This window comes from Pseudomonas fluvialis (assembly GCF_014207935.1).
In the GTDB taxonomy this organism is placed as follows: domain Bacteria; phylum Pseudomonadota; class Gammaproteobacteria; order Pseudomonadales; family Pseudomonadaceae; genus Aquipseudomonas; species Aquipseudomonas fluvialis_A.
On sequence record NZ_JACHLL010000005.1, the window covers coordinates 1 to 57671 of the forward strand.

At 61.8% G+C, this 57671-nt stretch carries 52 protein-coding genes and 1 tRNA gene (1 of these 53 running past the window's edge); 33 read left to right on the forward strand and 20 right to left on the reverse strand.

Translation table 11 applies throughout. The annotated features are described in order from the left end of the window. Positions 1-402: 402 nt before the first annotated feature. Entirely contained in the window at positions 403-1599 is a 1197-nt protein-coding gene (tyrS, locus tag HNP49_RS13620) for a tyrosine--tRNA ligase (protein WP_184684630.1), read from the reverse strand. Positions 1600-1782: 183 nt separating this feature from the next. Here tyrS and HNP49_RS13625 point away from each other — a divergent pair, with 183 nt between their 5' ends. Together HNP49_RS13625 and HNP49_RS13630 are read left to right on the forward strand one after the other, a co-directional pair. Further along, positions 1783-3207, forward strand: a complete 1425-nt coding sequence (locus HNP49_RS13625) for a peptidoglycan DD-metalloendopeptidase family protein (RefSeq protein ID WP_184684139.1) — start codon at positions 1783-1785, stop codon at positions 3205-3207. A 4-nt stretch (positions 3208-3211) separates the two neighbouring features. Continuing rightward, the gene (locus HNP49_RS13630; protein ID WP_184684141.1) at positions 3212-4306 is read left to right on the forward strand and encodes an anhydro-N-acetylmuramic acid kinase; all 1095 of its coding nucleotides are present in this window, start codon (positions 3212-3214) and stop codon (positions 4304-4306) included. Positions 4307-4368: 62 nt separating this feature from the next. Here HNP49_RS13630 and erpA read toward each other — a convergent pair whose 3' ends face one another. After that, positions 4369-4719: an iron-sulfur cluster insertion protein ErpA gene (erpA, locus tag HNP49_RS13635; protein WP_184684143.1), complete on the reverse strand. Its 351-nt coding sequence runs from the start codon at positions 4717-4719 to the stop codon at positions 4369-4371. A gap of 80 nt (positions 4720-4799) precedes the next feature. Continuing rightward, positions 4800-5834: an N-acetyl-gamma-glutamyl-phosphate reductase gene (gene argC, locus HNP49_RS13640; RefSeq protein WP_184684145.1), complete on the reverse strand. Its 1035-nt coding sequence runs from the start codon at positions 5832-5834 to the stop codon at positions 4800-4802. A gap of 137 nt (positions 5835-5971) precedes the next feature. Between argC and hemJ the strand changes: the two genes are divergently transcribed. The 3 genes from hemJ to HNP49_RS13655 all read left to right on the forward strand — a co-directional run bounded on the left by hemJ (position 5972) and on the right by HNP49_RS13655 (position 8578). After that, positions 5972-6397, forward strand: coding sequence for a protoporphyrinogen oxidase HemJ (gene hemJ / locus HNP49_RS13645; protein WP_184684147.1), 426 nt, complete (start codon positions 5972-5974; stop codon positions 6395-6397). A 27-nt stretch (positions 6398-6424) separates the two neighbouring features. Continuing rightward, the gene (locus HNP49_RS13650; protein ID WP_184684149.1) at positions 6425-7387 is read left to right on the forward strand and encodes a nitronate monooxygenase family protein; all 963 of its coding nucleotides are present in this window, start codon (positions 6425-6427) and stop codon (positions 7385-7387) included. Positions 7388-7483: 96 nt separating this feature from the next. Then, positions 7484-8578 (forward strand): DUF805 domain-containing protein, encoded by a 1095-nt coding sequence (locus tag HNP49_RS13655; protein WP_184684151.1) that lies wholly within the window; start codon positions 7484-7486, stop codon positions 8576-8578. 52 nt (positions 8579-8630) lie between these two features. Here the strand turns inward: HNP49_RS13655 and HNP49_RS13660 are convergent, their stop codons facing one another. Next, a complete protein-coding gene (locus tag HNP49_RS13660) occupies positions 8631-10112 on the reverse strand; it encodes an AAA family ATPase (protein ID WP_184684153.1) in 1482 nt (493 codons plus the stop codon). A gap of 88 nt (positions 10113-10200) precedes the next feature. Between HNP49_RS13660 and HNP49_RS13665 the strand changes: the two genes are divergently transcribed. The 3 genes from HNP49_RS13665 to coq7 all read left to right on the forward strand — a co-directional run bounded on the left by HNP49_RS13665 (position 10201) and on the right by coq7 (position 12087). Further along, positions 10201-10539 carry a histidine triad nucleotide-binding protein gene (locus HNP49_RS13665; RefSeq protein ID WP_184684155.1) on the forward strand — a complete coding sequence of 113 codons (339 nt, stop codon included), beginning with the start codon at positions 10201-10203 and terminating at the stop codon, positions 10537-10539. Beyond that, positions 10539-11345, forward strand: a complete 807-nt coding sequence (locus HNP49_RS13670; protein WP_184684157.1) for a formylglycine-generating enzyme family protein — start codon at positions 10539-10541, stop codon at positions 11343-11345. The genes HNP49_RS13665 and HNP49_RS13670 overlap by 1 nt, the downstream gene beginning before the upstream one ends. A gap of 94 nt (positions 11346-11439) precedes the next feature. Then, complete coding sequence (gene coq7, locus HNP49_RS13675) at positions 11440-12087, forward strand: 2-polyprenyl-3-methyl-6-methoxy-1,4-benzoquinone monooxygenase (RefSeq protein ID WP_184684159.1); 648 nt, start codon at positions 11440-11442, stop codon at positions 12085-12087. A gap of 58 nt (positions 12088-12145) precedes the next feature. On the opposite strand, the gene HNP49_RS13680 is transcribed toward coq7, so the two are convergent. Next, a complete protein-coding gene (locus tag HNP49_RS13680; protein ID WP_095939977.1) occupies positions 12146-12568 on the reverse strand; it encodes an OsmC family protein in 423 nt (140 codons plus the stop codon). Positions 12569-12811: 243 nt separating this feature from the next. Here HNP49_RS13680 and crp point away from each other — a divergent pair, with 243 nt between their 5' ends. Then, positions 12812-13456, forward strand: a complete 645-nt coding sequence (crp, locus tag HNP49_RS13685) for a cAMP-activated global transcriptional regulator CRP (protein ID WP_184684165.1) — start codon at positions 12812-12814, stop codon at positions 13454-13456. Between the two features lie 62 nt (positions 13457-13518). Here crp and trpC read toward each other — a convergent pair whose 3' ends face one another. The 6 genes from trpC to rpe form a co-directional block, all read right to left on the reverse strand. Further along, positions 13519-14355, reverse strand: coding sequence for an indole-3-glycerol phosphate synthase TrpC (trpC, locus tag HNP49_RS13690; protein WP_184684167.1), 837 nt, complete (start codon positions 14353-14355; stop codon positions 13519-13521). Next, on the reverse strand, positions 14352-15398 hold the full coding sequence (gene trpD / locus HNP49_RS13695; RefSeq protein WP_184684169.1) for an anthranilate phosphoribosyltransferase: 1047 nt from the start codon (positions 15396-15398) through the stop codon (positions 14352-14354). The genes trpC and trpD overlap by 4 nt, the downstream gene beginning before the upstream one ends. Further along, entirely contained in the window at positions 15395-15991 is a 597-nt protein-coding gene (locus HNP49_RS13700) for an aminodeoxychorismate/anthranilate synthase component II (protein WP_095939973.1), read from the reverse strand. The genes trpD and HNP49_RS13700 overlap by 4 nt, the downstream gene beginning before the upstream one ends. 13 nt (positions 15992-16004) lie before the next feature. After that, a complete protein-coding gene (gene trpE / locus HNP49_RS13705) occupies positions 16005-17483 on the reverse strand; it encodes an anthranilate synthase component I (RefSeq protein ID WP_184684631.1) in 1479 nt (492 codons plus the stop codon). Positions 17484-17691: 208 nt separating this feature from the next. Continuing rightward, positions 17692-18393, reverse strand: a complete 702-nt coding sequence (locus HNP49_RS13710; RefSeq protein WP_184684171.1) for a phosphoglycolate phosphatase — start codon at positions 18391-18393, stop codon at positions 17692-17694. Continuing rightward, complete coding sequence (gene rpe, locus HNP49_RS13715; protein ID WP_184684173.1) at positions 18390-19064, reverse strand: ribulose-phosphate 3-epimerase; 675 nt, start codon at positions 19062-19064, stop codon at positions 18390-18392. Before rpe ends, HNP49_RS13710 begins: the two co-directional genes overlap by 4 nt. 121 nt (positions 19065-19185) lie before the next feature. On the opposite strand from rpe, the gene HNP49_RS13720 reads away from it, so the two are divergent. After that, a complete protein-coding gene (locus HNP49_RS13720) occupies positions 19186-20265 on the forward strand; it encodes an alpha/beta hydrolase family protein (protein ID WP_184684175.1) in 1080 nt (359 codons plus the stop codon). A gap of 151 nt (positions 20266-20416) precedes the next feature. On the opposite strand, the gene HNP49_RS13725 is transcribed toward HNP49_RS13720, so the two are convergent. Genes HNP49_RS13725 through HNP49_RS13735 form a run of 3 tightly spaced genes read right to left on the reverse strand, consistent with a single transcriptional unit; the run spans position 20417 to position 22880 of the window. Next, positions 20417-21190 carry a DnaJ domain-containing protein gene (locus HNP49_RS13725; protein ID WP_184684177.1) on the reverse strand — a complete coding sequence of 258 codons (774 nt, stop codon included), beginning with the start codon at positions 21188-21190 and terminating at the stop codon, positions 20417-20419. Then, the gene (gene murU / locus HNP49_RS13730; protein ID WP_184684179.1) at positions 21190-21861 is read right to left on the reverse strand and encodes an N-acetylmuramate alpha-1-phosphate uridylyltransferase MurU; all 672 of its coding nucleotides are present in this window, start codon (positions 21859-21861) and stop codon (positions 21190-21192) included. Before murU ends, HNP49_RS13725 begins: the two co-directional genes overlap by 1 nt. Next, complete coding sequence (locus HNP49_RS13735) at positions 21858-22880, reverse strand: aminoglycoside phosphotransferase family protein (RefSeq protein ID WP_184684181.1); 1023 nt, start codon at positions 22878-22880, stop codon at positions 21858-21860. The genes murU and HNP49_RS13735 overlap by 4 nt, the downstream gene beginning before the upstream one ends. A 125-nt stretch (positions 22881-23005) precedes the next feature. On the opposite strand from HNP49_RS13735, the gene HNP49_RS13740 reads away from it, so the two are divergent. From HNP49_RS13740 to HNP49_RS13795, 12 genes are all read left to right on the forward strand, one after another. Beyond that, complete coding sequence (locus HNP49_RS13740) at positions 23006-25792, forward strand: LPS-assembly protein LptD (RefSeq protein ID WP_184684183.1); 2787 nt, start codon at positions 23006-23008, stop codon at positions 25790-25792. Next, positions 25773-27074 carry a peptidylprolyl isomerase gene (locus HNP49_RS13745; RefSeq protein ID WP_184684184.1) on the forward strand — a complete coding sequence of 434 codons (1302 nt, stop codon included), beginning with the start codon at positions 25773-25775 and terminating at the stop codon, positions 27072-27074. The genes HNP49_RS13740 and HNP49_RS13745 overlap by 20 nt, the downstream gene beginning before the upstream one ends. Positions 27075-27178: 104 nt before the next feature. Then, positions 27179-28177 (forward strand): 4-hydroxythreonine-4-phosphate dehydrogenase PdxA, encoded by a 999-nt coding sequence (pdxA, locus tag HNP49_RS13750; RefSeq protein ID WP_184684186.1) that lies wholly within the window; start codon positions 27179-27181, stop codon positions 28175-28177. A gap of 238 nt (positions 28178-28415) precedes the next feature. Continuing rightward, positions 28416-29222, forward strand: coding sequence for a 16S rRNA (adenine(1518)-N(6)/adenine(1519)-N(6))-dimethyltransferase RsmA (gene rsmA, locus HNP49_RS13755; protein WP_184684187.1), 807 nt, complete (start codon positions 28416-28418; stop codon positions 29220-29222). A gap of 18 nt (positions 29223-29240) precedes the next feature. Beyond that, positions 29241-29624 carry a Co2+/Mg2+ efflux protein ApaG gene (apaG, locus tag HNP49_RS13760; protein WP_184684189.1) on the forward strand — a complete coding sequence of 128 codons (384 nt, stop codon included), beginning with the start codon at positions 29241-29243 and terminating at the stop codon, positions 29622-29624. After that, entirely contained in the window at positions 29624-30457 is an 834-nt protein-coding gene (locus tag HNP49_RS13765; protein ID WP_184684191.1) for a symmetrical bis(5'-nucleosyl)-tetraphosphatase, read from the forward strand. Before apaG ends, HNP49_RS13765 begins: the two co-directional genes overlap by 1 nt. A gap of 8 nt (positions 30458-30465) precedes the next feature. Continuing rightward, the gene (gene glpE, locus HNP49_RS13770) at positions 30466-30795 is read left to right on the forward strand and encodes a thiosulfate sulfurtransferase GlpE (protein WP_184684192.1); all 330 of its coding nucleotides are present in this window, start codon (positions 30466-30468) and stop codon (positions 30793-30795) included. Positions 30796-31072: 277 nt separating this feature from the next. Continuing rightward, positions 31073-32995 (forward strand): PrkA family serine protein kinase, encoded by a 1923-nt coding sequence (locus HNP49_RS13775; RefSeq protein ID WP_184684194.1) that lies wholly within the window; start codon positions 31073-31075, stop codon positions 32993-32995. Positions 32996-33061: 66 nt separating this feature from the next. Continuing rightward, positions 33062-34333: a YeaH/YhbH family protein gene (locus HNP49_RS13780; protein ID WP_184684196.1), complete on the forward strand. Its 1272-nt coding sequence runs from the start codon at positions 33062-33064 to the stop codon at positions 34331-34333. Beyond that, positions 34330-35883, forward strand: coding sequence for a SpoVR family protein (locus HNP49_RS13785; protein ID WP_184684198.1), 1554 nt, complete (start codon positions 34330-34332; stop codon positions 35881-35883). The genes HNP49_RS13780 and HNP49_RS13785 overlap by 4 nt, the downstream gene beginning before the upstream one ends. Before the next feature lie 61 nt (positions 35884-35944). Next, positions 35945-36466: a DUF4136 domain-containing protein gene (locus HNP49_RS13790; protein ID WP_184684200.1), complete on the forward strand. Its 522-nt coding sequence runs from the start codon at positions 35945-35947 to the stop codon at positions 36464-36466. A gap of 47 nt (positions 36467-36513) precedes the next feature. Beyond that, complete coding sequence (locus HNP49_RS13795; protein ID WP_184684201.1) at positions 36514-37755, forward strand: multifunctional CCA addition/repair protein; 1242 nt, start codon at positions 36514-36516, stop codon at positions 37753-37755. Here HNP49_RS13795 and folK read toward each other — a convergent pair. Continuing rightward, positions 37742-38290 carry a 2-amino-4-hydroxy-6-hydroxymethyldihydropteridine diphosphokinase gene (folK, locus tag HNP49_RS13800; RefSeq protein ID WP_184684202.1) on the reverse strand — a complete coding sequence of 183 codons (549 nt, stop codon included), beginning with the start codon at positions 38288-38290 and terminating at the stop codon, positions 37742-37744. The genes HNP49_RS13795 and folK overlap by 14 nt on opposite strands. Beyond that, complete coding sequence (gene folB, locus HNP49_RS13805) at positions 38281-38634, reverse strand: dihydroneopterin aldolase (protein ID WP_184684203.1); 354 nt, start codon at positions 38632-38634, stop codon at positions 38281-38283. The genes folK and folB overlap by 10 nt, the downstream gene beginning before the upstream one ends. A gap of 51 nt (positions 38635-38685) precedes the next feature. On the opposite strand from folB, the gene plsY reads away from it, so the two are divergent. Next, positions 38686-39255 carry a glycerol-3-phosphate 1-O-acyltransferase PlsY gene (gene plsY, locus HNP49_RS13810; RefSeq protein WP_184684204.1) on the forward strand — a complete coding sequence of 190 codons (570 nt, stop codon included), beginning with the start codon at positions 38686-38688 and terminating at the stop codon, positions 39253-39255. Positions 39256-39275: 20 nt separating this feature from the next. Here the strand turns inward: plsY and tsaD are convergent, their stop codons facing one another. Then, positions 39276-40301: a tRNA (adenosine(37)-N6)-threonylcarbamoyltransferase complex transferase subunit TsaD gene (tsaD, locus tag HNP49_RS13815; RefSeq protein ID WP_184684205.1), complete on the reverse strand. Its 1026-nt coding sequence runs from the start codon at positions 40299-40301 to the stop codon at positions 39276-39278. 197 nt (positions 40302-40498) lie between these two features. Between tsaD and rpsU the strand changes: the two genes are divergently transcribed. The 6 genes from rpsU (at position 40499) to HNP49_RS13845 (ending at position 49300) form a co-directional block, all read left to right on the forward strand. Beyond that, a complete protein-coding gene (rpsU, locus tag HNP49_RS13820) occupies positions 40499-40714 on the forward strand; it encodes a 30S ribosomal protein S21 (RefSeq protein ID WP_021702507.1) in 216 nt (71 codons plus the stop codon). A 107-nt stretch (positions 40715-40821) separates the two neighbouring features. Then, positions 40822-42777 carry a DNA primase gene (gene dnaG / locus HNP49_RS13825; RefSeq protein ID WP_184684206.1) on the forward strand — a complete coding sequence of 652 codons (1956 nt, stop codon included), beginning with the start codon at positions 40822-40824 and terminating at the stop codon, positions 42775-42777. Positions 42778-42844: 67 nt separating this feature from the next. Beyond that, positions 42845-44680, forward strand: coding sequence for an RNA polymerase sigma factor RpoD (gene rpoD, locus HNP49_RS13830; protein WP_184684207.1), 1836 nt, complete (start codon positions 42845-42847; stop codon positions 44678-44680). A 90-nt stretch (positions 44681-44770) separates the two neighbouring features. Then, positions 44771-48505, forward strand: a complete 3735-nt coding sequence (locus tag HNP49_RS13835; RefSeq protein WP_184684209.1) for an EAL domain-containing protein — start codon at positions 44771-44773, stop codon at positions 48503-48505. Between the two features lie 16 nt (positions 48506-48521). Then, positions 48522-48598: transfer RNA gene (locus tag HNP49_RS13840), tRNA-Ile, on the forward strand. 372 nt (positions 48599-48970) lie between these two features. Next, positions 48971-49300, forward strand: coding sequence for a hypothetical protein (locus HNP49_RS13845; protein ID WP_260407193.1), 330 nt, complete (start codon positions 48971-48973; stop codon positions 49298-49300). Positions 49301-49322: 22 nt separating this feature from the next. On the opposite strand, the gene HNP49_RS13850 is transcribed toward HNP49_RS13845, so the two are convergent. Further along, entirely contained in the window at positions 49323-49586 is a 264-nt protein-coding gene (locus HNP49_RS13850; RefSeq protein WP_021488753.1) for a helix-turn-helix domain-containing protein, read from the reverse strand. Positions 49587-49684: 98 nt separating this feature from the next. Between HNP49_RS13850 and HNP49_RS13855 the strand changes: the two genes are divergently transcribed. The 4 genes from HNP49_RS13855 to HNP49_RS13870 all read left to right on the forward strand — a co-directional run bounded on the left by HNP49_RS13855 (position 49685) and on the right by HNP49_RS13870 (position 52944). Beyond that, a complete protein-coding gene (locus tag HNP49_RS13855; protein WP_184684211.1) occupies positions 49685-50143 on the forward strand; it encodes a hypothetical protein in 459 nt (152 codons plus the stop codon). A 4-nt stretch (positions 50144-50147) separates the two neighbouring features. Next, positions 50148-50879, forward strand: coding sequence for a phage antirepressor N-terminal domain-containing protein (locus HNP49_RS13860; RefSeq protein WP_260407194.1), 732 nt, complete (start codon positions 50148-50150; stop codon positions 50877-50879). A 47-nt stretch (positions 50880-50926) separates the two neighbouring features. Beyond that, a complete protein-coding gene (locus tag HNP49_RS13865) occupies positions 50927-51271 on the forward strand; it encodes a DUF6957 family protein (RefSeq protein WP_184684213.1) in 345 nt (114 codons plus the stop codon). Between the two features lie 737 nt (positions 51272-52008). Beyond that, positions 52009-52944 carry a site-specific integrase gene (locus HNP49_RS13870; RefSeq protein ID WP_260407195.1) on the forward strand — a complete coding sequence of 312 codons (936 nt, stop codon included), beginning with the start codon at positions 52009-52011 and terminating at the stop codon, positions 52942-52944. Between the two features lie 210 nt (positions 52945-53154). On the opposite strand, the gene HNP49_RS13875 is transcribed toward HNP49_RS13870, so the two are convergent. Both HNP49_RS13875 and HNP49_RS13880 read right to left on the reverse strand, forming a co-directional pair. Then, positions 53155-57207: an ATP-binding protein gene (locus HNP49_RS13875; RefSeq protein WP_184684217.1), complete on the reverse strand. Its 4053-nt coding sequence runs from the start codon at positions 57205-57207 to the stop codon at positions 53155-53157. Next, positions 57204-57671: the final stretch of a two-component system response regulator gene (locus tag HNP49_RS13880; RefSeq protein WP_184684219.1), read on the reverse strand. The gene runs 693 nt beyond the window's last position; 468 of the gene's 1161 nt are visible here — the last part of the coding sequence; its start codon lies off the right edge, out of view; it ends in the stop codon at positions 57204-57206. The genes HNP49_RS13875 and HNP49_RS13880 overlap by 4 nt, the downstream gene beginning before the upstream one ends.

A 57671-nucleotide genomic window follows, 5' to 3' on the forward strand; every position in this document is an offset into this window, starting at 1 on the left:
TATCACAAGCACCCACACGAATTGCTTGATTCAACTTGTTAAAGAGCGTTTGGTTAAGTCTTTCGTCTCAACCGAGGCGCGCATTCTACAGCACCCCTTCAACCTGTCAAGCTCTTTTTCGAAAATTTCTTTTCTACTCAACCGCTTGCGCTTCTGATCAGCCATTCAGCTTCTCGTCAGCGGGAGGCGAATTCTACAGGATCATCGATCACTGTCAACACCCTCCACAACCACTTTTGAAAACCCGCTTCAAAAGCGCGGAGCCGTATAACCAAGCCCCTACCCTCAGCACCTACCAGAACATAACTTATTGTTTTGGAAGGCCTTCTTTGCAGAAGCGCTGAAAGTGGGGCGCATTATAGGGCCGCAGATTTCGACGTCAACCCTGAAAAGCAAAATAAGTTAGCCTTTCAGCTCGACACGAGCAAAAGCCTTCTTGCCAGCCTGACATATATAGGAAGCGCCCACTTTCAGAATGAAAGTACGATCCACTACCCGACCATCAACCTTCACCGAACCTGCGCCCAAGAGATCACGCGCCGCCGCCGCATTCTTGACCAAGCCCGCCTGATTAAGGGCAGCGGCAATCGGCATATCCACCGCCGACTCGATAACCACGCTCGGCAAATCCTCCGGCAGCTCGCCATCCTTCATGCGATTACCCGCCGAGCGATGCGCAGACATTGCCGCCTCCTCACCATGGAAGCGCGCAACGATCTCCTCTGCCAGCTTGATCTTGATGTCTCGCGGATTGGCGCCAGCCACAACATCCTGCTTGAACTGCTCGATCTCGCCCATCGAGCGAAAGCTCAGCAGCTCGAAATAACGCCACATCAAGGCGTCCGGGATGGATACCAGCTTGCTATACATCACGCCCGGCGCTTCCTGGATACCGACATAGTTACCCAAGGACTTGGACATCTTCTTGACGCCATCCAGACCTTCCAGCAAAGGCATGGTGACGATGCACTGGGGCTCCTGCCCATACGCACGCTGCAGCTCACGTCCCATTAGCAGGTTGAACTTCTGATCGGTACCACCCAGCTCCACATCTGCCTTGAGCGCCACCGAGTCATATCCCTGCACCAGCGGATAGAGGAACTCGTGAATGGCAATCGGCTGATTGTCACTGTAGCGCTTGTTGAAATCGTCCCGCTCAAGCATGCGCGCTACTGTGTACTGCGATGCGAGGCGAATGAAATCTGCCGGGGTCAGTTTGTCCATCCACGAGGCATTAAACGCCACCTCGGTCTTGGCCGGATCAAGAATCTTGAACACCTGGGACTTGTAGGTTTCGGCGTTTTCCAGCACCTGCTCGCGTGTCAGCGGTGGACGCGTTGCACTCTTGCCCGAAGGATCACCAATCATCCCGGTGAAGTCGCCGATCAGGAAAATCACCTGATGGCCCAGCTCCTGGAACTGACGCAGCTTATTAATAAGCACCGTATGCCCGAGATGTAGATCCGGCGCAGTCGGGTCAAACCCAGCCTTGATGCGCAGCGGCTGGCCGCGCTTGAGCTTTTCAACCAGTTCCGCTTCAACCAGAACTTCTTCCGCACCACGCTTGATCAGCGCCAGCTGCTCTTCTACCGACTTCATCTCAGGCCCCACACTAGACCAGCACAAAAAAAGGGAACCAACCATACAAGATCACTGACTAATTACAAGTTTTGCCCAAGGAAAGCCGCCGCCCGCATGCGAGACGTCGGCCAGCGCTTGCCGCTAACAGATTTTGGTTATATTTTAGGCAGTTATATATATTGAAAAACGCCATTCGAAGCCATGACGCATAACGTTTCTAAAGCGCCGCGCTACCCGAAGACGCACCTGCTGGCTGCCAGCGGCGTCGCTGCGCTCTTGAGCCTGGCTCTCCTGGTGTTCCCCTCGAGCGATGTCGAGGCGAAAAGAACGCTGATAGACCTCGATCTGGAAACTGATGCCGAACGCATCATTCAGGAAAAAGACGACCTCCGACCAGATTCCGTCACAGGGGAAGAAGGATCGCCGTTCTCGCAAACGGGCAATCCACTCAAGAAGAACAGCGCCGGAAAAGACGCGACGAATAATGAAAGCTCCAACGCCACCAGCCAGACACCTGCCGACCCAACCCGCAAGACCATCACTGTGGGCAAGGGCGACACCTTGTCGACCGTATTTGCTCAAGCCGGATTCGACAATCAGTTGGTGCATGAGCTGCTAGCGAGCAGCAAAGACGCCAAGCAGCTGTCGCGCCTAAAGGTTGGACAAGTTCTGGACTTCAAACTGACCGCAAGCGGTGAGTTTGAGCAGGTCAGCTCGAAACTCAGCGACCTCGAAAGCATTCAGCTGAGCAAGACGGACAAGGGTTTTGTCTTCAAGCGTGATCAGATCAAACCCGATGTGCGCCAGACCTATGCGCGCGGCGTGATCGACAGTTCTCTGTTTGTAGCAACCAAACGAGCAGGGATGAGCCATTCACTGGCGATGGATATGGCTAATATCTTTGGCTATGACATCGACTTTGCACTGGATCTTCGCGACGGCGACAGCTTTGAAGTACTGTACGAGGAGAAAGTAGTCAAGGATAAGCGCGTCGGTAACGGTGCCATTCTGGCTGCCCGCTTCATCAACCGCGGCAAGACCTTCACTGCGATCCGCTACACCAACAAGCAGGGCGTTAGCAGCTACTACACCGCAGACGGCAACAGCATGCGCAAGGCGTTTATCCGCACCCCAGTGGATTTCGCCCGCATCAGCTCGCGATTTTCCAGCGGCCGGCGCCATCCGATTCTGAACAAGATTCGCGCGCACAAGGGCGTCGACTACGCGGCCCCGCGCGGCACCCCCATCAAGGCAGCAGGCGATGGTCGCGTGCAACTGGCCGGACGCAAGGGTGGCTACGGCAACACCGTCGTTATTCAGCACGGCAACCGCTACCGCACCCTGTACGGCCACATGAACGGCTTTGCCAAAGGCATCCGCACCGGCAGTAGCGTGCGCCAGGGCCAGATCATTGGCTATATCGGCACCACTGGCCTGTCCACCGGGCCGCACCTGCACTATGAGTTCCAGGTCAACGGCGTGCATGTCGATCCTCTCAGCCAGAAACAGCTGATGGCCGACCCCATTGCCCGCAATGAAAAGCAGCGTTTTTTGCAGTTGAGCACCCCCCTGCTGGCTCAACTCGACAAAGAAAGGGCCAGCATGCTGGCCATGAACAAGCGCTAATCCCATGCCTTTTTATATCGGCGTAATGTCCGGTACCAGCCTGGACGGTATCGACATTGCGCTGATAGAGCAGAATACCGACACCAAGCTATGCGGCAAGCTGTTCCTGCCCATGCCCGGTGAACTACGCCAGCAACTGCTGACACTGTGCAGCCCCGGTGATAATGAAATTCAGCGAAGCGCCCTGGCCGAGGCGTGCTGGGCAAACCTTGTCGCTGAAGGCATTCAGCAACTCCTCAGGCAGCAGCAACTTTCCGCTTCTGATATCCACGCCATTGGCAGCCATGGCCAGACCATCCGCCACGAACCCGCACTGGGTTTTACCGTGCAGATTGGCAATCCCGCCCTGCTCGCCGAACTGACCGGCATTGACGTCATTGCCGATTTCCGTCGACGCGACGTTGCCGCGGGCGGCCAGGGCGCGCCTCTGGTCCCGGCCTTCCACCAGGCACTCTTTGGCAACCGGCCCGGCAAGCTGGCCGTACTCAACGTCGGCGGTTTCAGCAATATCACCCTGCTGGAGCACGGCTCGACAGAGGTTCGCGGTTTTGACTGCGGCCCCGGCAATGTCCTCATGGATGCCTGGATTCAGCTTCACCGACACCAGCCTTATGACGACAACGGCAGCTGGGCCAGCAGCGGTCAGATCCATCAGGGGCTGCTGGCCAAGATGCTGTCTATTCCGTATTTCCAGGTACAGGGTCCCAAGAGCACGGGACGCGAACTGTTCAACCTTGACTGGCTGAACCATCAGCTGCAGGACTTCGATGCGATTACCGCTGAAGATGTTCAGGCCACTCTGCTCGAACTGACAGCACACTGTTGCAGTCAGGCACTGCTGAGCACTCAGCCGGACAGCGAACGCCTGATCGTCTGCGGTGGCGGCGCGCACAATGGTCAACTGCTTGCCCGCCTTCGCCAGCAGCTACCCGGCGTGACAGTCGCCAGCAGCGACGACCTTGGCGCTCCGGCCGACTGGATAGAGGCCATGGCCTTTGCCTGGCTGGCACACTGTTTTCTTCAGCGCATCCCGGCCAATCGCCCCAGCGTTACCGGCGCCGCGGGCTTGCGGGTATTGGGCGCGCTCTACCCGGCCTGACATATCCCCAGAAAGCAAAACGCCGCACAGCGTGCGGCGTTTTTCTCCTGAGCAGCTAACGATCAGATCGAGAACGACTGACCGCAGCCACAGGTGGTGCTGGCATTGGGGTTGTTGATCACGAAGCGCGAGCCTTCCAGTCCTTCCTGATAGTCCACCTCGGCACCCACCAGGTACTGGAAGCTCATCGGATCGACCACTAGGCTCACACCATCACGCTCGACGATGGTGTCATCGTCCGCGACGTCTTCATCGAAGGTGAAGCCGTACTGGAAGCCCGAGCAACCGCCGCCGGTGACGAACACCCGCAGCTTCAGGCGCTCATTGCCCTCTTCGTCGATCAGGCTCTTCACCTTGTTCGCCGCGCCTTGGGTAAACATCAGGGCAGTGGGGGTGAAGGTTTCGATGGTCATTGGCAATCTCCCGGCATTCAGCCGTTACAGCACTACTGGGCAGCATTATCCGCTTAACCCAGTAAAATGGTCAACTTAACTCAGGGCATCAGAGCCACGTTGGACAGACCCAGACGCTCGTCCAGACCGAACAGGATGTTCATGTTCTGGATGGCCTGGCCGGAAGCCCCCTTGACCAGATTGTCGATCACCGAAAGCACCACTACCTGATCACCGTCCTGCGGCCGGTGCACGGCAATGCGACAGACGTTGGCACCGCGCACACTGCGGGTTTCCGGATGGCTACCCGCCGGCAGCACATCGACAAACGGCTCATTGGCATAACGCTGCTCATACAGCGCCTGCAGATCCACGCCGCGATTAACCACCGTGGCGTAGAGCGTGGCGTGGATACCGCGAATCATCGGCGTCAGGTGCGGCACGAAGGTCAGCCCGACATCCTGCCCGGCCGCGCGACGCAGCCCCTGACGAATCTCCGGCAGATGGCGGTGACCTTTGACCGAGTAGGCCTTCATGCTTTCGCCGGCCTCACAGAGCAGCGAGCCGACACTGGCGCCACGTCCGGCGCCACTGACGCCCGACTTGCAGTCGGCAATCAGCGTGGCCGGATTGGCCAGCCCCTGCTCCAGCAGCGGCAGGAAACCCAGTTGAGTGGCGGTCGGGTAGCAGCCGGCCACGGCAATCAGGCGCGCCTGCTTGATCGCCTCGCGGTTGACCTCCGGCAAGCCGTAGACGGCCTCCGGCAACAGTTCCGGCGCGCCATGTGGCTGGCCGTACCACTTGGCCCACTCTTCGGCATCCTGCAGGCGGAAGTCGGCGGACAGGTCGATCACCTTGGTGCCGGTGGCCAGCAGTTCACCGGCCAGGGCATGCGCCACGCCATGCGGAGTGGCAAAGAACACCACGTCACAGCTGCCGAGGGTCGCTACGTCCGGCACGCTGAAAGCCAGACCGTCGTAGTGGCCGCGCAGATTGGGGTACATATCGGCGACCTTGACGCCCTCTTCCGAACGCGAGGTGATCACCGCCACTTCCGCCTGCGGGTGTTGCGCCAGCAGACGCAGCAACTCCACTCCGGTGTAGCCCGTGCCGCCGACGATACCGACCTTGATCATGCTGCCTTCCCCCCGGGTACGCATCTTGAGTACAAATAAAGGCCGCGATGATAAAGCCGCAGGCCGCATCGGGCCAGCAGCGAGTGACGCACAGGCGCGCGGCCACTACTATCGGCGCAGGTATAAGGAGACCCGTAATGCTCTATCTGTGGATCAAGGCCCTACACATCATCGCCATCGTCTGCTGGTTCGCCGGCCTTTTCTATCTGCCACGATTGTTCGTTTACCACGCCATGAGCGAAGACCAGCCGAGTCGCGAGCGCTTCATCATCATGGAGCGCAAGCTCTACCGTGGCATCATGAATCCCTCGATGATCGCAACGCTGCTGTTCGGTGGCTGGCTGCTCTATCTCAACCCGGCCTGGCTCAGTCAGGGCTGGCTGCACGCCAAGCTGCTGCTGGTGGTGCTGCTGGTGGGCTATCACCACGCCTGTGGCGCGATGTACAAACGCTTTGCAAGCGGCGACAACAGCCGTGGCCATGTGTTTTACCGCTGGTTCAATGAAGTACCCGTGCTATTCCTGCTGGCCATTGTCATTCTGGTCGTCGTCAAACCTTTCTAACCTGCCTTTCGGAAAACTGGAGTCGCCATGAGCCTGCCCGCCTTGCTGCAAGACAAACTGCGCCTGCCGCTGGTGGCCGCCCCGATGTTTCTGATTTCCGGCCCGGAGCTGGTTCGTGCCTGCTGCGCCCAGGGCATCGTCGGCAGTTTCCCGGCCCTCAACCAGCGCGAGACCAGCGGCTTCCGCGACTGGCTGGAAGAGATCAACGCAGGTCTGACGCCGCAGGCAACCCCCTATGCCGTCAATCTGATCGTGCATGGCAGCAACCCGCGCCTACAGGCCGACCTCGCCGTCTGCGTCGAACAACGCGTGCCAATCGTCATCACCAGCTTGGGGGCGGTGAAGGAAGTGGTGGATGCTGTGCACAGCTACGGTGGCCTGGTGTTCCATGACGTCACCACCCGCCGCCACGCCGAAAAAGCCGCCGAAGCCGGCGTGGATGGGCTGATTGCGGTCGCCGCCGGTGCCGGCGGACATGCCGGAACCTGGAGCCCGTTCGCCCTGGTCGCCGAGATCCGCCAGTTCTTCGACAAGACGCTGCTCCTGGCCGGCTGTCTCAATCACGGCCACGAAATACTCGCCGCGCAATTGCTTGGCGCCGACCTGGCCTACATGGGCACACGCCTGATCGCCACTGAGGAAAGCCGCGCCAGCGCCGAATACAAACAGATGCTGCTGGACGCCCAGGCCGCCGACATCATTCACACCCCGGCCGTATCCGGCGTGCCGGCCAGCTTCATGCGCCAGAGCCTGCAGGCAGCCGGCTATGACCTCGCCCGCCTGCAGAACAAGGGCGACATCAATTACGGCGAGAAGCTAAAGCCAATCAACGACGAGGCCAAAGCCTGGAAAACCGTCTGGTCGGCCGGGCAAGGCGCCGGCGATATCCATGACCTACCCAGCGTGGCCGAACTCGTCGCACGACTGGACAGCGAGTACCAGGCAGCCTTGCAGCACAGCCAGCAGATCGGCCAAACCTGGCGGCGCTAAATCAAACCTCAGCGGTCTGTGCCCTGGCTTGTTGTGCCGACAGCCAGGGCTTAGGCTTAAGCCCACTCTATCCTTCGCCCTGACAAGGAAGCCCCGATGAGCGAAACCCGCTACTCCATCATGTTTGCCGGTGAAGTGCTGCCGGACTTCTCCCTCGACACTGTCAAAGCCAACCTGGCCAGCCTGTTCAAGAGCGATCTGGACAAGATCGAAGCCCTGTTCAGCGGTCAGTCGGTACCGCTCAAGCGCAATCTGGAAAGCGCGGAAGCCGATAAATACATGGCCGCCCTACAGCGTGCCGGTGCCAAGGTCAGCAAGCAGAGCGAAGGCCTGCAACTGTCACTGGTAGCGACCGACGATCACCCGGACGACAACGTTGCGGCGCCGCCCCCCACCGAGGCTGCCACCAGCAGCACCCGCATGACCTGCCCCAAATGTGCTCACGAACAGGCCAAAGCGGCCGAATGCGAGGCTTGCGGCATCATCATCGAGAAGTACCTGGCCCGTCAGGCACAACTGCAGGAAGAAGCCGCTTCAATCCAGGCTTCCATAACCAGCACTTCCCCGGCAACCGAGCCTGAAGCCCCTGTCAGCGCCTCACCCTATGCCCCACCACAGGCCAACGTGGCCGAGCAGCTACCGGAATTTGGCGAGCTGAAACCCTTCGGCGTTACCGGGCGCATCGGGCGCCTGCGCTATCTCGCCTGGTCGCTGGTACTCATCCTGGTCATGGCCCCGGCACTGGGTATCGCCGCGCTGGGCATGGGCATTTCCGACACCGTCGGCATCATTCTGATCGCAGGCGTGACCCTGGCGATGGTCGTTGTCAGCGTACAGATTGGCGTGCAACGCCTGCACGACATCGGCTGGTCGGGCTGGCTCTACCTGCTGAACCTCGTCCCCGTCGTGGGCAGTGTCTTCCCGCTGTTGATGCTGTTGATTCCAGGCAACGCCGGCGCCAACCGTTATGGCCCGCCGCAACCGCCGAACAGCACTGCGGTCAAGGTCCTGGCCTCGCTGTGGCTGGTGATTCTGGCGCTGGTGGTGATTGCCGCGATCGCCGGCGGCGTTGGCATGCTGGACTCGCAGGAGGGCGATATGGGCCTGTCCGACATGGACACCGAGAGCAGCTATGCGGAGCCCGCAGAAGCCGCGGCTCCGGCAGCGGCCTACGAGTACAGCGAAGAGTAATCCAGCACACACTGGCCGACCGTTCTGGTCGGCCAGTCTGCTGCCCCCTCCGCTACCCTGCCTGCACCGTGCGCCCTGCCGCCCAGGCGCGCAGCCCGGCCAACTGTTCCGCCATCACCACCGACAACGGCGCCGTACGCGCCAACTCGTGCAACAGCAGCGTTTGCTCGACCTGCGTCTGCCGCGCCTGCGCCGCATACAGGGCGCCTACCACCGCCTGCTCGATCTCGGCACCGGAGAAGCCCTCGCTGGCCTGCGCCAGCGCCACCAGATCGAACTGCGTCGGGTCGAGCTCGCGCTGCTGCAGGTGGATTCGGAAGATATCCTGACGCACTTCCACCTGAGGCAGATCGACGAAGAACAGCTCGTCAAAGCGCCCCTTGCGCACCAGCTCCGGCGGCAGACGATCGATGGCATTGGCCGTCGCGACCATGAATACCGGGCTCTTGCGCTCAGCCATCCAGGTCAGCAGGGTCCCCAGTACACGCTGACTGACACCGCCGTCCTGTTCGCCACTGGCCAGGCCCTTCTCCACTTCGTCCATCCACAGCACGCAGGGCGCCATCTGCTCGGCCAGCTTGAGGGCCTCTCGCAGATTGCGCTCGGTCTCGCCGAAGAACTTGTTGTACAGGCAGGCAAAATCCAGACGCAGCAGGGGCAGCCCCCACAGTCCGGCAACCGCCTTGGCCGCCAGGCTCTTGCCACCGCCCTGCACGCCGACCAGCAGGATGCCCTTGGGCATGTCCTCGCCCACCTCACCGAGGAAGGCCTGCTGCCGCTCGCCCAGCCAGCGCTTGAGATTCTCCAGACCACCGACATCGGCAAAACGCGCGGTTTCGTACTCAAGACTGAGTACACCCTCCATGTCGAGCAACTGGAACTTGCTGCGGTTGAGTGCGCCGAGATCGTCCTGGGTGATGGCGCCGTCATTCCAGATGATCGAGCGGGCCAGCAGGCGCGCCTCGGCATGGCTCATGCCGCGCAGGTTCTTCACTACCTGCTGCAGGGTACGGTTATCGGTACGCACCCGCGCCCCGCGGTTACTGTTGCTCCAGTGACTGGCTTCGTCGCGGACGATGGCCAGCAGTTCCTCCTCACTGGGCAGGGTCAGGCTGAAACGCGCAGCCAGACGCTGCAGCTCGGCCGGCAACTTGAAGGCATGCGACACCAGCACCAGGGTCGGCTTGTGCGTGCCCTCGGCCATGGCGATTTCCTTGAGCAGGCGCACGCGCTTGGGCTCGCTATCCAGGAACGGATGCAGGTCGCACATCACGTACAGCGTCGGCTGCACATCCGCCTTGACCAGTTTGAGCGCGGCCTCCGGATCGCAGCTGTCCACCTCGCCAATCGGGTCGCCACCAAAGCCCAGGCGCTGCAGGCCCTCGGTCACCGACCAGGTGAGCAGGCTGAGCCCACGCTTGACCGCCAGCCCGGTGAGCACCTCCAGCACCCGCGGCTCGTCCCAGGACTCGATCACCACTAGCTTGACCCGAGAATCCAGCACCAGCCCCAGATCATGAATATCGTTCTTCACACTCGCTCCTTGTGCCGGCACGCGCTGGCCGGAAAGTGCGCCCGCCGTTTACACTCGGCCGCTCTGTCAACAACCCGGGAATAGTTCCATGGATTGTCTGTTCTGCAAAATCGTCGCCGGGCAGATTCCGGCACGCAAGCTCTACGAAGACGAACACGTGGTCGCCTTCCATGACATCGCGCCGCAGGCGCCAGTGCACTTTCTGGTGATCCCGAAAAAGCACATCAGCACCCTCAACGACCTGACCGAAGATGACAAGGCGCTGGCTGGCCATATTCTCTTCACCGCCCAGCGTCTGGCCAAAGAGCAAGGCTGCGAAGAAGGCTTCCGCGTGGTGATGAACTGCAACGAGCTGGGCGGTCAGACCGTCTACCACATCCATATGCACGTGCTCGGCCAGCGTCAGCTGAACTGGCCGCCGGGCTGATGCGTCGCCGGCTCTACCTGCTGGTCGGCCTGAGCCTCAGTGCTCAGGCCATGCCCGAAGGCACGGTGTTTCGCGACACGCTGCCCGGCGGGCAGTCAGGCCCCGAACTGGTGGTGGTCCCCGCCGGCCAGTTCGAGCTGGGCGATCTGAGTGGTCGTGGCAACCACAATGAACGCCCGACGCTTACTGTGCAGATTGCGCGCAGTTTTGCCATCGGCCGCTTTGAAATCACCTTTGCCGACTGGCGCCTGTATCAGCAGGCCACCCAGACCCCGCTGCCGGACAACGAAGGCTGGGGACTGTCCGACGTGCGCCCGGTGATCAACGTGTCCTGGCAAGAGGCCCGCGCCTACTGCCAGTGGCTCAGCCGCATGAGCGGGCAGCGCTATCGGCTGCCGACCGAGGCCGAATGGGAATACGCCGCCCGCGCCGGCAGCGGCAGTTACTACTGGTGGGGCGAGCAGCTGGACAGCCCCGAGCAACGCCCCCGCGCGCACTGTCGTGGCTGCAACAGCCCGCGCATCATTCAGAACAAGACCGCCCAGATCGGGCGCTTTGCTGCCAATGCCTTTGGCTTGTACGACACGGCCGGCAATGTCTGGGAATGGACAGCCTCGCGCTATGCCCATCCCTGGGATGGCAGTGAACAGCGCGACGCCGGCCTGCTCGACCAGAGCCCGCGTGTGGTGCGCGGTGGCGCCTGGAACAGCGGCCCGGCCTATTTGCGCAGCAGCTTGCGCGACCTGCGCCAGCCGGATCAGAAACACTACGCACTGGGCCTGCGCGTCGTTCGCGAAATTGACTGAGTCCACGCCGCATCCGTCGCCCGGCCTGATACCGGTCAAGCCTTGCACCGTCGTGTGAGTTAAACTGCGCCTGTCACCTTCTGGAGCCAAGAGCATGACTGGCAACCGCGCCTACACCCCGGCTGATCGCCTGCTGCTGCAAGCCGATGCTGCCCTGCGAACGCTACTGCCATTCAGCGGTCAACCTCATCGTGCCTCGCCCGCCGTACTCGAAAACGAGCAGCCACTGGACGCGGCCAGCACCCAGCATGTGGCCGGTCTGATGCGCATCAACCACACCGGCGAGGTCTGCGCCCAGGCGCTGTATCAGGGCCAGGCGCTGACCGCCAAGCTGCCCGAAGTGCGCGCCGCCATGGAGCATGCCGCCGAGGAGGAAATCGATCACCTGGCCTGGTGCGAGCAGCGCATCCGCGAGCTGGGCAGCCGCCCGAGTCTGCTCAATCCACTGTTCTACGGTCTGTCGTTCGGCGTCGGCGCCCTGGCCGGACTGGTCAGCGACAAGGTCAGCCTGGGTTTCGTCGCCGCTACCGAGGATCAGGTGGTCAAGCATCTGGACGAGCACCTGCAGCAGATCCCTGCCGAGGACCACAAGTCGCGCGCCATTCTCCAGCAGATGAAGAGCGACGAGCAGCAGCATGCGACGACCGCCCTCGAAGCCGGCGGACTGAACTTCCCGGCTCCGGTGAAGTTCGGCATGAGCCTGCTGGCCAAGGTCATGACCAAGAGCACCTACCGGATCTGACCGATTTGGCGGACACAAAAAAGGGCGCCAGCGGCGCCCTTTTTTTTCATCGTGAGGCTCAGCCCAGCTCGACAATCTCGTAGTCGTGGGTGATCTCGACACCGGCACGGCCGAGCATGATCGAGGCCGAGCAGTACTTCTCCGCCGACAGCTCCACCGCACGCTTGACCTGGGCCTCTTTCAGGCCGCGGCCCTTGACCACGAAGTGCAGGTGAATCTTGGTGAACACCTTGGGGTCTTCATCGGCCCGCTCGGCTTCCAGGAAGGCCTCGCAGCTCTCCACCGGCTGCCGACCCTTTTTCAGGATGCTCACCACATCGAAGTTGCTGCAGCCACCCAGACCCAGCAGCACCATCTCCATCGGCCGCACGCCCAGGTTGCGGCCACCGGCTTCCGGCGGGCCATCCATGACCACCACATGGCCACTGCCGGACTCGCCCAGGAACATGGCTTCGCCGGCCCACTGGATACGTGCTTTCATCTAGGGGACTCCACGCTGTATAAAGAAGGGCCGAAAGCTTAACACAGGCCCCGGATGGCCTTAGATAGGCACTTGAGCTGAGAATGTAGGCGCCCAGGTGTTAGCCAGGTCGCAAAACGCACTATCCGGCAAGGATGCGTCTGTTAAGCTGGCGCCGGATAACTGGCACACTTAGACGTATAACTAATAAGAAAAATGGCCTCCTAGACAAAGGCTTACCTTTTTTTCTCTCGGGACTCGGGCATGGTAGCAATTACCCTCACACCCAAAATCAAGAATCTGGACAAGCTGCTCGCGCACTGTCATCGCCGCCGCTACACCGCCAAGAGCACCATCATCTACGCTGGCGACCGCTGCGAGACCCTGTTCATCATCATCAAGGGCTCGGTGACCATCCTCATCGAGGATGACGATGGCCGCGAGATGATCATCGGCTACCTCAATCCCGGCGACTTCTTCGGCGAGATGGGCCTGTTCGACAAGGAAGGCCAGGAGAACGAACGCAGCGCCTGGGTCCGCGCCAAGACCGAGTGCGAGGTTGGTGAAATCAGCTACGCCAAATTCCGCGAGCTGACCCAGCAGGACCCGGACATTCTCTACACCCTAGGCAACCAGATGGCCGATCGCCTGCGCAAGACCACGCGCAAGGTCGGTGACCTGGCCTTCCTCGACGTGACCGGACGTGTCGCGCGCACCCTGCTCGACCTGTGCAAGCAGCCGGACGCCATGACCCACCCCGATGGCATGCAGATCAAGATTACCCGTCAGGAAATCGGCCGCATCGTCGGCTGCTCCCGCGAGATGGTCGGCCGCGTGCTCAAGTCCCTGGAAGAACAGGGCCTGGTGCATGTCAAAGGCAAGACCATGGTGGTATTTGGTACCCGTTAAGGCTGATTGCCCTGATCAACGAAAAAGCCCGCCAATAGGCGGGCTTTTTTGTACCGGCACATTCAATCCGGATCGGCACCCAGTTGCACCGGCGCCTTGCCGGGGAAGAACAGGCGCTGCAACTCGACACCCGGCTCCTCGGCACGCATGAAGGCTTCGCCAACGAGGAAGGCATGCACCTCGTTGATTTCCATCAGCTCAACATCGGCGCGGTTGAGAATGCCGCTCTCGGTAATCACCAGACGGTCGCTAGGAATCTGCGGCAACAGGTCCAGCGTGGTATCCAGACTCACCTCAAAAGTGTGCAGATTGCGGTTATTGATGCCCACCAGCGGCGTATCGAGCACATTCAGCGCCCGCTCCAGCTCGCTGGCATCGTGCACCTCCACCAGCACATCGAGGCCGACATCCTTGGCGGTCGCGGCCAGCTCGGCCATGCGCCCGTCATCCAGCGCGGAGACGATCAGCAGCACGCAGTCGGCGGCCAGCGCACGGGCCTCGACAATCTGATAGGGGTCAACCATGAAGTCCTTGCGGATCACCGGCAGACTGCACGCCGCGCGCGCTTCGCGCAGGTAATCATCCGCGCCCTGGAAGAAGTCGATATCGGTCAGCACCGACAGGCAGGTAGCGCCGCCTGCGGCGTAGCTGCGGGCAATCTCTGCCGGAACGAAATGCTCGCGCAGCACCCCCTTGCTCGGCGAAGCCTTCTTCACCTCGGCAATCACCGCCGGCTCACGGCGCGCCACGCGGGCCTGCAGGGCCGCGGCGAAGCCGCGTGGCGCATCGGCACCGCGCGCCAGCGCCTCGATCTCGGCGAAGCTCACCTGGGCACGGCGCTCGGCGACTTCCTCGAATTTGCGGGCGATGATCTTTTCCAGCACGGTGGGCAGGCTCACGCTTGATTCTCCTGTTGGAAGACGGCGGTAAAGGACACCAGCTCATCGAGCTTTTCCCAGGCCAGCCCGGTGTGCAGGGCATCCTGCGCCAGGTGCATGCCTTCCTTCAGGCTGCTGGCGTGGTCGGCAGCGTAGAGTGCCGCACCGGCGTTGAGCACAATCATGTCGGCGGCCTTCTGGCCGTTTTCGGTCTTGCGCTTGCCCAGCGCATCGCGAATCAGCGCCAGCGATTCCTGCGCGTCGTTGACCGACAGACCGATCAGCGTCTGGCTCTTGATGCCGAAGTCTTCCGGCTGAATCTGGTACTCGCGGATATCTCCGTCCTTGAGTTCGGCGACAAAGGTCGGCGCCGCTAGGCTGATTTCGTCCAGACCGTCGCTGGCATGCACCACCAGCACATGCTCGCTGCCCAGGCGCTGCAGCACTTCGGCCAGCGGCCGGCACAGGGCCTGACTGAACACGCCGAGCACCTGATGCTTGACCCCCGCCGGATTGGTCATCGGGCCCAGCATGTTGAAGATCGTGCGCAGCCCCAGCTCGCGGCGCGGGCCAATGGCATGCTTCATGGCGCCGTGATGGGCCGGGGCGAACATGAAGCCGACGCCGACACTTTCCACACAGCGCGCCACTTCCTCGGGCTTCAGATTCAGATAAACCCCAGCCGCCTCCAGCAGGTCGGCGCTGCCGCTCTTGCCGGATACTGCGCGGTTGCCATGCTTGGCCACCTTGCCGCCGGCCGCCGCCACGACAAATGCCGCCGCGGTGGAGACGTTGAAGATGTTCATGCCGTCGCCGCCGGTACCGCAGGTATCGACCAAGCGCTCGGCATTGATGGTTACCGGTGCTGCCAGCTCACGCATCACGCTGGCGGCACCGACGATCTCGTCGATGGTCTCACTCTTCATGCGCATGCCCATGAGGAAGGCACCGATCTGCGCATCGGTGCACTGGCCGGTCATGATCTCGCGCATCACGTCCTGCATTTCGGCCGTGCTCAGATCGAGGTTGTTGACCACCCGGTTGAGGGCTTCCTTGATATTCATGCGCGTACGCCCCCCTGTTGCTTGAGGAAGTTGGCAAACAGCTCGTGTCCCTGTTCGGTCAGGATGGACTCGGGGTGGAACTGCACGCCCTCGATATTCAGGGTCTTGTGGCGCAGGCCCATGATCTCGTCCACCGAGCCGTCCTCGAACTGGGTCCAGGCAGTCATTTCCAGGCAGTCCGGCAGCGTCTCGCGCTTGACCACCAGCGAGTGGTAGCGAGTCACGGTCAGCGGCTTGTTGAGGCCGGCGAACACGCCCTTGTCCTCGTGGAATACCGGGCTGGTCTTGCCGTGCATCACCTGACGGGCGCGCACCACGTCACCGCCGAAGGCCTGGCCGATGCTCTGGTGCCCCAGGCACACGCCGAGGATCGGCAGCTTGCCGGCAAAGTGCAGGATGGCCTCGATGGACACACCCGCCTCGGTCGGCGTACAGGGGCCGGGCGAAACCACGATGCGCTCAGGCTTGAGCGCTTCGATTTCGGCGACGGTCAGCTCATCGTTGCGAATCACATGGACATCGGCACCCAGCTCGCCCAGGTACTGCACCACGTTGTAGGTAAAGGAGTCGTAGTTATCGATCATCAGCAGCATGTTGGCGTCTCCCTTACTGCACAGACTGTTCGGCGAGGCTGACCGCGCGGAACATGGCGCGACGCTTGTTCAGGGTTTCTTCCCACTCCAGCGCGGGCTGCGAGTCGGCCACGATGCCGGCGCCGGCCTGCACATGCAGCTCGCCGTCCTTGATCACCGCCGTGCGGATGGCAATCGCCGTATCCATATTGCCGTTCCACGCCAGATAGCCCACGGCACCGCCGTAGACGCCACGCTTGACCGGCTCCAGCTCGTCGATGATTTCCATCGCGCGCACCTTGGGCGCACCGGACAGGGTGCCGGCCGGCAGGATGGCACGCAGGGCGTCCATGGCGCTCAGCCCCCTCTTCAGATGGCCGGTGACGTTGGAAACAATGTGCATGACGTTGGAATAACGCTCGATGACCATCTGCTCGGTGACCTTCACCGTGCCGGTGGTCGAGACCCGGCCGACGTCGTTGCGGCCGAGGTCGATCAGCATCAGGTGCTCGGCAATCTCCTTGGCGTCGGCCAGCAGGTCCTGCTCCAGCGCCAGATCGGCCTCCTCGGTCGCGCCGCGCGGACGGGTACCGGCGATGGGGCGCACGGTGACCAGCTCGTCCTCCACGCGCACCAGCACTTCCGGCGAGGAACCCACCACGTGGAAGTCACCGAAGTTGAAGAAGTACATGTACGGCGTCGGGTTGATGCAGCGCAGGGCGCGGTACAGGTCGATCGGCGCGGCCTGGAACGGGATCGACATGCGCTGGGAAATCACCACCTGCATGCAGTCACCGGCCAGGATGTAGTCCTTGATGCGGTTGACCGCCGCCTCGTAGTCGTCGCGCTTGAAGCTGGAGACGAAATCGGGCTCCGCACCGGCCGGCAGCGCCAGGTTCACCCCCAGACGCGGGGTGATCGGCTGGCGCAGTTTGTCCAGCAGGCTGCGCAGCTGAGCCTGGGCGGACTCATAGGCATCGGCCTGCGCCGGATCGGCGAGCACGATGGCGTGGATTTTCCCGGCCAGATTGTCGAATACGACGACCGCATCCGAGACCATCAGCAGGATATCCGGGGTACCCAGTGGATCAGGATTCGGGCACTGCGCCAGTTTCTTCTCGACATAGCGCACGCTGTCGTAGCCGAAGTAACCGACCAGGCCGCCATTGAAACGCGGCAGACCGCTCAGCGTCGGCACGCGATAGCGCGCCTTGAACTGCTCGACGAAGTCCAGCGGATCGGCGCAGTCATGCCGCTCGGTTTCAATGCCGTCAACACTGACCGTGACCTGATGCCCATAGGCACGCAGCACCGTACGCGCCTGCAGACCGATGATGGAGAAACGTCCCCACTTCTCACCGCCCTGAACCGATTCGAGCAGGTAGGAGTTCGGCGCGTCAGCCAGTTTCAGGTAGATCGACAGCGGCGTGTCGAAGTCGGCCAGGGTTTCGAACGACAGGGGGATGCGGTTGTAGCCTTCGGCTGCCAAACGCAGGAACTCTTCACGGGAAATAGCTTCGTGGTTCATAAATCAGCCTCGTGGCATGAGGGTGTACGGTCATGGGCAAACGCGCCGGCAGGCCGGCCAGGACGAGATCAGGCGCGCCAGCGCCAACGGGCCAGGGCCTTGATCACGTTCATCCAGTGTTTGCGCCTGAAATTCATAAAGAAGCCACCACGATCTGATCTCTTCGGCGGGAAAAGCCTGAAGTCGAGGCACACTACCCCAGCCCCCCAGTCGAATCAACCAGCTGGCGCAGGTCATCCAGCACCAGCGCCGGCTGCTCCTCGGCAATCGGCCGTCCATGGTTGTAGCCATAGGTCAGCGCCACGCAGGGCACACCCGCGGCACGCGCGGCCAGTACATCATTGCGTGAGTCACCGACAAACAGCGCCTGGATTGGCGCCACCGCCGCCTCGGCCAGCACCCAGTTGAGCGCTGCCGGGTCAGGTTTCTGCACCGGCAGGCTGTCGCCACCCAGCACCCACCGGAAATAACCGTCCAGCCCCTTCTCCGCCAGCAGCGGGCCAACGAACTGGGTCGGCTTGTTGGTCACCAGCGCCAGCGGCACCGCACGGGCCTGCAGCCAGTCGAGGCACTCACGCACGCCGGGGTAAACGGTACTCAGGGCATGGCAGTCGGCATACGCTGAAAGGAACAGCTGATGCGCCGGCGCGGCCTGCTCATCCGTAATGGCGCTGTGCTCAAGATCATCGGCCAGGGCCCGGCGCACCAGCACCTTCGAGCCATTGCCAACCCAGTCACGCACCTTGGCCACGCCAGCCGGGGGGCGACCCAACTGACCAAGCATCCGGTCGATGGCCGCGGCCAGATCCGGCACCGAGTCCAGCAGGGTGCCATCCAGATCGAACATCACCAGACGCGGCAATTCACCACCAAACAGCTGGTGCAGCGCGATCACGCACGCACCTGGGCCAGCTCGGCGCGCATGGCATCGATCACCGCCTTGTAGTCGGCTTGGTTGAAGATGGCCGAACCGGCCACGAAGGTATCGGCACCGGCCTCGGCGATGGCGCGGATGTTCTGCACATTCACCCCGCCGTCGATCTCCAGGCGAATATCACGGCCACTGGCATCGATCAGCGCGCGCGCCTCACGCAGCTTGTCGAGGGTACCGGGGATGAACTTCTGCCCGCCAAAGCCCGGGTTCACACTCATCAGGAGGATCATATCGACCTTGTCCATCACGTACTTGAGCACATCCAGCGGTGTGGCCGGATTGAACACCAGACCCGCCTTGCAACCACCATCCTTGATCAGTTGCAGGGAGCGGTCGATGTGCTCCGAGGCTTCGGGGTGGAAGGTGATGTAACTGGCACCTGCCTCGATGAAATCACCGATGATGCGATCCACCGGCTTGACCATCAGGTGCGCATCGATCGGCGCGGTAATGCCGTACTTGCGCAGCGCCGAGCAGACCATCGGGCCGATGGTCAGGTTGGGCACGTAGTGATTGTCCATCACATCGAAATGGACGATATCGGCACCGGCGGCCAGAACGTTGTCCACTTCCTCGCCCAGACGGGCAAAGTCGGCAGACAGAATCGACGGAGCAATGGCAAACGGCTGCATGCGGCACCTCGGCAAGTCAGGAAGGCGCCTAGTGTACCCGAGCCTCCCGCGGGCTGCCGCCTGCGCCTGACAAAGCCCCTGGCAACCGGCTAGTCTTTGCTCATGTCACAGGAGATTCGTCATGCCGTCGAAACACCTCGCCCCACTTGCCCTGCTTCTGCTCAGCCTGCACGCCAGCGCCGAAGAGGCGCCTGCAGCCCCAGCAGCCCCAAGCGATAGCAGTAGCGCCACGACCCCAGCCGCGCCGGCTGAAACGGCGCCGCCAGCCGACGATGCCGCCGGCGGAGCCAGTGGCACCGACACGACCAGCAGTGAAGCCGCCCCCAGCGAAGCCCCCATTCGCGTCGAACCGGCACCCGTGAGTGTCGAACAGGCGCAAGGGCTGCAGAACCAGTTGAGCGCCGACGAACAGCAACAGCTGAAGGCCGGCGACGAGTCCTTTCTCGCACTCTGGCTGCCCGCCAATGCAGGCACCGCCACCGGCATCGTGGTGATTGTGCCGGGTGACGGTGAGAGCGCCGATTGGCCGCAGGTGGTCAGTCCGCTGCGCAAGAAATTACCGAATGCCGGCTGGTCGACCCTTAGCCTGACCCTGCCGGACCCGCAAGCTCCCAGCCTGCCGCCCCGCCCGGAAGCCGCCGCAGCACCTGCCAGCACAGCTGCCGAAGATGCCGGCGCGGTGCCAGCCGATAGCGGCACCGAAGCCGCGTCCGCAGAGGCCGAGGATGCTCCCGCCAGCCCGGCAGCTGACCCTGCCACCGCCCAGACCAGCCAGCAGCAGAGCGTTTTCGCCCGCATCGACGCAGCCGTGGCCGCTGCCCGCCAGGAAAAACCCGAGCGTCTGGTGCTGCTCGGCCATGGCAGCGGCGCCTACTGGGCGGCGCAATACCTCAGCGAGAAGAAACCGGACGATATTCAGAACCTGCTGCTGGTCTCGCCCCAACAGCCCAAAGGCTTCACCGGCAACGGCGAGGAGCTGCTCGCCAGCCTCAAACTGGCCACGGGTGATTTCTACTACAAGGATCAGGCACCGGACCGCCAGGCGGCGCTCAAGCGCATGCAGGCCGGCAAGCGTCAGCAGCACCCGGCCTATATCCAGGTCGCCATGAAAGCCCTACCGGGCAATGCCGAGATCGAGGCGGAGCAGCTGTTCCGGCGCATTCGTGGCTGGCTGGATCTGCAGATCAAAGCGGCGCCCTGAGAACCTGTTAAAAGTCTGCTGCGCGTCGGAAAAACTGCGTTGAAAGTGGCTTCGGAATGCTCATTTACCACTCGTAAACTCCGCTTCCTCAGCCACTTTCGCCTTGTTTTTCTCTAGCTCGCGAGACCTTGAACAGGTTCTGACTCCGCGTTCAGCGAAACCCGCGCTGCTCACGCACCTTGGCATAGGCGCTGTGCAACTCGCGGGTACGCTCGGTGGCGGCCCGCAGCTGCGCCTGACTCGCACCCTGCCCCGCCAGTTTGTCGGGATGGTTCAGACTGAGCAGCTTGCGATAGGCACGCTTGACCTGCTCCGCCGAGCTGGCCTCCGACACGCCCAGCAGTGTGAGGGCCTTTGCATAGTCATCGTGCCGGCGCACGGGCGCACTGCGCTTGACCACAGGCTCAAACTCGGCCGCCAACTGTTCCACTCGCTCAGCAGGCAGTCCCATCCAGCGCCCCCACAGACGGATGCGCTCGCCACTAGCCACCGACACGGCACCGCCCGCACGCGCCATCGCCCAGCAACTGCGCAACCAGTTTTCGGCCCGCACCGCATCCCGCCGCAACGGCAGCAGACTCAGGCGCCAGCCGCGCTCGTGGTGTTTGCCGCGACCAAACGCAGCAATCGCCAACGTCTGCTGCGCCTCATCCAGCCCCAGACGCTTCATCTCGCCACGCGCCAGACGAATATGCTCGGGCAATACGCGCCCATCGCCCTTGGCCACTCGCCCCAGCAGCATGAACAACAGCTCATCACCATGCGGCAACACCTGCCCACGCAGTCGTCGCACGAAGGTCGGCCAGGAATCGAGCTGCAAACGGCGATCAAGCAGATAGCCGAGCAAGCCGCCCAGCAAGGCACCTGGAATACTGGCCAGCGCCAGCCCGGCGGCCGCCCCCAGCAAGGTGGCCGGCCAGCGCATCAGGCGGGCACCGCCAGCAGCTGTTCAACCTCGGCCAGGCGCTCGTGGGTGCCCACATCCACCCAACGCCCATGGAAGTGCTCGCCGCTCACCCGCCCCTCTGCCATGGCAGCACGCAGCAGCGGCGCCAGCTTGAAGGCGCCGGCACTGCAGCCGGCAAATAGCTGTGGATGCAGCAGCGCCATGCCGCTGTAGGTCAGGCTGGCATCACCCTCACAGGCATCGCGCACCCGGCCGTTCTCCAGGGTGAAATCACCACGACTGTTGTGCCCCGGGTTATCCACCAGCAGCAGATGAGCCAGCCCCTTCAGAGGACGGCGCAAAAGAGCAAAATCGCAATCGGTCCAGATATCGCCATTGACCACCAGAAAGGGCTCGTCGCCCAGCAGCGGCAAAGCGCGGAAGATGCCGCCACCAGTTTCCAGCGGCTTGCCTTCGGGAGAGTACTGAATCCGCACCCCGAAGCGCGCGCCATCGCCGAGGTAATCCTCGATCTGCTGACCAAGCCAGGCGTGATTGATCACCAGCTCGGTAAAGCCCGCGCGCGCCAGTGCCCGCACATGGTATTCGATCAGCGGCACGCCGCCCGCCCGCACCAGAGGCTTGGGGGTATGCAGGGTCAGGGGGCGCAGGCGCTCGCCCTTGCCCGCCGCGAGAATCATCGCCTTCATGCCGGTACCGCCGAAGGCTGGCGCAGCTGCGCGAGCAATTGCCCCAGCTCGGCCAGTTCCGGCCGCCGGCTGAGCACCTCATCGATGTAGGCAAAAAAGCGCGGCACATCACCCAGATACTTGGGTTTGCCGTCGCGATGACAAATGCGCGCGAAGATACCAATGACCTTGAGATGGCGCTGTACCCCCATCAGGTCGCTGGCGCGCTGGAACTCGGCAAAGCTCGATGGCAAGGCAATGCCCGCCTCCCCGGCGAGCTGGTAATAGCGTTGCAGCCAGGTTTCGACACGCGACTGCGGCCAGCTGAGAAAAGCGTCCTTGAACAGGCTGGTGACGTCATAGGTCACAGGCCCCCACACGGCATCCTGAAAATCCAGCACCCCGGGGTTGGGCGTGCTCAGCATCAGGTTGCGCGGCATGTAATCGCGGTGCACCAGCACCTGCAGCTGCGCCAGAGCGCTGTCGATCAGCAGCTCACAGATACGCTCCCAGGCCTGTTGCTGCGCGGCCGTGAACTCGGCACGCAGCTCTCGCGCCACATACCAGTCGGGGAACAGCTGCAACTCCCGCTTAAGCAGGGCACGGTCGTACTCGGCGAACTCGGCCGGCCGCAGCAGACGCTGAAAAGCCACCAGCGCCTGCAGAGCATCTTCGAAGAGTGCGTCAGCATTATCCGCACTGATCACATCGAGATAGGTCTGCCGCCCCAGATCGCTCAACAGCAAAAAGCCACGCGGCAGGTCGGCCAGCAGCACCTGTGGCACATGAACACCCATCTCGGCCAGCAGCTCGGCCATGCGGACGAACGGGCGACAATCTTCCTGCGGCGGCGGCGCATCCATGACGATGAACGTCCGCTCGCCAGCCTGCCAGCGGAAGTAACGCCGAAAGCTGGCATCACTGCTGGCGGGGCTCAGGCTGGCTTGCGGCACCTCACCCCAACCCTGTCCGGCGAACAGCGCCGGCAGCTCCTGCGCCAGCCAATCGACAAGCATTTGATAACGAACATCTTCGGTCATGCAGAGGGTTCTCCGGGAATGCTGGCCGTTGTACGGGTCATGCTTTATTATCCTGCATCTTTTTCAGCCCATCGAGAGGCGTGCGGTCCTTGGGCCGATACGCGCAGGAAGCTCGGACTAACAAGATGGCAGTCAAATCCCCCGCTTTTCGCAAAAAAATCCCACTGCTGGTGACCGGCAGCCTGCTGGCTATGCAGCCGCTGGCCAGCCCGAGCGTATTTGCCGCCGAGCAGTATGACTGCAAAGCCGGTGCCGCCGGCTGGTCCTGTGCGCCCAAAAGCAACGCCAGCGCCCTGCCACCCCGCCCGGTGCACACGGAATCGGCGGTGAGTTCGACCACCGGCATGGCCGTGGCCGGCAAGAGCGCTAGCCAATCGGGCGAGGCTAACGCCAGCTCGGGCACCGAGCAGGTCGCCGACAGCGACGGCAAGGGGCTGGCCAGCCGCAGTGCCGACTACAGTCATCTCGACTGGGTCCCGCGTGACAAGCTGAACGCCGCCCAGCTGGCGGAAGTCGGCCCGTATTGCGAAGGCAGCTACATCGAGCCTCAGCGCCCAGGCATGGAAGACGACACGCCGCTGGACGAGTCGCCGATGTTCGTCTCGGCCAAGGCCACCCGCTTCGAGCAGGAACAGCAGGTTGCCACCCTGGCCGGCGACGTGGTTCTGCGTCAGTCTGGCATGCAGGCCGAGGCCAACGAAGCCCATCTGTACCAGACCGAAAACCGTGGCGAGCTGGTCGGCAATGTCCGCCTGCGCGACAAGGGCATGCTGATCGTCGGCGACCGCGCCGAGCTGCAACTGGACAACGGTGAGGCGAAGATCGAAAACGCCGAATATGTGATCCATCAGGGCCATGTGCGCGGCAATGCGGCTTACGTCAAACGCCAGGAAGACGCCATCGTCCGCCTGAAAGACGGTACCTATACCCGCTGCGAACCGGGCAACAACGCCTGGCAGCTCAAAGGCAACAACATCAAGCTGAACCCGGCGACCGGCTTCGGCACCGCGACCAACGTCACCCTGCGGGTCAAGGATGTACCGGTGTTCTACACCCCTTACATCTATTTCCCGATCGATGACCGTCGGCAGTCCGGTTTCCTCGCGCCCAGCATCGGCAGCGGCAGCGACACCGGCGTCGCTCTGCAGACGCCGTACTACTTCAACCTGGCGCCGAACTACGACGCCACCCTGTACCCGACCTATATGAGCAATCGCGGGCTGCTGCTGGAAGGCGAGGGTCGCTACCTGACCCGCAGCAGCGAAGGCTCGGTCGGCGCGGCCTACCTGGACGACCAGGAAGACGAACGCAAACAACAGAGCGAGTACGAAGATCAGCGCTGGCTGTACAGCTGGCAGCACAAGGGTGGCCTGAATTCGCGCCTGCTGGCTGAGGTCGACTACACCGATATCAGCGACCCGTACTACTTCCAGGACCTGTCTACCGACCTGGGTATCGACACGCCAACCTACGTCAACCAGCGCGGCACCCTGACCTGGCGTGGCGACAGCTACACCGCACGCCTGAATGCGCATGCCTATGAGATGACGACTGTCACCGACGTCACCCCGTACGACCGCCTGCCGCAACTGACCTTGAACGGCAAGCTGCCGTTCCAGCCAGCCGGCCTGCAGATGAGCTACGGCAGCGAACTGGTACGCTTCGATCGAGACCTGCGCAACGGCAACTTCATCGACGAAAATGGCAATCCCACGCCCTGGTACGACACTCGCATCAGCGGCCTGGCACGGGCCAACGGTGACCGCGCTCACGTCGAGCCGGGCATCAGCCTGCCAATGGAAGCCACCTATGGTTTCGTCAAACCGTCGATCAAGTACCTCTACACCGAATACGACCTGGATATCGACAACCAAGGCGAGAACCAGCTGATCGCCAAGGGCCAAGAGTTCCAGAACTCGCCTGATCGTGGCGTACCGGTCTACAGTCTGGACAGCGGTCTGTACTTCGATCGCAACGCCAACTGGTTCGGTAAATCCTTCCGCCAGACCTTGGAGCCGCGCGCCTACTACCTGTATGTGCCGACTCGCGAGCAGGACGACATCCCGGTATTCGACACCTCGGAAACCCCGTTCAGCTTCAGCTCGCTGTGGCGTGACAACCGCTTCTCCGGCAAGGACCGCATCGGCGACGCCAACCAGCTGTCGCTGGGCGTGACCAACCGCTGGATCGAGCCGAACGGCTTCGAGCGTCAGCGCTTCGGTATCGGCCAGGCCTACTACTTCCGCGACCGCGAAGTACAGCTGCCAGGCATCGACTACCGCGACAGCGCTGCCGCCCAGGCCGACGAGTCGCCCTACGCGCTGGAGTACCTGTATCGCTTCAACCGCGACTGGAACCTGTCCTCGGAATTCAACTGGGACCCGGACGTCGACCGTACCCGCTCGGGTAACCTGATGTTCCACTATCAGCCGGAAAGCAACCCGAACAAGGTGGTCAACTTTGGTTATCGCTACCGCAACGACGCCAACGTCTACAACCCGTCCACCGGTCAGTGGCAACTGGGTGGCGGCGATTACACCGACCCGACCACCGGCGAAGTGATCAAGGACTACTACAAGATCGACCAGCACGACGCCTCCGTCATCTGGCCGATGATTCCGCAGTGGAATGCGATTGCCCGCTGGCAGTATGACTACAACCGCAGCCGCACCCTGGAAGCCTTCGGTGGCTTCGAGTACGACAGCTGCTGCTGGAAACTGCGCCTGATCAACCGCTACTGGGTCGACTATGACGAATACAGTCTGTCGCCCAACCTGAACGAAGAGGCCGACCGCGGCATCTTCCTGCAAATCGTGCTGAAAGGCCTCGGCGGGGTCGTTGGCAACAAGGTAGAGACTTTCCTCGACCAGGGCATCCAAGGTTACCGTGAACGTGAAGATCAAGCTTTCTGATTGCCTGCGCCCTCTGATGCTGGGCGCCCTCCTCAGCCAGGCCTGCAGCCTGCCGGCCCTGGCTGAAGTCACCGCACTGGACCGCGTGGTGGCCATCGTCGACAACGACGTGGTCATGCAGAGCCAGCTCGACCAGCGCCTGCGCGAAGTACAGCAGACCATCGCCAAGCGCGGTGCGGCCCTGCCGCCCGAGCATGTGCTGAGCCAGCAGGTGCTGGAGCGCCTGATCATCGAGAACATTCAGCTGCAGATCGGCGATCGTTCGGGCATCCGCATCACCGATGAAGAACTGAACCAGGCCGTGGCGACCATCGCCCAGCGCAACAACCTGACCGTCGAGCAATTCAGCCAGGCCCTGCAGCGCGACGGTCTGTCCCTGGATGACGCCCGCGAGCAGGTGCGCCGCGAGATGATCATCAGCCGCGTGCGCCAGCGCCGCGTCGCCGAGCGCATTCAGGTGACCGATCAGGAAGTGGAGAACTTCCTCGCCTCGGACCTGGGCAAGCTGCAGCTGTCTGAAGAGTTCCGCCTGGCCAATATCCTGATTCCGCTGCCGGAGGGCTCCTCCGCGGAGACCATCCAGGCAGCCCAGCGCCAGGCCGACGAGCTGTATCAGCAACTGCGCCAGGGCGCCGACTTCGCCCAGCTGGCGATCTCCCGCTCGGCCGGCGATACCGCCCTGGAAGGCGGCGAGCTCGGCTGGCGCAAGGCCGCCCAGCTGCCACCACCCTTCGATGCCATGGTCAGCGCGCTGAGCAAGGGTGAAGTGACCGAGCCGATCCGCACCGCCAGCGGCTTCAACATCATCAAGCTGCTCGACAAGCGCGGTGGCGATACCCAGCTGCGCGATGAAGTGCATGTACGCCATATCCTGCTCAAGCCCAGCGAAATCCGCAGCGAAGAACAGACCCGCCAACTGGCCGAGCGTCTCTATGAGCGCATTCAGTCCGGTGAAAGCTTCGCCGAACTGGCTAAGACCTTCTCCGAAGACCCAGGCTCTGCCCTCCACGGCGGTGAACTGGACTGGATCGATCCAAACGCCCTGGTGCCAGAGTTCCGCGCCGAGATGGAGCAGAGCCAGGTCGGCCAGGTATCCAAGCCGTTCAAGAGCCCGTTCGGCTACCACGTGCTGGAAGTCCTCGGCCGCCGCGCCACCGACAGCAGCGAGCAGTTCCGCAAGCAACAGGCACTGAGCCTGCTGCGCAACCGCAAGTACGACCTCGAACTGCAGAGCTGGCTGCGCCAGATCCGCGACGAGGCCTATGTCGAAAGCAAGCTGTAACGGTCTGAGCGATACCCAAAAGCCCGGCACCGCGCCGGGCTTTTTTTCGTCTGGGCGTTATAGACTGAACCGCCGCAACAGCCTGCCATCCCGAGACTGCACGCATGACCTACCCTCTCCCCTTTGCCCTGACGCCTGGCGAACCGGCCGGTATCGGCCCTGACCTGTGCCTGCTGCTCGCGCGCGAACAGCAGCCTGCCGCACTGGTGGCCGTGGCCAGCCAGCCCCTGCTGCAGCAACGCGCCCGGGAACTTGGCCTGGCCATCGAGCTGATCAGCGTGACGCCGGACAACCTGCCGATCACCCCGGCCGCTGCTGGCAGCCTTTACGTCTGGGATACCCCGTTGCATGCCGAGGTCGCTGCCGGCCAGCTGAACGTGCAGAACGGTCCCTACGTCCTGGAAACCCTGCGCAGGGCTGGTGAGGGCTGCCGCGACGGCCTGTTCGCCGGGATGATCACCGCCCCGGTGCACAAGGGCGTGATCAACGAAGCGGGCATCCCCTTTTCCGGTCACACGGAGTTTCTTGCCGAGCTGACCGAAACGCCGCAGGTGGTCATGATGCTGGCCACCCGAGGCCTGCGCGTGGCCCTGGTGACCACGCACCTGCCACTGCGCGAGGTGGCCGACGCCATCACCGCCGAACGTCTTGGCCGGGTGGCGCGCATCCTTCACGCCGACCTGCGAGACAAGTTCGGCATCGCCCACCCGCGCATCCTGGTCTGCGGCCTCAACCCACATGCCGGTGAAGGCGGCCACCTGGGCCGCGAGGAGATCGAGGTGATAGAGCCTGCGCTCGAAGCGCTGCGTGGCGAGGGGCTGAACCTGATTGGCCCGCTGCCGGCCGACACACTCTTCACCCCCAAACACCTCGACCACTGCGATGCCGTGCTGGCCATGTACCACGACCAGGGTCTGCCTGTGCTCAAGTACAAGGGCTTCGGTGCTGCGGTGAACGTGACACTGGGCCTGCCGATCATCCGCACCTCCGTCGACCACGGCACGGCGCTGGATCTGGCCGGCACGGGCCGCGTCGATACCGGCAGCCTGCAGGTGGCCATCGAGACTGCGCTGGAGATGGCCCGCAGCAGCCAGTCAGCCTGAGAACCTTGTTCAAAGTCTGCTGCGCGTCGGCCATGCTGCGTTGAAATTGGGCTCAGAATGCTCATTTACAGCATGTAAACTGCGCTTCTTCGCCCAATTTCGCCTTGCCTGGCTCTAGCTCGCGAGACTTTGAACAGGTTCTGAGTCGCTGCGAGAGAACCCTGCGACCTGTTAAGCTTGCACCTCCGCCGGACCGGTCACAGCCCGTCCGGCCTGACCGTTTTTCGAGCACCCGTCCATGAGCGAACTCTACGTCCACCGCGCGCGCAAACGCTTCGGCCAGAACTTTCTGCACGATGCCGGCGTGATCCATCGCATTCTGCGCGCGATCCACGCCAAGGCCGGCCAGCACCTGCTGGAAATTGGCCCTGGCCAGGGCGCACTGACCGAAGGCCTGATCGGCAGCGGCGCCAAGCTGGACGTGATCGAGCTGGACCAGGATCTGGTGCCGCTGCTCAAGCTGCGTTTCGGCATCAACCCGCAGTTCACCCTGCACCAGGGCGATGCCCTGAAGTTCGACTTCGCCAGCATCGGGAGCCCGAGCGACAAGCTGCGGGTGGTCGGCAACCTGCCGTACAACATTTCCACCCCGCTGATCTTCCACCTCCTCGACCATGCCGACGTGATCGAGGACATGCACTTCATGCTGCAAAAGGAAGTGGTCGAGCGTCTGGCAGCCGAGCCAGGCGGTGGCGACTGGGGCCGACTGTCGATCATGGTGCAGTACTACTGCCGCGTTGAGCACCTGTTCAACGTCGGCCCCGGTGCGTTCAATCCGCCGCCCAAGGTCGACTCAGCCATCGTCCGTCTGGTGCCGCATGCCGTCCTGCCGCACCCGGCCAAGGACGCCAAGTTGCTGGAGCGCGTGGTGCGCGAAGCTTTCAACATGCGCCGCAAAACCCTGCGTAATACCCTCAAGCAACTGCTGAGCAACGAAGACATCGAAGCCGCGGCCGTCGATGGCAGCCTGCGCCCCGAACAGCTCGACCTGGCCGCCTTTGTGCGTCTAGCCGACCGTCTGGCCGAGCGCGGCCTCCCTGCCTGATTGCGCCAAGGACTAACCATGAGCCAGCCTGCGCCCTACCAGATCGATGTCAGCGTCACTACGCGCTACCTACCGGAACAGTCGCAGCCGGAGCAGAACCGCTTCGCCTTCTCCTACACAGTCATCATCAGCAACAACGGCGGTCTGCCTGCGAAACTGACCAGCCGTCACTGGATCATCACCGATGGCGACGCCCGCGTGCAGGAAGTCCGCGGCCCCGGCGTGATCGGCCAGCAGCCGACCATCGAGCCGGGCGCCAGTCACACCTACAGCAGCGGTACCGTGCTGGCCACCCGCGTTGGCATCATGCAGGGCAGCTACCAGATGCTGGGCGCCGACGGCACGAAGTTCGACGCCGAGATCAAACCCTTCCGCCTGGCGGTACCGGGGGCCCTGCACTGATGGCGCTGTATGCCGTCGGCGATCTGCAGGGCTGCCTCGAGCCCCTGCAATGCTTGCTGCAAAAGGTCAATTTCAATCCGCAGATCGACCGTCTGTGGCTGGTTGGCGATCTGGTCAACCGCGGCCCGCAGTCGCTGGAAACCCTGCGTTTTCTCTATGGCATGCGCCAGTCCGTGACCTGCGTGCTGGGCAACCATGACCTGCACCTGCTGGCGGTGGCCTACAACATTGAGCGCCTGAAAAAAGCCGACACCCTGCGCGAGATCATCGAGGCCCCCGACTGCGACCAGTTGATCAACTGGCTGCGCCAGCAGAAGCTGATGCACTACGACCCAGTGCGCGATGTAGCGATGGTCCACGCCGGCCTGCCGCCGCAGTGGAGCATCCGCAAGGCGCTCAAGCGCGCTGCCGAAGTCGAGGCCGTGCTGCGCGACGACGACGCCCTGCCGCTGTTTCTCGACGGCATGTACGGCAACGAGCCCACCCGCTGGAGCGGCAAGCTCAAGGGCATCGAGCGCCTGCGGGTGATCACCAACTGCCTGACCCGCCTGCGCTTCTGCACCGCCGACGGCACCCTCGACCTCAAGAGCAAGGAAGGCGTCGGTACCGCCCCCAGTGGCTATGCCCCCTGGTTCAGCTGGCCGCAGCGCAAGAGCCGTGGCCAGCGCATCCTGTTCGGTCACTGGGCCGCTCTTGAAGGCAATTGCAAGGAACCCGGCGTCATCGCCCTCGACAGCGGCTGCGTCTGGGGCGGCAAGATGACCCTGCTGAACGTCGACAGCGGCGAAATGCACCGCTGCGCCTGCAGTCGCCCCGCCAACCTGAAAAGCTGAGAACGACCATGAGCGAGTTTCAACGCATCGCCCCGGAACAGGCCCGCCCCCTGCTGCAACAGGGCGCCCAACTGGTGGATATCCGCGATCCGCAGAGCTTTGCCGCCGGTCATATGATTGGCGCCGTGCATCTGGACAACCATTCGCTGCCGGACTTCATTGCCGGCGCCGACTTCGACAAGCCGCTGGTGGTGGTTTGCTACCACGGCAACTCCAGTCAGAGTGCCGCAGCCTATCTGGCCCATCAGGGCTTCAGCGAGGTCTACAGCCTGGATGGCGGCTTCGAACTGTGGCGCAGCCTCTACCCGCAGGACACGGCGCAAAGCCCCGCCGAATAATTTTGCGCCCGCCCAGCCCGCAGCCAGCGCGGGCTTATCACCGGTTCAAAGCCCTCTTGTTACAAAGCCGCTCCCCCTTGCGGCCTTGACCCTCGCCAAAGCGAACTATCCTTAGCCTCAGGCCATCCAAAACAGCGGAGAGCCGGCACACCGGTTCCGGGGCCTTCGGCAGCGACTTTAGGTGTTCTGGGGGATGTTCATCGGTCACGCCCGTGGCCGCCCGCCTGCACCCGCCCGATACCCCGAGCCGGCTCCAGTCAGCGAGCGAGGTGAGGTCATGAGCATCTTCAGCCACTTCCAGCAACGTTTCGAGTCGACCCGGCAGGAAGAGATTTCCCTGCAGGAGTACCTGGAAATCTGCAAGCAGGACCGCAGTGCCTATGCCACGGCGGCCGAACGCATGCTAATGGCCATCGGCGAGCCGGAGCTTTTCGACACTGCCCACGACCCGCGGCTGTCGCGGATCTTCTCCAACAAGGTAATCCGCCGCTATCCGGCCTTCGCCGACTTTCATGGCATGGAGGAATGCATCGACCAGATCGTCGCGTTCTTCCGCCATGCTGCCCAGGGTTTGGAGGAGAAGAAGCAGATTCTCTATCTGCTGGGCCCGGTGGGCGGTGGCAAGTCGTCGCTGGCCGAGAAGCTCAAGCACCTGATTGAGCATGTGCCCTTCTACGCCATCAAGGGCTCACCGGTGTACGAGTCACCGCTGGGGCTGTTCAACGCCGACGAAGACGGCGCCATCCTCGAAGAGGACTACGGCATCCCGCAGCGTTACCTGAACTCGATCATGTCGCCCTGGGCCACCAAGCGCCTGGCCGAGTTCGGCGGCGACATCAGCCAGTTCCGTGTGGTCAAGCTGTACCCGTCCATCCTCAACCAGATCGCCGTGGCCAAAACCGAGCCGGGCGATGAAAACAACCAGGACATCTCCGCCCTGGTGGGCAAGGTGGATATCCGCAAGCTGGAGGAGTTCCCGCAGAACGACGCCGATGCCTACAGCTACTCAGGCGCGCTGTGCCGGGCCAACCAGGGCCTGATGGAGTTCGTCGAGATGTTCAAGGCACCGATCAAGGTGCTGCACCCGTTGCTCACCGCCACCCAGGAGGGCAACTACAACAGCACCGAGGGGCTTGGCGCACTGCCTTTCAGCGGCGTCATCCTGGCCCACTCCAACGAATCGGAGTGGCACAGCTTCCGCAACAACAAGAACAACGAGGCCTTCATCGACCGCATCTACATCGTCAAGGTGCCCTACTGCCTGCGCGTGTCCGACGAGGTGAAAATCTACGACAAGCTGCTGGCCAATAGCTCCCTGGCGCGCGCCCACTGTGCGCCGGATACCCTGAAGATGCTGGCGCAGTTCTCCGTGCTTTCTCGCCTGAAGGAGCCGGACAACTCCAACGTCTACTCGAAGATGCGCGTGTACGACGGCGAGAATCTCAAGGACACCGACCCCAAGGCCAAGTCACTGCAGGAATACCGCGACACCGCCGGCGTGGATGAAGGCATGAACGGCCTGTCGACCCGCTTCGCCTTCAAGATTCTGTCCAAGGTGTTCAACTTCGACCCCCACGAAATCGCCGCCAACCCGGTGCACCTGCTCTATGTGCTGGAGCAGCAGATCGAGCAGGAGCAGTTCCCGGCGGAGACCCGCGAGCGCTATCTGCGCTACATCAAAGAGTACCTGGCGCCGCGCTACGTCGAGTTCATCGGCAAGGAAATTCAGACCGCCTATCTGGAGTCCTACAGCGAATACGGGCAGAACATCTTCGACCGCTATGTGCTGTACGCCGACTTCTGGATTCAGGATCAGGAATACCGCGACCCGGAAACCGGCGAGATCCTCAACCGAGCCTCGCTCAACGAGGAGCTGGAAAAGATCGAGAAACCGGCCGGCATCAGCAACCCGAAGGATTTCCGCAACGAGATCGTCAACTTCGTGCTGCGCGCGCGGGCCAACAACAACGGCAAGAACCCAACCTGGATGTCCTACGAGAAGCTGCGCGTGGTGATCGAGAAGAAGATGTTCTCCAACACCGAGGACCTGCTGCCGGTCATCAGCTTCAACGCCAAGGGCAGCAAGGACGATCAGCAGAAGCACAACGACTTCGTGCGGCGCATGGTCGAGCGCGGCTACACCGAGAAGCAGGTGCGCCTGCTGTCGGAGTGGTACCTGCGCGTGCGCAAGTCGCAGTAAGCGCGTGGCGCCGGCGGGCCATGCGGCCCGCCGTGCGGCCCCCTGAGCCTGGCCCGGAGAACGGCTATGAGCTACGTCATCGACCGGCGGCTGAACGGCAAGAACAAGAGCACAGTCAACCGCCAGCGCTTCCTGCGCCGCTACCGCGAGCACATCAAGAAAGCGGTGGAGGACGCGGTCAGCCGCCGCTCCATCACCGACATGGAACACGGCGAACAGATCAGCATCCCCGGCCGCGACATCGACGAGCCAGTGCTGCACCACGGCCGTGGCGGTCGGCAGACCCAGGTGCACCCAGGCAATAAGGAGTTCACCAGCGGCGAGCACATCAGCCGGCCCCAAGGCGGTGCCGGTGGACGCGGCAGCGGCAAGGCGAGCAATTCCGGTGAAGGCATGGACGAGTTCGTCTTCCAGATCACCCAGGACGAATTCCTTGACTTCATGTTCGAGGACCTGGCCCTGCCCAATCTGGTCAAGCGTCACCTGGCCGGTATCGACAGTTTCAAGACGGTGCGGGCCGGCATCAGCAACGAAGGCAATCCGTCGCGCATCAATATTGTCCGCACCTTGAGGTCCGCGCATGCGCGGCGCATCGCCCTGTCCGGCTCCAGCCGCGGCAAACTGAAACTGGCACTGACCGAACTGGATCGTCTGAAAAACGAAGAGCCGGACAACCTCACCGATATCGCCGCCACCGAGGAAGAGATCGCCCGCCTGCGCCGGCGTATCGACAAGGTGCCGTTCCTCGACACCTTCGACCTCAAGTACAACCTGCTGAGCAAGCAGCCCAACCCGACCTCCAAGGCCGTGATGTTCTGCATCATGGACGTGTCCGGCTCGATGACCCAGGCCACCAAGGACATCGCCAAGCGCTTCTTCATCCTCCTCTACCTATTCCTCAAGCGCAGCTACGACAAGATCGAGGTGGTGTTTATCCGCCACCATACGAGTGCCAAGGAGGTCGACGAGGAAGAGTTCTTCTACTCACGGGAAACCGGCGGCACCATCGTTTCCAGCGCGTTGAAACTGATGCAGGAAGTCATGGCCGAGCGCTACCCGGCCCATGAGTGGAACATCTACGGCGCCCAGGCCTCTGACGGCGACAACTGGAACGACGACTCGCCCGTGTGCCGCGAAATCCTGCTGAAGCAGATCATGCCGTTCATGCAGTACTTCACCTACGTCGAGATCACCCCGCGCGAACACCAGGCCCTGTGGTTCGAATATGAAAACGTGGGCGAAGCCTTCCCCGACAGTTTCGCCCAGCAGCAGATCGTCGCCGCCGCCGATATCTACCCGGTGTTCCGCGAACTGTTCCAGAGGAGGATCAGCGCATGAGTGCCCGCCCGCGCCAGCCGATCTCCAGTGGCTCGGAATGGAGCTTCGAGCTGATCAAGCAGTACGACCGCGAGATCGCCCGTCTCGCCGAGCGCTATGCGCTGGACACCTACCCCAACCAGATCGAGGTGATCACCGCCGAACAGATGATGGATGCCTACGCCTCGGTCGGCATGCCCATCGGCTACCACCACTGGTCCTATGGCAAACACTTCCTCGCCACCGAGAAGGGCTACTCGCGCGGGCAGATGGGCCTGGCCTACGAGATCGTGATCAACTCCGATCCCTGCATCGCCTACCTGATGGAAGAAAACACCATGTGCATGCAGGCGCTGGTCATCGCCCATGCCTGCTACGGCCACAACAGCTTCTTCAAGGGCAACTACCTGTTCCGTAGCTGGACCGACGCCAGCTCGATCATCGACTACCTGGTGTTCGCCAAGCAGTACATCATGCAGTGCGAGGAGCGCCACGGCATCGATGCCGTGGAGGAACTGCTGGACTCCTGCCACGCCCTGATGAACTACGGCGTCGACCGCTACAAGCGTCCCTACCCGATCTCCGCCGAGGAAGAGCGGCAACGGCAGAAGGAGCGGGAAGAGCAGCTGCAGCGGCAGGTCAACGACCTGTGGCGCACCATTCCCAAGACCGGGGACAAGCACAAGGCCAGCGACGGCAAACGCTGGCCGGCCGAGCCGCAGGAGAACATCCTGTATTTTCTGGAGAAGCACGCGCCGCTGCTGGAGCCCTGGCAGCGCGAGGTGGTGCGCATCGTGCGCAAGGTCGCCCAGTACTTCTATCCGCAGCGCCAGACCCAGGTGATGAACGAGGGCTGGGCCACCTTCTGGCATTACACCCTGCTCAACGACCTGTACGACGAAGGCCTGGTCACCGACGGCTTCATGCTGGAATTCCTCCAGTACCACACCAGCGTGGTATTCCAGCCGAGCTTCGACAGCCCCTACTACAGCGGCATCAACCCCTATGCCCTGGGCTTTGCCATGTACCAGGACATCCGCCGCATCTGCGAAAACCCCACCGACGAGGACAAGCACTGGTTCCCCGACATTGCCGGCAGCGACTGGCTGTCGACCCTGAAATTCGCCATGCAGAGCTTCAAGGACGAAAGTTTCATCCTGCAGTACCTGTCACCCAAGGTGATCCGCGACTTCAAGCTGTTCAGCATCATCGATGATGACCAGAAGGACGACCTGCTGGTATCGGCCATTCATGATGAGCCGGGCTACCGGCATATCCGCGAGCTGCTGGCGGCGCAGTACAACCTGGGCAACCGCGAACCCAACGTGCAGATCTGGAACGTCGATCGCCGTGGCGACCGCTCGCTGACCCTGCGCCACACCCAGCACGACCGCAAACCACTGGCCGACTCCTGCGACGAGGTGATGAAGCACCTGCATCGTCTGTGGGGTTTCGATATTCACCTGGAAAGCGTGCAAGGCGAGCAGGTGGTGCGCACCCGGCACATGCCGCTGAAGCCCTCACTGGAGAGCGAGCAGCCACGCCTAGACCTGATCGTTCCGCCCATTTGATCGGTTGACCCGTATGGTCCTGCGCCACAGCATCGGCGGCATATTCCAAGAGCGAGCGGTCATGCGCCTGTTTGTCATTCTCCTGCTGATCATGGGTCTGGCCACCTGCGCCAGCGTCATTCCGCAATCCGAGATCATCACCCCGGCCAGCCCGGCCCTGAGCGGACTGCAGCGCTACCAGCTGATCGCCCCGGAGCAGGCTCTGCAGGGCGAGCCGCCCTTCCGTCAGCGCTACGCCGAGCTGGCTGTCGAGCTGCAGCGCGGCCTGGCCGAGCAGGGCTACCGGAACGATACCCAACAACCGCAACTGCGGGTCTATTACTGGCTGGCCGTGCAGGACCAGCCACTGGAGTTCCGCGTCGATAATGCCGGCCTGCTCGGCCCCTACCAGAGCATTCACCGGCTACGTGACAGCACCGGCACCCTGCGCGTACGCATCACCGACCTGCATGATCAGACGCTCTGGGAGGGCAAGGTCAGCACCGGCCTGAGCCCGGAGCGCGACAGCGCCGAGCTGCTGCAACAGGCAATGGGCGCCCTGCTCCGGCAAATCCCCCAGGCCACCGCCTCCGCGATGAACTAAGACGCCCACTCCGCCGACCGGTATGCTTAGCGGCAACGGAGGTCGGCATGCAGATTTATAAAGTAGGCGGGGCGGTACGCGATCGGTTACTCGGTCGCGCGGTGACCGATATCGACTGGGTGGTGGTCGGGGCCGATGCCCAGGCCATGCAGGCTCTTGGCTATCGCCCGGTGGGCGGGGATTTCCCGGTATTTCTCCACCCGCAGACGGCCGAGGAATACGCACTGGCACGAACCGAGCGCAAGAGTGGCGTGGGCTATGGCGGCTTTACCTTCTACGCCAGCCCGGATGTGACGCTGGAAGAAGACCTGATCCGCCGTGACCTCACCGTCAACGCCATGGCCGAAGATGGGCAGGGGCGTATCATCGATCCTTACGGCGGGCAACGTGATCTGGCCGACCGCGTGCTGCGTCACGTCTCCCCGGCCTTTGCCGAAGATCCGCTGCGTGTGCTGCGCGTCGCCCGCTTCGCGGCCCGCTATGCGCCGCTGGGCTTTCAAGTGGCCGAGGAAACCCTCGCGTTGATGCGCCAGATCGCCGAGTCCGGCGAACTGGCTGCGCTGACGGCCGAACGCAGCTGGAAGGAAGTATCTCGAGCCCTGATGGAGCCCCGCCCGGAGGTCTTCATCGAGGTGCTGCGCGCCTGCGGCGCCCTCGCCACCTGGCTGCCGGAAGTGGATGCGCTGTTTGGCGTACCGCAGACCGCCACCCACCACCCCGAAATCGACACCGGCGTGCACGTACTCATGGTGCTGCGTCAATGCGCCGAGCACGAGCAGCCGCTGAGCGTGCGCTGGGCCAGCCTGCTGCATGACGTGGGCAAGGGGCTGACGCCGCTGGAAGAATGGCCGCGACATATTGCCCATGAACACAAGGGCTTGCGCCTGATCAAGGCAATCAACCAGCGCACCAAGGTGCCCAGGGAATGCGCCGAACTGGCCATCCTGGTCGGCGAATACCACACCCATGGGCACCGCGCGCTGGAACTGCGCGCCGACACCCTGCTCAAGCTGCTGCAGAGCTTCGATGCCTATCGCCGCCCGCAGCGTTTTGCCGAGTTTGTCGCCGCCTGTGAAATGGACGCACGCGGCCGTCTGGGCTTCGAGCAGCGGGACTACCCACAGGCGGCCTATCTGCTGGGCGCGGCAGAGGCCGCCCGCAAGGTGGCCGTGCAGCCGCTGGTCGAGCAGGGTTTCAAGGGAGCGGAACTGGGTGAGGCGCTGCAGCGCGAGCGGCTCAAGGCACTGAGCGCCTACAAGGCCGCCAGCGGCAACCTCAAAGAGGCTTGAGCGGCGCCGGGTACGCCTGCAACAGGCTATCCGGTGTCAACGCCTGCCCGCGCCAGCTGAATGCCACCGGCCACAATTGCTGCTCGCTGCACATAGCGCCCCACAACTCGGCAAACGACTGTCCCGCACCGGGATGCTGCTGCGCCGGCGCAAGCAGTGCCAGGGGCCAGAGGACAAAGGCATTCCTGAGGATTTCCGCTCGCGGCAGGGTCAGCCCCTCGAGTTCGCCGACCTGATCACCGTAGAGCAGCACGTCGATATCCAGCGGTAGCCCCTTGCGCTCGGGGGCATAACGGCCGTTGTCGGCCTCGATGGCCTTCAGCCAGCGATCCAGTTCGGCGAGACTCAAGGCCGTCTCGGCCTGCACCACCAGGTTGAGGAAAGGACCGCTTTTGATGCCCACGGCCTGACTCTCGAACACCGGCGAGCAGCGCAGATCGATCAGGAAGGCCGACAACGCCTCCAGACCGGCCAACAAATGGCGCTCACGCTCGATATTGCTACCGAGGCCAAGAAAAACGGTGGTCAGCGGCATCCGCGCTCAATCTCCACGCCCACACCGCGTGCCGCCGGCACCGCACCGGGCTTGGTCAGTTTTAGGCGCAGCCAGCGGATGCCGAACTCGCTCATCAGCAAGGCCGCCAGACGCTCGGCAAAGGTCTCCACCAGCTGGAACTGCGCGCCCTCGGCAAACTGCTGGATACGTGCCGACACCGTGGCGTAGTCGAGCGCCAGAGCAAGATCATCGTTTGCTGCTGGCAGACTGTTATCCCAGGCAAACTGCAGATCGAGGCTCAGGCACTGGCGGATCTTGCGCTCCCAGTCGTACACACCGATCACGGTATCGACCTCCAGCCCCTCGATGAAAACCATGTCCACGTCTGTGCTGCCTCGTTACAATCGGGGCTCACACGCCCCGGAATGGATACCATGTTCTGGCTGTTGGCGATCCTCGCCTACCTGCTTGGCTCCCTGTCCTTCGCCATCCTGCTCAGTCGTCTGGCAGGCCTGGGCGACCCGCGCACGGCGGGCTCCGGCAACCCCGGCGCCACCAACATGCTGCGTGTGGCCGGCAAGAAACTCGCCCTCCTCACCCTGCTCGGCGACCTGAGCAAAGGCCTGCTGCCCGTTGCCGTGGCCTGGGCTGCCGGCTTCAATCAGCAGGAGCAAGCCTGGATCGGTCTAGCAGCGGTGGTCGGCCACCTCTACCCGGTATTTTTCCGTTTTCACGGCGGCAAGGGCGTCGCCACCGCCGCTGGCATGCTGCTTGGCCTCTACCCACCGGCCGCCGTGCTCGCATTGGCAGCCTGGGCCCTGACCTTCAAGCTCAGCCGCACCAGCTCGCTCGCCTCGCTGACCGCCACCCCGCTGACCCTGCCCTTGCTGGCCTGGCAGCAACCGGCGGCCCTGTTACCGATGAGCGTACTGACCCTGCTCATCGTCTGGCGTCACCGCAGCAATCTACGCGACCTGCTTGCCGGGCGCGAACGACATTTCTAACGCACGCACATGAGCCGCGCTCACAGTGGCGGCAGACTATCCATGGGCCAGCGTGCCTGCACACTGATCGCCAGCCCTTCATGCTGACCGGCCAGCAGACGCTGGCAACCGGCATAGGCGATCATCGCGCCGTTATCGGTACAAAAACGCGGGCGCGCATAGAACACCTGTCCCTTGAGCCCCGCCAGCATCTGCTCCAGGGACTGGCGCAGCGCCTGATTGGCGCTGACCCCACCGGCAATCACCAGGCTGCACAGCCCGGTCTGCTTGAGCGCGCGCTGGCACTTGATGGTCAGGGTATCGACCACCGCCTCCTGGAAGCCACGGGCGATATCACAGCGGGTCTGCTCGGTCAGGTCGCCGGCCTGCTGGCACTGCTGCCAGGCATTCAAGGCCGCAGTTTTCAGACCGCTGAAGCTGAACTCCAGCCCCGGCCGGTCGGTCATAGGTCGCGGAAACTTGAATCGCCCGGCCACGCCCTGTTCGGCCAGCCTGGCAATCTCAGGTCCGCCCGGATAGGGCAGCCCCATCAGCTTGGCAGTCTTATCGAACGCCTCGCCGGCGGCATCGTCGATCGATTCGCCCAGCAGCTCATAACGGCCGATGCCATCCACCCGTACCAGTTGGGTGTGGCCGCCGGACACCAGCAGGGCGACAAAGGGAAACTGCGGCGGCTGCTCTTCCAGCATGGGAGCCAGCAGGTGACCTTCCATATGGTGCACCCCGACCGCCGGGACGCCCCAGGCAAAGGCCAGCGCCTGCGCGCAGGACGCACCAACCAGCAACGCCCCGACAAGACCAGGTCCGGCAGTGTAGGCAACAGCCTGGATATCCGTGGCTTCACGTCCGGCTTCGGCCAGTACCTGGCGGATCAAGGGCAGCATGCGTTTGACGTGATCGCGCGAGGCCAGCTCGGGCACCACACCGCCATACACCCGGTGCAAATCGATCTGGCTGAACAGGGCATCGGCCAGCAGGCCGTGCTCGCTGTCATAAAGCGCCACGCCGGTTTCGTCGCAGGAGGTTTCCAGTCCCAGTACAAGCATGTTCGGGCACAATCAGGGCTACCAAAGAGGCGCGCATGATAATGCGTCGTCCATCGGACGAACCAGCGCTTTTCGATCAGAGGCTTTGCATTCCGCGCGATCTGGCGTTAATATCCGCAGCCCTTGAAATCGACGTATTCCCGTGCCCTTGCCGGATAGCGTCGTCCATTCGGTAAAACAGTGAAGGTACGACCTGGATGCCAGCCGTCAAAGTTAAAGAGAACGAACCCTTCGACGTAGCTCTGCGTCGTTTCAAGCGCTCCTGCGAAAAGGCCGGTGTTCTGGCCGAAGTGCGCAGCCGCGAATTCTACGAAAAGCCGACCACTGAGCGTAAGCGCAAAGCTGCCGCTGCAGTGAAGCGTCACGCCAAGAAAGTGCAGCGCGAACAGCGCCGTCGCGAGCGCCTGTACTGAGTTATCAGTTGCGCACTTGACGCCCCGCATGACCCGGCCCCGGCCGGGTTTTGCATTTCTGGGCAAAAGATTTCCGTGACCCTCCGCCTGGCAGTATCCTCCCGCCCATGGCCGGCATGATTCCGCAATCCTTCATCGATGACCTTCTCAACCGCACCGACATCGTCGAAGTGGTGGGTTCACGCATCCAGCTGAAAAAGGCCGGCAAGAACTACAGCGCACGCTGCCCGTTCCATAACGAGAAGACCCCCTCATTCAGCGTCAGCCCGGACAAGCAGTTCTACTACTGCTTCGGCTGCGGAGCTGGCGGTAATGCCCTCGGCTTCGTCATGGACCATGACAACCTGGATTTCGTCCAGGCCGTCGAAGACCTGGCCAAGCGCGCCGGCATGGATGTTCCCCGGGAGGAAGGTCGAAGCAACAAGCCTCGGCAGCCCACCGACTCCCCGCTATACCCGCTGCTGACGGCCGCCGCCGACTACTACCGCCAGGCCCTGAAGAGCCACCCCAGCCGCCAGGCCGCGGTGAACTACCTGAAAGGCCGCGGCCTGACCGGCGAGATCGCCCGCGACTTCGGCCTCGGCTTTGCCCCGCCGGGATGGGACAATCTGTTCAAGCACCTGGGTGGCGACGCCCTGCAGGTCAAGGCGATGATCGACGCCGGCCTGCTGATCGAGAACGCCGAAACCGGCAAACGCTACGACCGCTTTCGCGACCGCGTGATGTTCCCGATCCGCGACAGCCGTGGACGCATCATCGCCTTTGGCGGCCGCGTGCTTGGCGACGACAAACCGAAATACCTGAACTCCCCGGAAACCCCGGTCTTTCACAAGGGCCAGGAACTCTACGGTCTGTTTGAAGCACGCAAGAACAACCGCGACCTCGACGAGATCATGGTGGTTGAAGGCTATATGGACGTCATTGCCCTGGCCCAGCAAGGCCTGCGCAACGCCGTAGCGACACTCGGCACCGCCACCAGCGAGGAACACATCAAGCGCCTGTTCCGCCTAGTGCCGAGCATCCTGTTCTGCTTCGACGGCGATCAGGCCGGGCGCAAGGCTGCCTGGCGCGCCCTGGAAGCAGTAATGCCCAACCTGCAGGACGGCCGCCGCGCGCGCTTTCTGTTCCTCCCCGAAGGCGAGGACCCGGACAGCCTGGTGCGCGCGGAAGGCCCCGACGCCTTCCGCGCACGTCTCAACCAGCAGGCCCAGCCGCTAGCCGACTACTTCTTCCAGCAACTGATGGATGAGGCCGACCCGCGCTCCCTGGAAGGCAAGGCACACCTAGCCACCCTGGCCACCCCACTGATTGAGAAGATTCCCGGCAACAACCTGCGCACCCTGATGCGTCAGCGCCTGAGCGAACTGACCGGACTCAGCGCCCAGCCCGCCAGTACAGCGGCAGCACCCGTTCGTAACAGCAGCCAGAGCGACGACTACCACCACGCCAGCGACGACAGCTACTACGACAGCGCCCCCGCTTACGACCACTACGAAGCTCCGCCCAGCTACGCGCAAAGCCCTGCACCAACTCGCGAAGGCCGCAGCAAGGGCAACTGGAAGAAAGGCGACAAGCCGTGGCAACGCAAGGGCGACGACTTCCAGCCCCGCGCACCACGCACCGCCGTCAGCGTCGAATCACCCACCCTGAGCGCCTTGCGCACCCTGCTGCAGAACCCGCAGCTGGCACTCAAGGTCGAGGACGCCAGTCATTTCGCCGCTGAAAACGACCTCTACGCCCAGCTCCTGGTCGCCCTGCTGGAAGCGCTGCAGAAGAACCCGCGTCTGACCACCCTGCAACTGATCGCCCGCTGGCACGGCACCGAGCAGGGGCGCCTGCTGCGCGCCATGGCGGAAAAGGAATGGCTGATTTCGGCCGACAACCTTGAACAACAGTTTTTCGACACTATAACTACCTTGGCAGCCCGCCAACGCGAGCAGCGCTTGGAACATTTGCTGCGCAAGGCACGTCAAAGTGACTTGAGCAGCGACGAGAAAGAGCAGCTACGCGAGCTGCTGACCCGCCAGACCTCCCCCGCCGCACCGTCCTCAACTGGCGCCTGAGGCCGCGAGTCGGGTATAATCCTCGGCTTATTTTTTGCCCGCCAAGACCTTCAGTGGATAGGGTGTTATGTCGAAAGAACAGCAGTCACGCTTGAAAGAGTTGATCACCCGCGGTCGTGAGCAGGGCTACCTGACTTACGCCGAGGTCAACGACCACCTGCCGGAAGATATTTCCGATCCGGAACAGGTCGAAGACATCATTCGCATGATCAACGATATGGGCATCAACGTATTCGAGACCGCCCCGGATGCGGATGCTCTGTTGCTGGCCGAAGCCGATACCGACGAAGCCGCCGCCGAAGAAGCTGCTGCCGCCCTCGCCGCCGTTGAAACCGACATCGGCCGCACCACCGACCCGGTGCGCATGTACATGCGCGAAATGGGTACCGTCGAGCTGCTGACCCGCGAAGGCGAGATCGAAATCGCCAAACGCATCGAGGAAGGCATCCGCGAAGTGATGAGCGCCATCGCTCACTTCCCGGGCAGCATCGAGTCGATTCTCGCCGAATACCAGCGCGTCACCACCGAAGGTGGCCGCCTCTCCGACATCCTCAGCGGCTACATCGACCCGGATGACGGCAGCGTGCCAGCCGAAGAAGTCGAGCCCGTCGACCTCAAGGACGACAGCGCCGCCGAGAAGGACGAAGAGGAAGAGGAAAGCGACGACAGCGAAGAAGAAGAAGGCGATGGCGGTCCGGATCCGGAAGAAGCCCTGCGCCGCTTTACCGCCGTCTCTGACCAGCTGGAAAAGACCCGCAAGACCCTGAAGAAGCATGGTCGCAGCAGCAAGCAGGCCATCGCCGAACTGCTCAGCCTGGCCGAGCTGTTCATGCCGATCAAGCTGGTGCCCAAGCAGTATGAAGCCCTGGTCGCCATGGTTCGTGACGCCCTGGAGCAGGTTCGCGCCCAGGAACGCGCCATCATGCAGCTGTGCGTGCGCGATGCCCGCATGCCGCGTCCGGACTTCCTCAAACAGTTCCCCGGCAATGAAACCAACCTGGAATGGCTGGACGGCATCCTCAAGGGCAAGATCAAGTACGCCGAAGCCCTCAAGGCCCTGAAAGATGACGTTCTGCGCAATCAGCAGAAGCTGATCGACCTGGAACAGAGCTGTGGCCTGACCATTGCCGAGATCAAGGACGTCAACCGCCGCATGTCCATCGGCGAAGCGAAAGCCCGCCGGGCGAAGAAAGAGATGGTCGAGGCCAACCTGCGCTTGGTGATCTCGATCGCCAAGAAGTACACCAACCGCGGCCTGCAGTTCCTCGACCTGATCCAGGAAGGCAACATTGGCCTGATGAAGGCCGTGGACAAGTTCGAATACCGTCGCGGCTACAAGTTCTCGACCTACGCCACTTGGTGGATTCGCCAGGCGATCACCCGCTCGATCGCCGACCAGGCGCGCACCATCCGTATCCCGGTGCACATGATCGAGACGATCAACAAGCTCAACCGCATCTCCCGCCAGATGCTGCAGGAGATGGGCCGCGAACCCACTCCGGAAGAGCTTGGCGAGCGTATGGACATGCCGGAAGACAAGATCCGCAAGGTCCTGAAGATCGCCAAAGAGCCGATCTCAATGGAAACCCCGATCGGCGACGACGAAGACTCGCACCTGGGCGACTTCATCGAGGACTCCACCATGCAATCGCCGATCGACGTGGCGACCGTGGAAAGCCTCAAAGAAGCTACCCGCGAAGTGCTGGCCGGCCTCACCGCCCGTGAAGCCAAAGTCCTGCGCATGCGCTTCGGCATCGATATGAATACCGACCACACCCTTGAGGAAGTCGGTAAGCAGTTCGATGTGACCCGCGAGCGAATCCGTCAGATCGAGGCGAAGGCTCTGCGCAAGCTGCGTCACCCCTCGCGAAGCGAGCACTTGCGCTCCTTCCTCGACGAGTAAGCACACAAAACCCCCGGCACTCACCGGGGGTTTTGCTTTGCGCCAGCTAACTCCTAGACTCAAGAAAAAGCCTTGATTCATGGATGCTGCATGGCTCGCTTGTCGGTCCTGATTCTTCTGCTGCTGTCTGCTGTCACACGTCCTGCAATCGCACTGGACCTGAGCGACGCCGAACGCGCCTGGCTGGCGCAACACCCCAAGCTGCGCCTGGGCGTAGACCCTGCGTGGGCACCGTTCGAATACCGCGACCGCGACGGCCGTCACCTGGGCTACGCCGCCGACGTGCTCAGCCTGCTGAGCAAACGCCTAGGCGTCGAATTCGTCCTCGGGCCCCGGCAGAGCTGGGGCGAAACCCTGCAAAAGGCCAAGATCGATCAACTCGATGTGCTCAGCGCCATCTCAGCCACCCCTCAGCGCCGCCGCTACCTGCAATTCACTCGCCCGTACCTGACCCTGCCGATCGTCATCCTCAGCCGTAGCGATGGCCCACAACCCGAGAACATCGAGCAACTGCGCGGCCTTACCGTCGCCGTCGTCAGCAACTATGCCAGCCACGAACTGCTGGTACGCGAACACCCGCATCTGCAATTGCTGCCCAGCGCCACCAGCGAAAGCGCCGTGCTATCCCTGCTGCTGAACCAGGCCGACGTGATGGTCGCCGACTTCGCCTCGACCGCCTGGGTCATGCGCCAACACAAAGCCAGCGGACTGCACATCAGCGGCACGACGCCCTATGAGTTTCGCCTGGCCATGGCTACCCCGATCGGCCAGCCGATCCTCGCCAGCATTCTCAACAAAGCCATCGCCGATCTGCGCCCGGAAGAGCTGACGCCCTTGCAGGCCCACTGGCTGCCCAATCAGCCAAATGCTGAGGCCGACTGGCAAACCCTGGCCGGCATTACCCTGCCAGCACTACTGACACTAGCCGTGATGCTGCTGTTCATGCGCACGCTGATTCGCAAGAACCACCAGCTACGCCAGGAGATGGGCCATCGGGAGCAACTGGAAAACCAGCTGAGCACGAGTCACCAGCAGTTCCGCAACCTGGTGGAGAATCTGCAGGCCATCGCCTGGGAAATGGACCCGGAGAGCCTGACTTTTACCTATGTTTCGCCTCATGCCCGGCGAGTCCTGGGCTTTGCTGCGGAACACTGGCTGAGGCAGGATTTCTGGAGACAGCACCTGCACCCGGGCGATGCAGCCGACATCCTGGCCGCACGCCAGAACGCCCTGCTTGCCCGACAGGATCACACCCTCGATTACCGCCTGATCAATAATGCCGGGCACGCCGTCTGGGTCCACGACATCGCCACGTTCGGAACGGATGACGTACAGCCCAAACTGCGCGGCCTGTTGCTGGATATCAACCGTGAACGGCAGACCGAACAGGCCCTGCGTCATTCGGAAGAGAAATTCGTCGCGCTGTTTCAGCAATGCCCAGACCTGATCGCCGTGATCGATCGACACAACGGCCGCTTGCTCGATGTCAACCAGGCATTCACCCAACACCTGCTGATTCCCACACAGGAAGCCATCGGCAAAACCCCTACCGAACTCGGCATCTGGTCAAGCCGCAGCGTCGGCCTGCAACTCTTTGGCGAGCTGCAGGCCCGCCAGCTGCGCAACCTGGAAACAGACTTCCGCCGCCGCGACGGCAGCCTGTTCACCGGCGAGATCAGTGCCAAAAAGATCGAGCTCAGTGGCGTTCGCGCCCTGATGATCGTGGTTCGCGATATCAGCAGCCAGCAGCAGGCCCGCAAGCAACTCATAGTCAGCGAGGAGAAATTCGCCAAAGCCTTCCAGGCACTGCCGGAAGGGCTTCTGATCAGTCGCCGCGAAGATGGTCTGGTGCTCGACATCAACCAGGCCATGTGCCGCATCAGCGGCCTAGAGCACAAGGACTGCCTGGGCAAGACCACCGTGGAACTCGGACTGTGGAATAACAGCGAAGATCGCGGCGAGGTGCTGCAGCTATTGGCGCAGAATCGCCTGCCTCCGCGCATCATCGACCTGATCCATCGTGATGGCCGACTACGCCGACTCGAAGTGGCCCTCACTGCCATCGAACTGAACGGGGAGCCCTGTCTACTCGCGGACGCCCGCGATGTCACCGAGCAGGAGCGCATGCAGCTGCAACTGCGCCAGGCCGCTACAGTTTTCGAGAGCACCGCCGAAGCGGTGATGATCACCGACATCCACCAGGGCATTAGCGCGGTCAATCGCGCCTTCTGCAGCATCAGCGGCTACGAAGAAGCAGAAGTGCTTGGGCAAACCCCACGCCTGCTCAGCTCGGGGCGCCACGATAGCGCCTTCTTCGTCGCCATGTGGCATAGCCTGGCCGCCACCGGTAGCTGGCAGGGCGAGATCTGGAACCGCCGCAAGAACGGTGAGGAGTTCCCCTGCTGGTTAACCATCAGCGCGGTCAAGGGTGACGACCAGAACATCAGCCACTTTGTCGGTGTTTTTGCCGACATCTCCAGCATCAAACAGGCCCAGGCACGCCTGGACTACCAGGCTCACCATGACTCGCTGACCGGCCTGCCCAACCGCATGCTGTTCGAGAATCGATTGCGCGCGGTACTCCACGACGACGAAGCCCAGCAAGGCGCCGTACTGTTCATTGACCTTGATCGCTTCAAGCACATCAATGACAGCCTCGGCCATCCGGTCGGCGATGAGCTACTCAAAGGCATTGCCGTGCGACTGCGCGAGCAACTGCGCGATATCGATACCGTCGCCCGCCTGGGCGGTGATGAATTCATCCTGTTACTGCCCGGCATCCACCAGATCGCCGACGCCGACCGCATAGCCCGAAAGCTGCTGGACGCCTTCAAAGCCCCCTTCGCCGCCGGCGGGCATGAGCTGCACATCAGCGCCAGTATCGGCATAAGCCTCTACCCGCGCGACGGCAGCGATGTAGCAACGCTGGTGAAGAATGCCGACTCGGCGATGTACCGCTCCAAGGCCAAGGGCCGCAACCGCGCGGAGTTCTACACCCGCGAGATGACGTTTCTCGCCAACGAACGCATTACCCTGGAGCACGAATTGCGCCGCGCTCTGGAGCGTGGCGAATTGAGCCTGCACTATCAACCGAAGATCAGCTTGCTCACCCAGAAACTGGTCGGTGCCGAGGCCCTGATCCGCTGGCAGCACCCCCTATTTGGCAACATTCCGCCAGACCGTTTCATCCCGCTGGCCGAAGAAAACGGTCTGATCCTGCCTCTGGGCGAATGGGTGCTGGCAGAGGCCGTGGTGCAGATGCGCCGCTGGCAGGACAGCCATGAGGCGTTTGGCCCGCTGTCGGTCAACCTGGCGGGTGAGCAACTCAAGGAAGACCGCGTACGCAGCCACATTCAGCAACTGCTACGAGGCAGCGGTCTAGACCCGCAGCGCCTGCAACTGGAAATCACCGAAAGCTTCATCATGAACCGCACCGAGCAGGCCCTGCAGATCCTGCATGACCTCAAGGCATTCGGCCTGCAATTGGCCATCGACGATTTCGGTACCGGTTACTCCTCGCTCAGCTACCTCAAACGCCTGCCGCTGGACGTGTTAAAAATCGACAAATCCTTCGTCCAGGGCCTGCCGGACGACCTGCACGATGCTGCCATCGCCCGCGCAATCATCGCTCTGGGACGCAGCATGAATCTGACAGTAATTGCCGAAGGCGTTGAAACCAAGGCCCAGGAAGCCTTTCTTGCTCTTGAGGGATGCGAGCAAATCCAGGGCTTTGTCGTCAGCCGCGCCCTCACCGCCACCGATTTCAGCGAACACTTCCTGACCCCCAAAGCTGTGCATGGCGCCGAGCAACCCGCCCCGGTATAATCGCCGCGCCTTCTGGGGGCCTATAGCTCAGTCGGTTAGAGCAGAGGACTCATAATCCTTTGGTCCACGGTTCGAGTCCGTGTGGGCCCACCATATGAAACAACGACTTAGGTCAGCAATTGTGCTGGCCTTTTGTCGTTTATGGGCCGAATAAAAAATTTGCGTACCACTTTGCGTACCGTTTCATTTTTGCTGCATCAGGGCGCCTTGGCCCTTGCCGCTCGCAGATTGACACTCAGGCAGCACTCCAATAGGTTTGTGCTCCCCTTGAAAGGGGACGGGATTGGCGTTCCGGTCTGAGACAGGGCTAAGCGAGGCTTAGCTCTGAGCATGGCTGTGTCTTTATGGGCGGGCCGTGCGGGGCATCTTCGGATGCGCCGGCCCTCAGACCGGTACGCCAACCCGTGCGGTCTGCTCACCCAATTGGCGTTGGGTGGCAGAACTTTCCGTTCTGAGGATCACACCATGAATGAAACCATCACTTTGCAAAGCGAAGCCGGCCAAGCTGTTTCCGATAGCGGCACAGAAAATGGCTTCACCCCGCTCCGTCACGATGAACCTCACTGCGTGATCGGTTATCTCAGCAGCGCATCAGCGCCCGACCTTTACGATGAAGCAACGCTTCGCCAGTCCGCCCTCCTCGGCCTGCTTTGCGCGCTTAGCAGCGCCCCAGCCTCTAACGAACTGAGCCCCTCAAACCTGCAGTGCTGCATCCAAGCTCTACGCATCCTCAGCGAAGATGCTGCCGCCCTCTATGCCGGAGCTTGGCAAGCACTGCAGGCCGAACGCCACTAGCCCCTTGCGGCAAGAGCAGGCATTACCCGCCTGCTCGATTTGATAACGCCAGTTCATTTTCAAATCGCTGCACAAACTCGACCAGGCTGATATTTAACGCCTCGCAAATATCGCGCAGCTGAACGAGGTCGAGGCGGCGCAAGCCGCGCTCGATATCACTCGCGAATGACTGCGGACGCTCAAGCGCTTGAGCAAACTGCGCCTGGGTCATCCCAGCCTCCACGCGACATTGCTTAAGCAGCCGAAGCAAAACCAGATTTTCGTCTCGGTATACCGACTTTTCCAAAAGCCACTCTCCTCCGACTTGACAGCTCGCCAAGGTATATCTAATCTTCGGATATCCGATTTACAGATATTCAGGTATTCGATTTGCAGGAGCCCATCATGAAAAGCCCAAATCAACCTTCACCACCCAACAGTAATATGCAGTTCCAGTTGAACCTAGAGACACTAGAAGTACTCATGGAGCTGAACGCCCTACTGCAGTGGTTTGGTTTGCCTCTCGTTCAGAGCCAGACAGCCATCGCCATGTGGGAGGACAACATCCTGACCAAAGAAGATCCTGACACAGGGCATCCGCTTCACTACCTGCCCGTTTCAATGCTTCCCAATTTCATTGATCAAATCCTTGATCAGTTGAGCGCTGAAAGTAGGGCTCAAGCAATCCTCTTTAGGGACAGAAGTCACGCCCTGTCGGCAGTAATCCCCATAGCGGCCATGCTGAAGCTATCCAAGAAGCCTGAAGATGGCGGAATTGACCCAGACTACGTGCTTCATAACGTCCCCCCCCTAAAGCCTTCGCAGGGAATTGCTTCTGCCAACACCACTCAGGGGGCACTGTAGTTAGATGCGTACGTCCAAAATCAAAGTCCAGGCGATGACTATTCCTGTTCTGACCAGCAGTAACGGCGAGCGCTACTGGCCTATGCGCCCATTGTGCGAAGCCATCGAGCTGAACTGGCACAGCCAGGCTGCAAAGTTACATCCGCCTAGGTATACCCCCCGCGAGCACGATGTGTGCTTGCCAGGGCAGCAACCCATGAAGCAGGTACTCTGTTTGTCGCAGGCAGAATTCGAGTTCTGGCTCAAAGGGCTGAACTCGCGCAAAGTGAATCGCACTGCCCGACTGCGCGTGGACCAGTTGCGCGCACATTTCTTCGGCGATGCTTCAGCCGAGAAGAAGCACCCAGAGGGACTGGCAGCTGCTGCGCCTAAGGTCCTGAGCCGCATTCTGAACTGGCGCCTGCAGCAGACTGAGCCTTCTGAGCGTCCGGAATTGTCTAAGCAGATCACTAGCCAGTTTCGCGAAAAGAACGGTTTTGAAATCTGCGATGCCCGGGAGCACCAGTTACGCGCAGCTGTTGCGTCACTGAGCACGATCATTTATCAGCATGATCGCGCGAAGACACCAAGTCATACGCCTGTATCGCAGCGTGTCGATACGATTATCAAATCAATCATCGATGCCCGGCCTCAACGCATCCACTTGCTCGAATCGGACTTCGCAGCTTTGCTGTGCGGCATCGAACTTGAGGAGCAGTACCACCGTAGCGCTCAGCACGAAACGCCCAGCTCGTGACGACACTTAGGGAAGTGATGGACGTTCTGTACTCAACAGGTGAGCCCATGAGCGGCAGCAGCATGAGCGACGATGAAGCCCTAGCCTATGCCCGGCAGTCTTTTCCTTACGGGAATTACTGCCTGGTACGAAACTGGCGCTGGATTGAACTGCAGGTGACCGAAAGCCAGCGTCTACAGCTGGCGACAACCCAAAGGCAGCCTGCTTTGATCTATGCGCATACGGTCATCTATGACAGCGAACGTCGCTGGGATGTTGGTGATTTCGTACGAACCTCACTCTTGCACCACTATGAGGGCTTCCACTTCAAAACGCTCAACAGCGTCTACCTGCTGCTAGGCCCAGGCACCCGCATCCAAGCCAACTCAGATGCTGTTGCAAGCATTTTCTGATCGAGCCAACACATTTGGCAGTGATGTGTTCACAGGCCTGCGACAGAGCCTGAGTATCGCAGGAAAGCACTGCGACACTCAGTGAGTGTCGCAGAACCACCTATACGACACACTCGGAGTATCGCACACGCATGCTGCGACACCCTGGCCATGTCGCAGCGACACGCCCTGTATGTCGCAACACAGTCCTGCGACACGAGCATCGTGCCGCTAGCGGCAGTTTGAGTGCCCAATACGGCGCTGAATCAAGCCTGAATCGTCACCGAGCAGGCCAGTTGTGGCACTAAACGTGCCCGTACTGGCACTGCTTTTTTCGGTTATAAAATCGTTTAAGTCATTGAAAAATAACAACTCAACGACTAATTTCATAACAAATCGCCACCTTTTGGCTAGCATTTTGACTGCATCGTTTTCGGCGCGTCAGCGATACGCTGGCGAATCGTTTCACTAGGCTCGCCCGTTCAGCGCCCCGCGCTGGCTGCTTTCGATTTTGATGACAAAACGCTTGCGCGCGCTTTTGCTCACGGCGCACGCTGAATGTAGATGAAGCGTGTCGCGTGAGTGAGAGCGCGCCCCTCTTACTCGCGGCGCGAGTAAGAGGGCGTTGGGGCGGTTCAGACGGAACGAGAAAACACGTAGCGAAGGCGGAGGGGTTTCAGAGGAGTCTGAGCCGCACCAACGCCATTCGCGAAGCGGCTTAGCTTTGTCATCAAAACAACAAGAAAGAGATGACAGCCATGCAGCCAACGACATTGCAGCGGTACCAAACCCGAGCACAAAACTTCTATCGGAATCACTGCGGTGAGGACGATCCAACTTCAGCGCAGATCTGCGCGGCTTTGCTTGCCTGCGCCAGCGAGTACCGCCCAAATGCTTTCAGCGTGCTGAAGAGCGCTATGCTGAACGACCAACTCGCCCGCGGGAACCCCGATGCAGCGTCAGCCATCCGAAAGCTGGTCAATCCGGTCACCGCACCCGATAGCCAGATTGCGAAAAAGCCCAAGCTCAAACAGATCCGGAAAGTCCCCTTCGAGGACTTCAAGGTGCTCTACAAGCACCTGCATGAATGCGGCTACCTCGATGAAGCCGCCTCTCTGGTGCTTGCCAATTACCTGGGAGTACGCCCCTGCGAAATGCGCACGATCACTGTCGGAGGCAATTTGGTCCACATCATCGGCGGTAAAAAGTCTGCCGAGCTACACCGCGGTGCTGACCGCACTCTACTGATCAACAAGCCCAACATTTTAAAACTGGTGGAATGGGCCGCGCATCGAATGTCGAAGTGCCTACGCACCAACACAGCGATCAGAGATCGCTTTCGCAAAGAATGCCGAAGCCTCTGGCCCAGAAGAAAGAAGCATCCAACGCTGAAGAGCTTCCGCCACCAGGTAGGCTCAATTCTGAAAGCATCCGGAGAAAGCCCCGCCGGCATGGCTTACATCATGGGACATCAGTCCACAGAATCGATCAGCGTCTATGGCGATGGGCGCTCTGGCGCAGACCGAAAAAGCCACATCAGACCCGCAGAGGGCATTGACCTGTCCAGGGTACGAAAACCCAAGAGTCCGCCCCGATACGGAAACGGGAGGGTGATTGGCCTGATTGAATTTCCAGCCGCTACTCGTGGCTGGCTTCCAAGCTCCTCAACGGGCCCAAACCATCAAAACGGATAAGCTATTGAATCGCCCGTGGGCAAAAGCAGACGGCCATACCCAATACTGATTGCAACAGGCTGGAATTGGCCAGAAGCAGCACATCGGAAACGGCAGCTAGGATCGTCCTTACAAGTAATCAAACGGGATTACCTGTAAGTTCGCACAAGCTTTGCCGGCCGATTGCCAGCAATTGTCACGATCTGCCGACCGCACCGAACTAAATCTCCACTAGCTTCTTAGACGCTCTCCAATCCTTGGAAAAAAGCGGCCGTTCAACGCCGCTAAAGCTCCGTCGAAGTCGAACTGATCAAGACACGCCATAACCGCCTGCAACGGGTGATGCTGTTCGGAATTCGCAAGACTGGCCATCAGATCCTGGCAGAGCCGTACGGCATCGGCATCGCTTTCCGCCAGCAGTTTTCTCAGTTGTTCGACCTGTGCGGAAGGTAATTGCGTCTGTGTCGCTTGAGCTTTTGGCGCGGGGGCGTCCGGATCGGGCAGCGTCTTGAGAGCATCCAGCAGAGGGTTCAGTCGAACGCTTACCGCATCGAGTAACTCCTGCAACCCATCTGCCTTTGAATCAAGTGTGTTTGCTTCCAGGATGGCAGCGGCGCTCTGCAAATCGTTGGCGCCAATGGTGCCGGCGCTGCCTTTGAGTGTGTGCGCCAGGCGTGTCGCTGTTGGTTGATCGGCGCGGGCGAGAGCTTCGGCGAAGTGATGTGCAAATGCCTGCTGGCTTTGCCAGAAGCGTTTAAGCATCTTGCGGTAGAGCCTGGCGTCACCTTGACACACGGCAAGCCCGGCTCGTTGATCGACGCCTGGCAGCGATGGCAGTGCTGCGGTTGAGTGCATCAAAGCCGTCTCAGGTGATCTGATCGACGGATTTCTGGGTTTGATCCAGCGCGCCAGAGTGGCAAACATCCGCTCGACGTCCAGCGGTTTGGCGATGTGGTCATTCATTCCGGCGGCCAGGGCCTTTTCCCTGTCTCCGGCCATGGCGTTGGCGGTCATGGCGATGACCGGCAGCGCCGCCCAGTCCGGGTTGGCGCGAATCAGTCCGGTCGCGGTGTAGCCATCCATGACCGGCATCTGGCAGTCCATGAGGATGCCATCGAAGGAGCTATCTTCGGCCAGAATGTTCAGCGCTTCTTCACCATGCTCGGCGCAGACCAGGCTGATCTGAGCATTGCCCAGCAACTCCTCGGCCAGCTCACGGTTCATCTCGTTGTCTTCCACCAGCAGCAGGCGTGCTCCGGCCAGTTGATCGCGGCACCTGCGCTGCTCTTCGCTGTTGACCTGCTGGCGGCGCTCAACGAGTGCCCCCATGCCCAGAACATTGCCGATGGACTCCAGCAGCAGCGATGGCGTGATCGGCTGGTTGATGATCCCGGCGTATTGCCAGGTCTGCTCTCGGGCCTGACTGACAAAAGCCTCGCGGCCGAATGAGGTGACCACAAGCACTGCAGGAGGGGTGTGTAAATCCAGTGTCTTTAGCGCGCTGAGACAGGTCGCCGCACTGTTGTCATTGGGTTTCCAACTGACCAGCAAGAGTTTGTAGGGGGCTTGCTCACGGTCGGCACGCTGCAACTCGGCGAGGGTCTCGGCGGCAATATTGCGGCTTGCAACCTGCAGGTGCAGGTTGCCCAACTGATCAACCATGATCGCTTTGCAGGTCGCGTTGTTTTCCAGTAGCAGTGTGCGTACGCCGGCCAGTTCATCGGCACGGAACATGCGGCTTTTGGGTTGCTCGACGGGCAAATCCAGACGGATGCGGAAATGGAAGTGACTGCCATGTCCCAACTGGCTTTCCACCCAGATATCGCCATCCATCAGGGAGGCCAGATTGCGCGAGATCGCCAGCCCTAGGCCTGTACCGCCGTACTTGCGGGTGGTCGAGTTGTCGGCCTGGGTAAACGATTCGAACAGCCGGCTGCATTGTTCCTCGCTCATGCCGATGCCGCTGTCGCTGACGCAGAAGTGCAACCAGACACTATGGTTCTCCAGTCGTTCCAGCCGGGTCTGGATGACGACCTCGCCCTGTTCGGTGAACTTGATGGCGTTGCTGGTCAGGTTGAGCAGTATTTGCCCCAGACGTAACGGGTCGCCCAGCAGTCGCTCGGGCAGATCGGCGGCCTGATCGAACAGCAACTGCAGGCCTTTTTCCTGAGCTTTGAAGGCAATCAGGCTGGTCAGGTTGTCGAGCACCTCGTCGAGGCTGAAATCGATGTGTTCCAGTTGCAGTTTGCCGGCCTCGATCTTGGAGAAGTCGAGGATGTCGTTGATGATGCCTAGCAGACTCTTGGCTGCCTTGTCGATCTTCTCCACGTAATTGCGCTGGCGTGGCTCCAGATCGCTGTGCAAAGCCAGGTGCGCCATGCCGATGATGGCGTTCATCGGCGTGCGGATTTCGTGGCTCATGTTGGCGAGAAACTCGCTCTTGGTGCGAGTGGCATCCTCGGCAATGCGTTTGGCTTCGAGGACTGCGGCCTCGGCCTGCTTGCGCTCGGTGAAGTCGAAGATCACACCGTCCAGATACAGCGGCTTGCCCTGCGCATCGTAGGTGGCCGAGCCGCGCATGTAGAGCCAGCGGGTCAGGCCACGGCGGTCGCGGATGCGGTACTCGCTGATGAATTGACGCCCTTCGTCGATGGCCTGCTGAAGCGTTACGCTAAGCACTTCGAGGTCATCGGGATGAATCATGCTACTGAACTGGTACGGAGTGTCGCTGGCGACAAAGTCGGAGGCGGGGTAACCCGTGAGGGTTTCGATGGGGTCACTGATGAACTGTAGTTGCCAGGGCGGTGTCGCCTGACTGCGAAAAACCGCCCCGGGGATGTTGCGGATCATCGACTGAATGCGTTGCTCGCTTTCATGCAGGCGCAGGCGATCCGCCTCGGCCAGGTCGCGGGCTTCCTTCATGGCCTGTTCGGCGCGGCGGATCGGGGTGATGTCCACCAGACTGCCGACCGCGCCTCCGGGGGCGCTGTCGTCCAGCGCCACGCCCGAGAGAAAGTAGAGAAACTGATTCGGCTGATCGTTGCTCAGCGGCAGACTGATTTCCCGTTGCACGCGCCCAGAGTTGCCGAGCATGTTGTGCAGTTCCTGCTGGATGCGTTGCCGCTCAACGCCAGGGAGAAACGGCAGATCGCCGATACGCTGGTGCAGAACCTGCTGCGCCGTGATCGAGAAATTCTCGCAAAAGGCCTTATTGATGCCCAGGATCAGGCCTGCCCGGTCGGTATAGAACACCGGCTGCGGCAGGGTGTCGATCAGTGCCTGCTGGAAGGCGAACTGGCTGTCACGGGCTCTGGCTGCCTGCAGGCGCAGGCGCCGCTCCGACCACAGGCGCAGGCTGATCAGGCACAGCAGCAGGGCGGTGCCCGATACCAGCAGGCGCTGCCACAAGGGGAGGGCCTGCTTCGCATCGCCCAGCAGCAGCAGGGTCCAGGTCCCGGAGCTGTCGTTCCAGTCGATGGGCTCACGGCTAACCAGATAATCGACCCCATCGATGCGGACAGTTTCCCCGTTGAGGGCCGGCAGTTGGTCGAGCGGCTGGTTGGCAGCAAATTGCCGGCCGTACTGGCGTCCGGCATCAAGGTCTTGCCGGCGCTGCGGGCTTAGTACGCCAGTCGTGTGCATCAGCCAGTTGGCATTATTGCTGGCCATAACCACGTTGTCCGGTGAAAGCAGCAGGCCGTTCACCACTCCCCACTGGCCGAGAAAGGTGTCGAGTTCCGACATGGCGAAGCGCGCCACCACCACGCCTGTCACCGGGCTGTCCGGCAGGCGGTCGCGAAAGACCGGTGCGGCCACATAGAGCATGCGTTGGCCGGTACTCAGGCTGACTGCTGCCTGAACGTTTTCGGTGCCGGTCATGGCCTGGCGGAAATAGGCACGGAAGCCAATATCCTGGCCTACCACATGCGGCGAGTCAGAGCTCCAGTCTTGCACGATGATGCCTTGGGCATTGGCGATAAAGGCATGTGAAGCGCCCACACCTCTGGCCAGGACCTTCAGGGCTTCAGTGGCTGCCCGGGGCGCAGCTTCTCCCACGGAGGCCTGCTGAATCTCCCGGTTGAGTCGCCCGGCCAGTTGCACAGCCCCCATGCCCTTGCTGGACAGGGTCAGCTGCAGCAGGTTGTCGGCCTCGCGCTGAATGCGGCTGTCCAGTTCTTTACGCAAGCCGTGTTGTGCGCTCGTGACGTAGAGAAAGTCTGCCAATAGCGTGACGGCCAGCGACAAGGCCAGCGCGGCAGCTATACGCCAGGACAACAAGCTCAAGGCGTCTCGCCCAGGGCCTGCGCCAGATAATCGACCTTGCTCTGGAGGTCCTGTTCATGGTCGGCAAAGCGCTGGGCGATTGCCTGGAACTCACCGACGACGGCCAGAAAAGCATCGATCAGCACCGGGTCGAAATGACTGCCACGGCCATCGATGATGATGGCAATCGCCTGCTCATGGGACATCCCTTCCTTGTAGACCCGGCGACTGATCAGCGCGTCGTAGACATCCGCAACAGCCATCAGCCTGGCTGACAAGGGTATCCGATCACCGCTAAGGCCCTCCGGATAGCCCGAACCGTCCCATTTTTCCTGATGGTAAAGAGCAATCTGCTTGGCCATCTCGAGAAACGCCACCGGCGTCCCCAGGGCGGCCTCGGCATGCTCGATGGCCTTGTAGCCCAGGGTGGTGTGCGCCTTCATGATCTCGAACTCTTCCGGAGTGAAACGCCCGGGTTTGAGCAG

Bases quoted from the DNA above. Each gene is read 5' to 3' on its own strand.
- tyrS (WP_184684630.1), bottom strand. From the start codon at position 1,599: ATGAAGTCGGTAGAAGAGCAGCTGGCGCTGATCAAGCGTGGTGCGGAA.
- HNP49_RS13625 (WP_184684139.1), top strand. From the start codon at position 1,783: ATGACGCATAACGTTTCTAAAGCGCCGCGCTACCCGAAGACGCACCTG.
- HNP49_RS13630 (WP_184684141.1), top strand. From the start codon at position 3,212: ATGCCTTTTTATATCGGCGTAATGTCCGGTACCAGCCTGGACGGTATC.
- erpA (WP_184684143.1), bottom strand. From the start codon at position 4,719: ATGACCATCGAAACCTTCACCCCCACTGCCCTGATGTTTACCCAAGGC.
- argC (WP_184684145.1), bottom strand. From the start codon at position 5,834: ATGATCAAGGTCGGTATCGTCGGCGGCACGGGCTACACCGGAGTGGAG.
- hemJ (WP_184684147.1), top strand. From the start codon at position 5,972: ATGCTCTATCTGTGGATCAAGGCCCTACACATCATCGCCATCGTCTGC.
- HNP49_RS13650 (WP_184684149.1), top strand. From the start codon at position 6,425: ATGAGCCTGCCCGCCTTGCTGCAAGACAAACTGCGCCTGCCGCTGGTG.
- HNP49_RS13655 (WP_184684151.1), top strand. From the start codon at position 7,484: ATGAGCGAAACCCGCTACTCCATCATGTTTGCCGGTGAAGTGCTGCCG.
- HNP49_RS13665 (WP_184684155.1), top strand. From the start codon at position 10,201: ATGGATTGTCTGTTCTGCAAAATCGTCGCCGGGCAGATTCCGGCACGC.
- HNP49_RS13670 (WP_184684157.1), top strand. From the start codon at position 10,539: ATGCGTCGCCGGCTCTACCTGCTGGTCGGCCTGAGCCTCAGTGCTCAG.
- coq7 (WP_184684159.1), top strand. From the start codon at position 11,440: ATGACTGGCAACCGCGCCTACACCCCGGCTGATCGCCTGCTGCTGCAA.
- HNP49_RS13680 (WP_095939977.1), bottom strand. From the start codon at position 12,568: ATGAAAGCACGTATCCAGTGGGCCGGCGAAGCCATGTTCCTGGGCGAG.
- crp (WP_184684165.1), top strand. From the start codon at position 12,812: ATGGTAGCAATTACCCTCACACCCAAAATCAAGAATCTGGACAAGCTG.
- trpD (WP_184684169.1), bottom strand. From the start codon at position 15,398: ATGAATATCAAGGAAGCCCTCAACCGGGTGGTCAACAACCTCGATCTG.
- HNP49_RS13700 (WP_095939973.1), bottom strand. From the start codon at position 15,991: ATGCTGCTGATGATCGATAACTACGACTCCTTTACCTACAACGTGGTG.
- rpe (WP_184684173.1), bottom strand. From the start codon at position 19,064: ATGCAGCCGTTTGCCATTGCTCCGTCGATTCTGTCTGCCGACTTTGCC.
- HNP49_RS13720 (WP_184684175.1), top strand. From the start codon at position 19,186: ATGCCGTCGAAACACCTCGCCCCACTTGCCCTGCTTCTGCTCAGCCTG.
- HNP49_RS13725 (WP_184684177.1), bottom strand. From the start codon at position 21,190: ATGCGCTGGCCGGCCACCTTGCTGGGGGCGGCCGCCGGGCTGGCGCTG.
- murU (WP_184684179.1), bottom strand. From the start codon at position 21,861: ATGAAGGCGATGATTCTCGCGGCGGGCAAGGGCGAGCGCCTGCGCCCC.
- HNP49_RS13735 (WP_184684181.1), bottom strand. From the start codon at position 22,880: ATGACCGAAGATGTTCGTTATCAAATGCTTGTCGATTGGCTGGCGCAG.
- HNP49_RS13740 (WP_184684183.1), top strand. From the start codon at position 23,006: ATGGCAGTCAAATCCCCCGCTTTTCGCAAAAAAATCCCACTGCTGGTG.
- pdxA (WP_184684186.1), top strand. From the start codon at position 27,179: ATGACCTACCCTCTCCCCTTTGCCCTGACGCCTGGCGAACCGGCCGGT.
- rsmA (WP_184684187.1), top strand. From the start codon at position 28,416: ATGAGCGAACTCTACGTCCACCGCGCGCGCAAACGCTTCGGCCAGAAC.
- apaG (WP_184684189.1), top strand. From the start codon at position 29,241: ATGAGCCAGCCTGCGCCCTACCAGATCGATGTCAGCGTCACTACGCGC.
- HNP49_RS13765 (WP_184684191.1), top strand. From the start codon at position 29,624: ATGGCGCTGTATGCCGTCGGCGATCTGCAGGGCTGCCTCGAGCCCCTG.
- glpE (WP_184684192.1), top strand. From the start codon at position 30,466: ATGAGCGAGTTTCAACGCATCGCCCCGGAACAGGCCCGCCCCCTGCTG.
- HNP49_RS13775 (WP_184684194.1), top strand. From the start codon at position 31,073: ATGAGCATCTTCAGCCACTTCCAGCAACGTTTCGAGTCGACCCGGCAG.
- HNP49_RS13780 (WP_184684196.1), top strand. From the start codon at position 33,062: ATGAGCTACGTCATCGACCGGCGGCTGAACGGCAAGAACAAGAGCACA.
- HNP49_RS13785 (WP_184684198.1), top strand. From the start codon at position 34,330: ATGAGTGCCCGCCCGCGCCAGCCGATCTCCAGTGGCTCGGAATGGAGC.
- HNP49_RS13790 (WP_184684200.1), top strand. From the start codon at position 35,945: ATGCGCCTGTTTGTCATTCTCCTGCTGATCATGGGTCTGGCCACCTGC.
- HNP49_RS13795 (WP_184684201.1), top strand. From the start codon at position 36,514: ATGCAGATTTATAAAGTAGGCGGGGCGGTACGCGATCGGTTACTCGGT.
- folK (WP_184684202.1), bottom strand. From the start codon at position 38,290: ATGCCGCTGACCACCGTTTTTCTTGGCCTCGGTAGCAATATCGAGCGT.
- plsY (WP_184684204.1), top strand. From the start codon at position 38,686: ATGTTCTGGCTGTTGGCGATCCTCGCCTACCTGCTTGGCTCCCTGTCC.
- tsaD (WP_184684205.1), bottom strand. From the start codon at position 40,301: ATGCTTGTACTGGGACTGGAAACCTCCTGCGACGAAACCGGCGTGGCG.
- rpsU (WP_021702507.1), top strand. From the start codon at position 40,499: ATGCCAGCCGTCAAAGTTAAAGAGAACGAACCCTTCGACGTAGCTCTG.
- dnaG (WP_184684206.1), top strand. From the start codon at position 40,822: ATGGCCGGCATGATTCCGCAATCCTTCATCGATGACCTTCTCAACCGC.
- rpoD (WP_184684207.1), top strand. From the start codon at position 42,845: ATGTCGAAAGAACAGCAGTCACGCTTGAAAGAGTTGATCACCCGCGGT.
- HNP49_RS13835 (WP_184684209.1), top strand. From the start codon at position 44,771: ATGGCTCGCTTGTCGGTCCTGATTCTTCTGCTGCTGTCTGCTGTCACA.
- HNP49_RS13845 (WP_260407193.1), top strand. From the start codon at position 48,971: ATGAATGAAACCATCACTTTGCAAAGCGAAGCCGGCCAAGCTGTTTCC.
- HNP49_RS13855 (WP_184684211.1), top strand. From the start codon at position 49,685: ATGAAAAGCCCAAATCAACCTTCACCACCCAACAGTAATATGCAGTTC.
- HNP49_RS13860 (WP_260407194.1), top strand. From the start codon at position 50,148: ATGCGTACGTCCAAAATCAAAGTCCAGGCGATGACTATTCCTGTTCTG.
- HNP49_RS13865 (WP_184684213.1), top strand. From the start codon at position 50,927: ATGAGCGGCAGCAGCATGAGCGACGATGAAGCCCTAGCCTATGCCCGG.
- HNP49_RS13870 (WP_260407195.1), top strand. From the start codon at position 52,009: ATGCAGCCAACGACATTGCAGCGGTACCAAACCCGAGCACAAAACTTC.